This window comes from Streptomyces sp. NPDC051576, from assembly GCF_040681835.1.
Classification (GTDB): Bacteria; Actinomycetota; Actinomycetes; order Streptomycetales; family Streptomycetaceae; genus Streptomyces.
Genome location: NZ_JBFAZO010000003.1, coordinates 115,344 through 171,906 on the forward strand (window position 1 = coordinate 115,344; position 56,563 = coordinate 171,906).

51 protein-coding genes, 4 tRNA genes, 1 other RNA gene and 1 pseudogene (1 of these 57 running past the window's edge) are annotated in these 56,563 nt (G+C 70.2%); 36 read left to right on the forward strand and 21 right to left on the reverse strand.

Annotated features, from left to right (window positions below; genetic code table 11):
- From purF to AB0M63_RS10265, 4 genes are all read right to left on the reverse strand, one after another.
- A protein-coding gene (purF, locus tag AB0M63_RS10250) for an amidophosphoribosyltransferase (protein WP_355910780.1) crosses the window boundary here: on the reverse strand, positions 1-1,484 show its 5' portion. 43 nt of this gene lie to the left of the window's left edge; the window shows 1,484 of its 1,527 coding nt (coding positions 1-1,484); its start codon is at positions 1,482-1,484; the stop codon falls past the left edge of the window.
- 61 nt (positions 1,485-1,545) lie between these two features.
- Entirely contained in the window at positions 1,546-1,935 is a 390-nt protein-coding gene (locus AB0M63_RS10255) for an META domain-containing protein (protein ID WP_366019073.1), read from the reverse strand.
- A 45-nt stretch (positions 1,936-1,980) separates the two neighbouring features.
- A complete protein-coding gene (locus AB0M63_RS10260) occupies positions 1,981-2,778 on the reverse strand; it encodes a sterol carrier family protein (RefSeq protein WP_366019074.1) in 798 nt (265 codons plus the stop codon).
- Positions 2,779-2,811: 33 nt separating this feature from the next.
- Entirely contained in the window at positions 2,812-3,453 is a 642-nt protein-coding gene (locus AB0M63_RS10265) for a helix-turn-helix domain-containing protein (protein WP_366019075.1), read from the reverse strand.
- Positions 3,454-3,532: 79 nt separating this feature from the next.
- Between AB0M63_RS10265 and AB0M63_RS10270 the strand changes: the two genes are divergently transcribed.
- Complete coding sequence (locus tag AB0M63_RS10270) at positions 3,533-5,026, forward strand: MFS transporter (RefSeq protein ID WP_366019076.1); 1,494 nt, start codon at positions 3,533-3,535, stop codon at positions 5,024-5,026.
- An 85-nt stretch (positions 5,027-5,111) separates the two neighbouring features.
- Positions 5,112-6,266, forward strand: a complete 1,155-nt coding sequence (locus tag AB0M63_RS10275) for an NAD(P)/FAD-dependent oxidoreductase (protein WP_366019077.1) — start codon at positions 5,112-5,114, stop codon at positions 6,264-6,266.
- A 60-nt stretch (positions 6,267-6,326) separates the two neighbouring features.
- Here the strand turns inward: AB0M63_RS10275 and purL are convergent, their stop codons facing one another.
- The 3 genes from purL to purS are packed head-to-tail and all read right to left on the reverse strand — an operon-like array spanning position 6,327 to position 9,522.
- Positions 6,327-8,585 carry a phosphoribosylformylglycinamidine synthase subunit PurL gene (purL, locus tag AB0M63_RS10280; protein WP_366019078.1) on the reverse strand — a complete coding sequence of 753 codons (2,259 nt, stop codon included), beginning with the start codon at positions 8,583-8,585 and terminating at the stop codon, positions 6,327-6,329.
- Entirely contained in the window at positions 8,582-9,262 is a 681-nt protein-coding gene (gene purQ / locus AB0M63_RS10285; RefSeq protein ID WP_355910760.1) for a phosphoribosylformylglycinamidine synthase subunit PurQ, read from the reverse strand. The genes purL and purQ overlap by 4 nt, the downstream gene beginning before the upstream one ends.
- Entirely contained in the window at positions 9,259-9,522 is a 264-nt protein-coding gene (gene purS, locus AB0M63_RS10290; protein WP_015659417.1) for a phosphoribosylformylglycinamidine synthase subunit PurS, read from the reverse strand. The genes purQ and purS overlap by 4 nt, the downstream gene beginning before the upstream one ends.
- Before the next feature lie 382 nt (positions 9,523-9,904).
- Here purS and AB0M63_RS10295 point away from each other — a divergent pair, with 382 nt between their 5' ends.
- The 8 genes from AB0M63_RS10295 to AB0M63_RS10330 all read left to right on the forward strand — a co-directional run bounded on the left by AB0M63_RS10295 (position 9,905) and on the right by AB0M63_RS10330 (position 15,467).
- Positions 9,905-10,222, forward strand: coding sequence for an Lsr2 family protein (locus AB0M63_RS10295; protein WP_019073805.1), 318 nt, complete (start codon positions 9,905-9,907; stop codon positions 10,220-10,222).
- A gap of 359 nt (positions 10,223-10,581) precedes the next feature.
- Positions 10,582-10,653: transfer RNA gene (locus AB0M63_RS10300), tRNA-Gly, on the forward strand.
- 80 nt (positions 10,654-10,733) lie between these two features.
- Positions 10,734-10,809 (forward strand) — tRNA-Gly (locus AB0M63_RS10305).
- A 129-nt stretch (positions 10,810-10,938) separates the two neighbouring features.
- Positions 10,939-11,877, forward strand: a complete 939-nt coding sequence (locus AB0M63_RS10310) for an ABC transporter ATP-binding protein (RefSeq protein WP_366019079.1) — start codon at positions 10,939-10,941, stop codon at positions 11,875-11,877.
- Entirely contained in the window at positions 11,874-12,644 is a 771-nt protein-coding gene (locus tag AB0M63_RS10315) for an ABC transporter permease (protein ID WP_366019080.1), read from the forward strand. The genes AB0M63_RS10310 and AB0M63_RS10315 overlap by 4 nt, the downstream gene beginning before the upstream one ends.
- Positions 12,645-12,664: 20 nt before the next feature.
- Positions 12,665-14,074 carry a histidine kinase gene (locus AB0M63_RS10320; protein ID WP_366019081.1) on the forward strand — a complete coding sequence of 470 codons (1,410 nt, stop codon included), beginning with the start codon at positions 12,665-12,667 and terminating at the stop codon, positions 14,072-14,074.
- Positions 14,075-14,750: 676 nt separating this feature from the next.
- Entirely contained in the window at positions 14,751-15,368 is a 618-nt protein-coding gene (locus AB0M63_RS10325; RefSeq protein WP_355910748.1) for a response regulator transcription factor, read from the forward strand.
- 23 nt (positions 15,369-15,391) lie between these two features.
- Positions 15,392-15,467 (forward strand) — tRNA-Gly (locus tag AB0M63_RS10330).
- Between the two features lie 54 nt (positions 15,468-15,521).
- On the opposite strand, the gene AB0M63_RS10335 is transcribed toward AB0M63_RS10330, so the two are convergent.
- The 6 genes from AB0M63_RS10335 to ffs form a co-directional block, all read right to left on the reverse strand.
- The gene (locus AB0M63_RS10335; RefSeq protein ID WP_355910745.1) at positions 15,522-16,421 is read right to left on the reverse strand and encodes a phosphoribosylaminoimidazolesuccinocarboxamide synthase; all 900 of its coding nucleotides are present in this window, start codon (positions 16,419-16,421) and stop codon (positions 15,522-15,524) included.
- A 69-nt stretch (positions 16,422-16,490) separates the two neighbouring features.
- Positions 16,491-17,993, reverse strand: a complete 1,503-nt coding sequence (locus tag AB0M63_RS10340) for a N,N-dimethylformamidase beta subunit family domain-containing protein (RefSeq protein WP_366019082.1) — start codon at positions 17,991-17,993, stop codon at positions 16,491-16,493.
- 196 nt (positions 17,994-18,189) lie between these two features.
- The gene (locus AB0M63_RS10345; RefSeq protein WP_366019467.1) at positions 18,190-20,751 is read right to left on the reverse strand and encodes a hypothetical protein; all 2,562 of its coding nucleotides are present in this window, start codon (positions 20,749-20,751) and stop codon (positions 18,190-18,192) included.
- Between the two features lie 312 nt (positions 20,752-21,063).
- Positions 21,064-22,317: a phosphoribosylamine--glycine ligase gene (gene purD / locus AB0M63_RS10350; RefSeq protein WP_366019083.1), complete on the reverse strand. Its 1,254-nt coding sequence runs from the start codon at positions 22,315-22,317 to the stop codon at positions 21,064-21,066.
- 87 nt (positions 22,318-22,404) lie between these two features.
- A complete protein-coding gene (locus tag AB0M63_RS10355) occupies positions 22,405-24,660 on the reverse strand; it encodes a DNA polymerase III subunit gamma and tau (RefSeq protein WP_366019084.1) in 2,256 nt (751 codons plus the stop codon).
- A 72-nt stretch (positions 24,661-24,732) separates the two neighbouring features.
- Positions 24,733-24,831, reverse strand: an RNA gene (gene ffs / locus AB0M63_RS10360) — signal recognition particle sRNA small type.
- Positions 24,832-24,902: 71 nt separating this feature from the next.
- Here ffs and AB0M63_RS10365 point away from each other — a divergent pair.
- Positions 24,903-24,990, forward strand: a tRNA-Ser gene (locus tag AB0M63_RS10365).
- A gap of 79 nt (positions 24,991-25,069) precedes the next feature.
- On the opposite strand, the gene AB0M63_RS10370 is transcribed toward AB0M63_RS10365, so the two are convergent.
- On the reverse strand, positions 25,070-25,546 hold the full coding sequence (locus AB0M63_RS10370; RefSeq protein ID WP_366019085.1) for an arsenate reductase ArsC: 477 nt from the start codon (positions 25,544-25,546) through the stop codon (positions 25,070-25,072).
- A gap of 88 nt (positions 25,547-25,634) precedes the next feature.
- On the opposite strand from AB0M63_RS10370, the gene AB0M63_RS10375 reads away from it, so the two are divergent.
- The 3 genes and pseudogenes from AB0M63_RS10375 (at position 25,635) to AB0M63_RS10385 (ending at position 27,771) form a co-directional block, all read left to right on the forward strand.
- Entirely contained in the window at positions 25,635-25,943 is a 309-nt protein-coding gene (locus AB0M63_RS10375; protein ID WP_366019086.1) for a metalloregulator ArsR/SmtB family transcription factor, read from the forward strand.
- Positions 25,940-26,719, forward strand: coding sequence for an MIP/aquaporin family protein (locus tag AB0M63_RS10380; RefSeq protein ID WP_366019087.1), 780 nt, complete (start codon positions 25,940-25,942; stop codon positions 26,717-26,719). Before AB0M63_RS10375 ends, AB0M63_RS10380 begins: the two co-directional genes overlap by 4 nt.
- A pseudogene (locus AB0M63_RS10385) lies at positions 26,716-27,771 on the forward strand (ArsO family NAD(P)H-dependent flavin-containing monooxygenase). The gene AB0M63_RS10380 and the pseudogene AB0M63_RS10385 overlap by 4 nt, the downstream one beginning before the upstream one ends.
- A 16-nt stretch (positions 27,772-27,787) precedes the next feature.
- On the opposite strand, the gene AB0M63_RS10390 reads toward AB0M63_RS10385, so the two are convergent.
- Both AB0M63_RS10390 and AB0M63_RS10395 read right to left on the reverse strand, forming a co-directional pair.
- Complete coding sequence (locus AB0M63_RS10390) at positions 27,788-28,528, reverse strand: TIGR02391 family protein (protein WP_366019088.1); 741 nt, start codon at positions 28,526-28,528, stop codon at positions 27,788-27,790.
- A 53-nt stretch (positions 28,529-28,581) separates the two neighbouring features.
- Positions 28,582-28,959, reverse strand: coding sequence for a metalloregulator ArsR/SmtB family transcription factor (locus AB0M63_RS10395; protein WP_366019089.1), 378 nt, complete (start codon positions 28,957-28,959; stop codon positions 28,582-28,584).
- 155 nt (positions 28,960-29,114) lie between these two features.
- Here AB0M63_RS10395 and AB0M63_RS10400 point away from each other — a divergent pair, with 155 nt between their 5' ends.
- Genes AB0M63_RS10400 through AB0M63_RS10410 form a run of 3 tightly spaced genes read left to right on the forward strand, consistent with a single transcriptional unit; the run spans position 29,115 to position 32,233 of the window.
- Entirely contained in the window at positions 29,115-30,485 is a 1,371-nt protein-coding gene (locus tag AB0M63_RS10400) for an NAD(P)-binding domain-containing protein (RefSeq protein WP_366019468.1), read from the forward strand.
- 28 nt (positions 30,486-30,513) lie between these two features.
- On the forward strand, positions 30,514-30,978 hold the full coding sequence (locus AB0M63_RS10405; RefSeq protein WP_366019090.1) for an ArsI/CadI family heavy metal resistance metalloenzyme: 465 nt from the start codon (positions 30,514-30,516) through the stop codon (positions 30,976-30,978).
- Between the two features lie 7 nt (positions 30,979-30,985).
- Complete coding sequence (locus AB0M63_RS10410) at positions 30,986-32,233, forward strand: MFS transporter (protein WP_366019091.1); 1,248 nt, start codon at positions 30,986-30,988, stop codon at positions 32,231-32,233.
- 51 nt (positions 32,234-32,284) lie between these two features.
- Here the strand turns inward: AB0M63_RS10410 and AB0M63_RS10415 are convergent, their stop codons facing one another.
- From AB0M63_RS10415 to AB0M63_RS10425, 3 genes are all read right to left on the reverse strand, one after another.
- A complete protein-coding gene (locus tag AB0M63_RS10415; RefSeq protein ID WP_366019092.1) occupies positions 32,285-34,042 on the reverse strand; it encodes a tyrosine-type recombinase/integrase in 1,758 nt (585 codons plus the stop codon).
- A gap of 11 nt (positions 34,043-34,053) precedes the next feature.
- On the reverse strand, positions 34,054-34,353 hold the full coding sequence (locus tag AB0M63_RS10420; RefSeq protein ID WP_366019093.1) for a helix-turn-helix domain-containing protein: 300 nt from the start codon (positions 34,351-34,353) through the stop codon (positions 34,054-34,056).
- Between the two features lie 152 nt (positions 34,354-34,505).
- Complete coding sequence (locus tag AB0M63_RS10425) at positions 34,506-35,069, reverse strand: helix-turn-helix transcriptional regulator (RefSeq protein ID WP_366019094.1); 564 nt, start codon at positions 35,067-35,069, stop codon at positions 34,506-34,508.
- A gap of 308 nt (positions 35,070-35,377) precedes the next feature.
- Between AB0M63_RS10425 and AB0M63_RS10430 the strand changes: the two genes are divergently transcribed.
- The 5 genes from AB0M63_RS10430 (at position 35,378) to AB0M63_RS10450 (ending at position 41,283) form a co-directional block, all read left to right on the forward strand.
- Complete coding sequence (locus AB0M63_RS10430) at positions 35,378-36,883, forward strand: DnaB-like helicase N-terminal domain-containing protein (protein ID WP_366019469.1); 1,506 nt, start codon at positions 35,378-35,380, stop codon at positions 36,881-36,883.
- A gap of 372 nt (positions 36,884-37,255) precedes the next feature.
- Positions 37,256-38,194, forward strand: coding sequence for a DUF2637 domain-containing protein (locus AB0M63_RS10435; RefSeq protein WP_366019095.1), 939 nt, complete (start codon positions 37,256-37,258; stop codon positions 38,192-38,194).
- Positions 38,195-38,319: 125 nt separating this feature from the next.
- Complete coding sequence (locus tag AB0M63_RS10440; RefSeq protein ID WP_366019096.1) at positions 38,320-38,958, forward strand: MobC family plasmid mobilization relaxosome protein; 639 nt, start codon at positions 38,320-38,322, stop codon at positions 38,956-38,958.
- A gap of 1 nt (position 38,959) precedes the next feature.
- Entirely contained in the window at positions 38,960-40,678 is a 1,719-nt protein-coding gene (locus AB0M63_RS10445) for a relaxase/mobilization nuclease domain-containing protein (protein WP_366019097.1), read from the forward strand.
- 212 nt (positions 40,679-40,890) lie between these two features.
- Positions 40,891-41,283 carry a hypothetical protein gene (locus AB0M63_RS10450; protein ID WP_366019098.1) on the forward strand — a complete coding sequence of 131 codons (393 nt, stop codon included), beginning with the start codon at positions 40,891-40,893 and terminating at the stop codon, positions 41,281-41,283.
- Positions 41,284-41,353: 70 nt separating this feature from the next.
- Here AB0M63_RS10450 and AB0M63_RS10455 read toward each other — a convergent pair whose 3' ends face one another.
- Complete coding sequence (locus AB0M63_RS10455; protein WP_366019099.1) at positions 41,354-41,503, reverse strand: hypothetical protein; 150 nt, start codon at positions 41,501-41,503, stop codon at positions 41,354-41,356.
- 158 nt (positions 41,504-41,661) lie between these two features.
- Here AB0M63_RS10455 and AB0M63_RS10460 point away from each other — a divergent pair, with 158 nt between their 5' ends.
- The 4 genes from AB0M63_RS10460 (at position 41,662) to AB0M63_RS10475 (ending at position 46,378) form a co-directional block, all read left to right on the forward strand.
- The gene (locus tag AB0M63_RS10460; protein ID WP_366019100.1) at positions 41,662-42,288 is read left to right on the forward strand and encodes a TetR family transcriptional regulator; all 627 of its coding nucleotides are present in this window, start codon (positions 41,662-41,664) and stop codon (positions 42,286-42,288) included.
- Positions 42,289-42,658: 370 nt separating this feature from the next.
- Complete coding sequence (locus tag AB0M63_RS10465; protein WP_366019101.1) at positions 42,659-44,095, forward strand: carboxylesterase family protein; 1,437 nt, start codon at positions 42,659-42,661, stop codon at positions 44,093-44,095.
- Between the two features lie 103 nt (positions 44,096-44,198).
- The gene (locus AB0M63_RS10470; protein WP_366019470.1) at positions 44,199-45,179 is read left to right on the forward strand and encodes a zinc-binding dehydrogenase; all 981 of its coding nucleotides are present in this window, start codon (positions 44,199-44,201) and stop codon (positions 45,177-45,179) included.
- Between the two features lie 212 nt (positions 45,180-45,391).
- Entirely contained in the window at positions 45,392-46,378 is a 987-nt protein-coding gene (locus AB0M63_RS10475) for an aldo/keto reductase (RefSeq protein ID WP_366019102.1), read from the forward strand.
- Between the two features lie 76 nt (positions 46,379-46,454).
- Here the strand turns inward: AB0M63_RS10475 and AB0M63_RS10480 are convergent, their stop codons facing one another.
- On the reverse strand, positions 46,455-47,387 hold the full coding sequence (locus AB0M63_RS10480) for an AraC family transcriptional regulator (RefSeq protein ID WP_366019103.1): 933 nt from the start codon (positions 47,385-47,387) through the stop codon (positions 46,455-46,457).
- A 120-nt stretch (positions 47,388-47,507) separates the two neighbouring features.
- Between AB0M63_RS10480 and AB0M63_RS10485 the strand changes: the two genes are divergently transcribed.
- The 10 genes from AB0M63_RS10485 (at position 47,508) to AB0M63_RS10530 (ending at position 56,387) form a co-directional block, all read left to right on the forward strand.
- Positions 47,508-47,903 (forward strand): MmcQ/YjbR family DNA-binding protein, encoded by a 396-nt coding sequence (locus AB0M63_RS10485; protein ID WP_366019104.1) that lies wholly within the window; start codon positions 47,508-47,510, stop codon positions 47,901-47,903.
- The gene (locus tag AB0M63_RS10490) at positions 47,900-48,268 is read left to right on the forward strand and encodes an MmcQ/YjbR family DNA-binding protein (RefSeq protein ID WP_366019105.1); all 369 of its coding nucleotides are present in this window, start codon (positions 47,900-47,902) and stop codon (positions 48,266-48,268) included. Before AB0M63_RS10485 ends, AB0M63_RS10490 begins: the two co-directional genes overlap by 4 nt.
- A gap of 100 nt (positions 48,269-48,368) precedes the next feature.
- Positions 48,369-49,673: a replication-associated recombination protein A gene (locus tag AB0M63_RS10495; protein WP_366019106.1), complete on the forward strand. Its 1,305-nt coding sequence runs from the start codon at positions 48,369-48,371 to the stop codon at positions 49,671-49,673.
- A 473-nt stretch (positions 49,674-50,146) separates the two neighbouring features.
- Complete coding sequence (asnB, locus tag AB0M63_RS10500; protein WP_366019107.1) at positions 50,147-51,970, forward strand: asparagine synthase (glutamine-hydrolyzing); 1,824 nt, start codon at positions 50,147-50,149, stop codon at positions 51,968-51,970.
- A 69-nt stretch (positions 51,971-52,039) separates the two neighbouring features.
- Positions 52,040-53,260 (forward strand): acetyl-CoA C-acyltransferase, encoded by a 1,221-nt coding sequence (locus AB0M63_RS10505; protein WP_366019471.1) that lies wholly within the window; start codon positions 52,040-52,042, stop codon positions 53,258-53,260.
- A 501-nt stretch (positions 53,261-53,761) separates the two neighbouring features.
- Positions 53,762-53,992 carry a hypothetical protein gene (locus AB0M63_RS10510; protein ID WP_067022411.1) on the forward strand — a complete coding sequence of 77 codons (231 nt, stop codon included), beginning with the start codon at positions 53,762-53,764 and terminating at the stop codon, positions 53,990-53,992.
- A complete protein-coding gene (locus AB0M63_RS10515; protein WP_366019108.1) occupies positions 53,970-54,482 on the forward strand; it encodes a DUF6879 family protein in 513 nt (170 codons plus the stop codon). Before AB0M63_RS10510 ends, AB0M63_RS10515 begins: the two co-directional genes overlap by 23 nt.
- Before the next feature lie 34 nt (positions 54,483-54,516).
- Positions 54,517-55,362, forward strand: coding sequence for a helix-turn-helix transcriptional regulator (locus AB0M63_RS10520; protein ID WP_366019109.1), 846 nt, complete (start codon positions 54,517-54,519; stop codon positions 55,360-55,362).
- Between the two features lie 96 nt (positions 55,363-55,458).
- Positions 55,459-55,848, forward strand: coding sequence for a hypothetical protein (locus tag AB0M63_RS10525; protein WP_366019110.1), 390 nt, complete (start codon positions 55,459-55,461; stop codon positions 55,846-55,848).
- A complete protein-coding gene (locus AB0M63_RS10530; protein WP_366019111.1) occupies positions 55,845-56,387 on the forward strand; it encodes an NUDIX hydrolase in 543 nt (180 codons plus the stop codon). The genes AB0M63_RS10525 and AB0M63_RS10530 overlap by 4 nt, the downstream gene beginning before the upstream one ends.
- Positions 56,388-56,563 lie beyond the last annotated feature (176 nt).

The window sequence follows — 56,563 nt, forward strand, 5'->3', positions numbered from 1 at the left end:
CCGGCCGCCAGCTCGGTCTCCAGGAGCTGCTTGCCGAGCAGCTCGGGGTCCGGGAGGTCCATCGGGTACTCGCCGTCGAAGCAGGCGCGGCAGAGGTTCGGCTTGGCGATGGTGGTCGCCTCGATCATGCCGTCGATGGAGATGTACGACAGGGAGTCGGCGCCGAGCGAGGTGCCGATCTCGTCGATGGTCATGCCGTTGGCGATGAGTTCCGCGCGGGTGGCGAAGTCGATGCCGAAGAAGCAGGGCCACTTCACGGGCGGCGAGGAGATCCGGATGTGGACCTCGGCGGCGCCGGCCTCGCGGAGCATGCGCACCAGGGCGCGCTGGGTGTTGCCGCGCACGATCGAGTCGTCCACGACGACCAGGCGCTTGCCCTTGATGACTTCCTTCAGCGGGTTCAGCTTCAGGCGGATGCCGAGCTGCCGGATGGTCTGCGAGGGCTGGATGAACGTACGGCCGACGTAGGCGTTCTTCACCAGACCCGCACCGAACGGGATGCCCGAGGCCTCCGCGTAACCGATCGCGGCCGGGGTGCCGGACTCCGGAGTCGCTATGACCAGATCGGCCTCGACCGGAGCTTCCTTCGCGAGCTTGCGGCCCATCTCCACGCGGGAGAGGTACACGTTCCGGCCGGCGATGTCGGTGTCGGGGCGGGCGAGATAGACGTACTCGAAGACACAGCCCTTGGGCTTCGCTTCCGCGAACCGGGAGGTGCGCAGGCCGTTCTCGTCGATGGCGACGAACTCGCCCGGCTCGATCTCGCGGACGTAGGCGGCGCCGCAGATGTCGAGGGCGGCGGACTCGGAGGCGACGACCCAGCCGCGCTCCAGGCGGCCGAGGACCAGCGGGCGGATGCCCTGCGGGTCGCGGGCCGCGTAGAGGGTGTGCTCGTCCATGAAGACGAGCGAGAAGGCGCCCTTGACCTGCGGGAGGACCGCGTGGGCGGCTTCCTCGATGGTCAGCGGCTTGCCGTCGGTGTCGACCTGGGCCGCGAGGAGCGCGGTGAGCAGGTCGGTGTCGTTGGTGGCCGCGACGCGCGGGGTACGGCCTTCCTGCTTGGGCAGGTCGGCGACCATCTCCGCGAGCTGGGCGGTGTTGACCAGGTTGCCGTTGTGGCCGAGCGCGATGGAACCGTGCGCGGTGGCGCGAAACGTCGGCTGGGCGTTCTCCCACACGGAGGCGCCGGTGGTCGAGTAGCGGGCGTGACCGACCGCGATATGACCCTGGAGCGAACCGAGCGAGGTCTCGTCGAAGACCTGGGAGACCAGACCCATGTCCTTGAAGACAAGGATCTGCGAGCCGTTGCTGACCGCGATTCCCGCGGATTCCTGGCCTCGATGCTGGAGGGCGTAGAGCCCGAAGTAAGTGAGCTTGGCGACCTCTTCACCGGGAGCCCAGACCCCGAAGACGCCACACGCGTCCTGGGGACCCTTCTCGCCGGGGAGCAGATCATGACTGAGTCGACCGTCACCACGTGGCACGCCACCGAGTGTAGGCGAGATCGACCACTGGTCCGAATTCGGGTTACTCGCCGGTAGTGGATCACTTGTCGGCGACCGCGTGCACGATCGTGCCGTTTCCGCTGGTCAGGATGAGGGTGTCGTGATCGACTCGATAGCCGACCTGCCCGCCGAAGAGGGCGAGCAGGGAGCGTTCGGTGCCCATGAGTGAGGCGTCGCACATCATTCGGGTGGTGGACGGGCGGCCGAGCGTGATGTGTCCGGCGCGTACGGTCGCCGTCGCGCCCACGGCGTTGCAGCCGAGCCGGCCGCCGACCCTGCCGGTCTTCTGGTCGAAGGTGAGGTACGCCTGCTTGCCGGCGGACGGTGAGGTGACGGTCCACTTCGTGCCGAAAAGCGGGGTGGTGTCCGATCCGCCGCACGCGACGGCGAGGGGCAGCACGGTGAGGACCGCGAGGGTGAGTCGCTTCATGTCCATGGTGATGGGACGGGAGGGGCGGGAGCCCGGTTCCCCGACTCAGCTCATCAGCGGCAGCAGTCCGCCCAGATCCGCCCGTTCCCCGCTCGCGCTGACCTTCGCCTCTCCTACGGCGTCCTGCCACGACGTCCGTCCGGTCGCGAGCCGGAGCCAGGTCAGGGGGTCGGTCTCGACGACGTTCGGCGGGGTGCCGCGGGTGTGCCGGGGTCCCTCGACGCACTGCACGACGGCGTACGGCGGGATCCGCACCTCCGTCGAACCGCCGGGCGCCTTCACGGCCAGCGCGTCGGCCAGCAGCCGGGTGCAGGCGGCGAGGGCCTGGCGGTCGTAGGGGATGTCGAGGCCGGGGAGGGCGGCGTTCAGGTCGTCGGTGTGGACGACGAGTTCGACGGCACGGGTGACGAGGTAGTCGTCGAGGGGGAGGGCGCCGACGTTGGTGGCCAGCAGCCGGGTGCCGGGGTGGGTGTCGAGCTGCTCGGTGAGGTGCTGCTCGATGCCGGCGAGGTAGGTGTCGAGGTCGGGGTGCTCCTTGCCCAGTCGTCGGCTGAAGTCGTCGATGGCCGCGGAGTTGGCGCTCGTCGCGAACGGCCAGTCGAGCAGCACGGCGTCCTGCTTCGGCGGCTGCGGCAGGGCGAGGGCGCGCTCGATCGCCGTGAGCGCCATCCCGATGTGCGCGACCAGCTCCCGCACGGTCCACGCACCGAGCCGGGTCGGCAGTTCGAGCTGCTCGGGGGTGAGGGCCGCCACCGCCGTCCGTACGTTCCCGAACTGGGCGAGGACCGCGGTGCGGGTCCTGGCGGGGTCGTAGGTGCGGGGGCGCTTCTTGGCGGTGGGCATGGCGGCGAGCCTAGTGCGCGTCCCGGGTCGGTCTCACGGAGTTTTGCGCGCGTACTCCCCGAGCCCGTGTTCCACCAACGCGAAGGCGCGCGCGGCGCGTTCGGGGGCGTCGGCGACGATCGCGTCGACCGGATCGCCGGTGTCGATGCGGCGGTAGTGCTCCTCGATCAGGGCGTTGCGGGCGGCGCTGATCATGGCGGCTGCGACCGTGGCGAGCATGAGGTCGCCGGTCTCCTCGGCGAGGTGGGCGGCGAGGTCGCGGGTGCCCTTCTGAGCGGCCAGGAAGGCGCGGTCACGCAGGACCGGGGTGCCGAGGACGAGTTCGCGCAACTGGCGGACGAACACCTCGCCGGCGAGACCGACCGACGGGTCGCGGGCCTCGACCATCTGCAGGAACTGCCGGCGTACGGCGTCCACGGGCGACTCGCCGGGCTGCCGCTCGCGCACCGCGCGGGCCGCGTCGCCGAAGTGGTCCTCCATCGGCCGGAAGACCAGGTCCTCCTTGGTGCCGAAGTAGTTGAAGACGGTCATCTTGGAGACGTCGGACGCGTCGGCGATCTCCTGCACGGACACGTTGTCGAAGCCGTGCTCGATGAAGAGGGCGATCGCGGTCCGGACGATCCGCCGGGCCGTCTCCAGTTTCTTGCGCTCACGCAGTCCCATCACTTCGGTCACCGCTTTACTGTACCAAGGCGAAATTTAATCCCGGATGAAATATTGACTCGGTACACGAACGTCTTGCATGGTGGTCCCCATGACCGAGACCCAGCGAAAAATCGGCTTCGTCGTCTGCCTCGTGACGATCGTGCTGGCCCTGCTCGACCTGCAGATCGTGTCCGCCGCAACCGTCCCGATCGTCCGCGACCTCGACCCCGCCCACGGCATCGACAAGATCCCGTGGCTGGTCAGCGCGTACGCGCTCGCGTCGGCGGCGATGCTCCCGCTCTACGGCAAGCTGTGCGACGTACACGGCCCGAAGCGGGTCTTCACCGCGGCGATCGCCACGTTCCTGCTCGGCTCGGCGCTGTGCGGCGCCGCGCGGTCGATGGACCAGCTCATCGCGGCCCGGGCGCTCCAAGGGCTGGGCGGGGGCGGCCTGATGAGCATCACCATGGTGGTGATCGCCCACCTGAAGGGACCGGGCGAGAAGGACTCCGGCAGGGGCACGAACACCGGCGGGCTGATCGCGGGCGGTGCGATGGCGATCGGCCCGTGGATCGGCGGCCTGCTCGCGGACCACGCGAACTGGCGCTGGATCTTCTACGTCAACCTGCCCGTGGGAGTGGCGGTGTTGGCCTCGGCCGCCTTCGCCCTCAAGCTGCCCGAGCACCAAGTCCGGCGCCCGCTCGACTACTTGGGCGCGGGGTTTGCGGCGGCGTTCTCCAGCGCGCTGCTGCTGATGACGGACTGGGGCGGCAAGAAGTACGGATGGACATCGCCCGAGATCATGGGCCTGGCCCTCGCTACGGCGGTGACGCTGGCCCTCTTCCTGTGGCGCCAACTCCGCGCCCCCGACCCGGTGTTGCCGCTGTCCCTGTTCAGGGTGCGCGAACTGCGGCTGGGCTTCGCGGTGCAGGCGATTCTCGGGGGCGCGATGATGTGCGCGATCTACTACGTCCTGATCTATCTCCAGGTCGCACGCGGCATCGCCAGTTCGTCGGCGGGTCTGTTCCTGGTGCCGCTGGCGGTAGGACTGGGGGCGGCCGGTCTGCTCACCGGCCCACTGGGGGCCCGGGGTTGGTCGGCACGGACGTTCACCCTCAGCGGTACGGCGACGACGGCGCTCGCCTTCGCCCTGCTGGCCACGACGACCGGCCCGGACACGTCCCTCTGGCTGATCCGGGCGGAACTCCTGCTGGCGGGCCTGGGGTTCGGCCAGCTCGTCGGCCAACTGATCCTGCTGGTCCAGGACTCCGCGCCACGCCACCAGTTGGGAGTGGCCACGACATCGATCCGCTTCTTCCAGACCCTGGGCAACGCGCTGGGCACGGCGGTGTTCGGCACAGTGCTGGCCCGCTTCTACGCCGGGCACGGTCCCGGCGGCGACATCACGGCCCTGGCCCACCTGAGGGGTGCGGCCCACGCGGCCGGCGTCCAGGCGTTCGTGGAAGCGACGCGGGTGGTGTTCTGGGGCGGGGCCGGGCTGATGGCGGTGGCCGCGGTGCTGGCGTGGCGGCTGCCCCAGCCCCCCGAGCTGCCCCGGGAACCGTCCCGTCGGTCGTCTGTCGGAGCTGTCGGTACGGCGTAGGCGGGCTGTCGGTGCCGCGCTGAAACCTTGATGAAGAACGCGCCGGGCGCTCGTCCGGCAGCCCCACGACACACAAGGAGTCGTCATGACCACTCACGTCACGATCATCGGAGCCGGGCTCGGCGGACTGACGCTCGCCCGTGTCCTGCACGTCCACGGCATCACCGCCACGGTCTACGAGGCGGAGGCCTCACCGATGGCCCGAACACAGGGAGGGATGCTCGACATCCACGACTACAACGGTCAACTCGCCCTGGAAGAAGCCGACTTGATGGACGAGTTCCGCGGCATCATCCTGGAGGGCCGGCAGGCGACCCGCGTCCTCGACACGGACGGGACCGTCATGCTCGACCACCCCGACGACGGCACCGGTGGGCGCCCCGAGGTGCAGCGCGGCGAGTTGCGGCGGATCCTGCTCGACTCGCTCCCGGCCACCGCCGTGCGGTGGGGACACAAGGTCACCGGTGTCCGGAGTCTCGGTGCGGGCCGGCACGAGGTGACCTTCGCGGACGGCACCACCGTCGGCACGGACCTGCTCGTCGGTGCGGACGGCGCCTGGTCGCGGGTGCGGCCGCTGCTGTCCGACGCCGTTCCCGAGTATTTCGGCCGGTCGTTCGTCGAGACCTATCTGTTCGACGCCGAGACCCGGCACCCGGTCGCCGCGAAGACGGTCGGCGACGGGTCCCTGTTCGTGCTCGGTGAGAGCGGGAACGGGAAGTGGATCGGGGCCCACCGGGAGAGCGGCGAGACCCTGCACGCCTACGTCACACTGGCCAGGCCTCAGGAGTGGTTCGCCGACATCGACTTCACCGACTCCGCCGCGGCCATCGCGCGGATCGCCGCGGAGTTCGACGGCTGGGCCCCCGAGATCACCACCCTGATCACCGACAGCGACACCGCTCCGACCGTGCGCCCCCTCAACTCGCTGCCGATCGGGCACCGTTGGGACCGGACACCGGGAGCGACCCTGCTCGGCGACGCCGCCCATCTCTCGCCGCCGGACGGCGAGGGAGCCAACCTGGCCATGCAGGACGGCGCCGAACTCGGCAAGGCCATCGCCGCGCACCCCGACGACATCGAGCGGGCGCTCGCCGTGTACGAGGAGGAGCTGTTCCCCCGTAGCGCCGAAGCCGCGAAGGCGGCCGTGGCCACCAACGAGGCCATCGGCGGGGACCTGCTCAAGTTCTTCGCCCAAAAGGGGCAGGAAGACCAGGAAGGACAGGAAGAACAGTCCGCATGACAGGCGTTCGTGGAACGGTCATCGTGACCGTTCCACGAACGCTTGCGTGGCGCCGGCGTACTACGCCAGCAGCGCCTCGATCGTCCCCTCGTGCGCCTCGCGCAGCTCCTCCAGGGACAGCGCGAACTCGCCCTGGATATCGACCGATTGACCGTCGACGACACCGATACGCGTGACCGGCAGCCCCCGCGCCCCGCACATGTCGGTGAAGCGCAGCTCCTCCGAGCGAGGCACGGCCACGACCGCGCGGCCCGCCGACTCCGAGAAGAGGAAGGTGAACGCGTCGAGCCCGTCCGGTACGACGAGACGCGCGCCCTTCTCGCCCAACAGGGCCGATTCCACGACCGCTTGGACGAGACCGCCGTCGGACAGGTCGTGCGCGGAGTCGATCATGCCGTCGCGGGAGGCGGAGATCAGGATCTCGGCCAGCAGCCGCTCGCGCTCCAGGTCGACCTTCGGGGGCAGCCCGCCGAGGTGGTCGTGGACAACCTGCGACCAGGCCGAACCACCGAACTCCTCGCGGGTGTCACCGAGGAGGTAGAGGAGCTGGCCTTCCTCCTGGAACGCCACCGGCGTGCGGCGCGCGACATCGTCGATCACGCCCAACACCGCGACCACCGGGGTCGGGTGGATGGCCGCCTCGCCGGTCTGGTTGTAGAGGGAGACGTTGCCGCCCGTCACCGGGGTGCCCAACTGCTGGCAGGCGTCGGCCAGTCCACGGATCGCCTCCGCGAACTGCCACATCACCGCCGGGTCTTCGGGCGAACCGAAGTTCAGGCAGTCGGAGACGGCGAGGGGCTTCGCACCCGTCGTCGCCACGTTGCGGTAGGCCTCGGACAGGGCCAACTGGGCGCCCGCGTACGGGTCCAGCTTCGTGAACCGGCCGTTGCCGTCCGTCGCGATGGCGACCCCGAGCCCGGTCTTCTCGTCGATGCGGATCATGCCCGAGTCCTCGGGCTGCGCCAGCACCGTGTTGCCCTGCACGAAGTGGTCGTACTGGGACGTGATCCACTTCTTGGAGGCCTGGTTGGGAGAACCGACCAACTGGAGGACCTGCGCGCGGAGTTCGTCGCTGGTCGCCGGTCGCGGCAGCTCGTTCGCGTCGTCCGCCTGGAGCGCGTCCTGCCACTCCGGGCGGGCGTACGGGCGCTCGTAGACCGGACCGTCGTGCGCGACCGTACGCGGGTCGACGTCCACGATCTTGCCGCCGTGCCAGAAGATTTCGAGGCGGTCGCCGTCGGTCACCTCACCGATGACGGTGGCGATGACGTCCCACTTCTCGCAGATCTCCAGGAAGCGCTCGACCTTGGCCGGCTCCACGACCGCGCACATCCGCTCCTGCGACTCGCTCATGAGGATTTCCTCGGGCGAGAGCGTGGAGTCACGGAGAGGTACGTCGTCCAGCGTCACCGTCATGCCGCCGGAGCCGTTGGACGCCAACTCGCTGGTGGCGCAGGAGAGTCCGGCCGCACCGAGGTCCTGGATGCCGACGACCAGCTTCTCGGCGAAGGCCTCAAGCGTGCACTCGATCAGCAGCTTCTCCTGGAAGGGGTCACCCACCTGGACAGCCGGCCGCTTCGAAGGCTTCGCGTCGTCGAAGGTCTCGCTCGCCAGGATCGACGCGCCGCCGATGCCGTCGCCGCCCGTGCGGGCGCCGTAGAGGATGACCTTGTTGCCCGCGCCGGAGGCCTTCGCGAGGTGGATGTCCTCGTGCCGCATGACGCCGATGGCACCGGCGTTGACCAGCGGGTTGCCCTGGTAGCAGGCGTCGAAGACGACCTCGCCGCCGATGTTGGGCAGGCCCAGGCAGTTGCCGTAGCCGCCGATGCCCGCGACGACGCCCGGCAGGACGCGCTTGGTGTCGGGGTGGTCGGCCGCGCCGAAGCGCAGGGGGTCCACCACGGCTACCGGGCGGGCGCCCATCGCGATGATGTCGCGCACGATGCCGCCGACGCCCGTGGCCGCGCCCTGGTAGGGCTCCACGTACGACGGGTGGTTGTGCGACTCCACCTTGAAGGTGACCGCGTAGCCCTGGCCGACGTCGACGACACCCGCGTTCTCGCCGATGCCGACGAGCAGGGCGTCGGACTGGGGGGCCTTCTCGCCGAACTGGCGGAGGTGGACCTTGGAGGACTTGTACGAGCAGTGCTCGGACCACATGACGGAGTACATGGCGAGCTCGGCGCCGGTGGGCCGGCGGCCGAGGATCTCGACGACCCGCTCGTACTCGTCCTTCTTCAGGCCGAGTTCGGCCCAGGGCAGCTCGACGTCGGGGGTCTCGGTCGCGTGCTCGACCGTGTCCAGAGGCGTCCGGCTCATGCGTTGACCAGCTTCTTGAGGATCGAGGTGAAGAAGGGGAGGCCGTCGGTGCGGCCGGACCCGATGAGCGGCTCGACCGCGTGCTCCGGGTGCGGCATGAGGCCCACGACGTTCCCGGCGGCGTTCGTGATGCCGGCGATGTCGCGCAGCGAGCCGTTCGGGTTCAGGTCCAGGTAGCGGAAGACGACCCGGCCCTCCGCCTCCAGCTCGTCGAGCGTGTGCTCGTCGGCGACGTACCGGCCGTCCATGTTCTTCAGCGGGATGTGGATCTCCTGGCCTGCGGTGTAGTCACCGGTCCAGGAGGTGTCCGCGTTCTCCACCCGCAGTTTCTGGTCACGGCAGATGAAGTGCAGGTGGTTGTTGCCGAGCATCGCGCCGGGGAGGAGGTGCGCCTCGGTGAGGACCTGGAAGCCGTTGCAGATACCGAGGACGGGGAGTCCCGACTTCGCCTGCTCGATGACCGTCTCCATCACCGGCGAGAAACGGGAGATGGCGCCCGCGCGCAGATAGTCGCCGTAGGAAAAACCGCCCGGGAGGACGACCGCGTCGACCTGGTGGAGGTTCTTGTCCTTGTGCCAGAGGGCGACCGGTTCGGCGCCGGCGAGACGGATCGCGCGCTGGGTGTCGCGGTCGTCGAGGCTGCCGGGGAAAGTGACGACGCCAATACGAGCGGTCACTTGGCGGCCTCCGCCACTTCTTCGACCTTGACGGTGAAGTCCTCGATCACCGTGTTGGCGAGGAAGGATTCCGCGAGATCGTGGATGCGGGCGAGCGCGGCCTCGTCGACCGGGCCGTCAACTTCCAGTTCGAATCGCTTTCCCTGACGTACATCGGAGATGCCTTCGAAACCCAGGCGCGGCAGCGCACGCTGGACCGCCTGGCCCTGGGGGTCGAGGATCTCCGGCTTGAGCATGACGTCGACTACGACGCGTGCCACGGGCACTCCCGGTGGTGTGGTGCTGAGCTGGTTCCTGCGGGTCTTCGGCAGGTGGCTTCAGACTACCCGCACAAAATTTCTACGCGGGTAGAGTTGTAGGAATCTACGTGAGGACCATCACGATCCGGTGTCGGGCGGGGGCCTTCACGAAAAGTTCAGGGAAAGATCCCGGATCGATCCCGGTTCCCTATTGCGCCGAGACACGCGGGGAGATTTAGTCGGGCTTCACATTGCATTGCCGGGCACTGTACAAATGAATTGGCAATAGCCGATACTTTGCCCATTAACAGGCGGACAGTCGACATCTCCGCACCTCCGTGGCGTCTCTGTACGTCCCTGCGGATAGTGCGGTTTGAGGTGTCGCACGAAGGGACCGATATTCGTGGCGCAGAAGGTCGTGGTCACTCTCTTTGACGACATCGACGGCTCGGAAGCGGCGGAGACGATCGCCTTCGGACTCGACGGCAAGTCGTACGAGATCGACCTGAATCAAGCCAATGCCAAGAAACTGCGTAAGGCGCTCGCGCCGTACGTGGACGCAGGTCGCAAGCGGTCGAGGTCGGGCAAGGCCTACCGCCAGACCGAGGTGGCCCCCGACCCGGCGGCAGTCCGGGCCTGGGCCCAGGCGAACAAGATGGACGTGCCGGCGCGCGGACGCATCCCCAAGAAGGTCTACGAGGCGTTCGCCGCTGCGCAGTAGAAGCTCTGCGAGAGCTGGGCCTGTCCGGCGGATCAGGTCGCAGGGAAGCGACGGCGCCTGATCAGCGCCGGAGAGCGGGGCCTGGTGCGTGCGGCTGCAAGGCGGAGGAGGGCGTCAACGCGATGGGGGTCCCCCCGCGCGAGGTTGTTCGAGCGTGGGGGAGTTGGCAACCGACGACAACGCCGCAGATGGACGTGCCAGGCCCCGCGTCTGCGGCATGATCCGCCGGGCAGGCCCCCGGGCCTACGGCCGGTCACCGGGCCCTCGGGGCAACCGACTTGCGCTGCACCCCTCCTGGTCAGCTAGAGTTCGGAGCACGCCGAGGGGCGAGGCCGAAAGGCCCAGCTCACGGAGTACATGCGGGTGTAGTTCAGTAGCAGAACATCCCCCTTCCAGGGGGAAGGCGCAGTGTGCAATTCCTGTCACCCGCTCTGCATCGCCGTCCGGACCACTGCTGTGGATCGGGTAGGCTGGTGCTCGCGCCGATCAGTGAGAGCTGGTCGGAGGCAATGCGGACGTAGCTCAGTTGGTAGAGCGCAACCTTGCCAAGGTTGAGGTCGCCAGTTCGAACCTGGTCGTCCGCTCCAGTTTCAGTGAAAGCCCCGGTCCGGTGGACCGGGGCTTTCTCGTGTGTCCGGCACCCGTCTGACATTTGTCATGCCGAGCGATGACACCACGCACTGCCCCGCCGCCCCAGCCGCCGGGACGCTGAAGTCATGAACACCAACGAACACGAACACGTGATTGAGGTCACTGACCTACGCCGTGTGTACGGGGGCGGGTTCGAGGCGGTGCGGGGGGTCACCTTCTCCGTGCGGCGGGGGGAGGTCTTCGCGCTCCTGGGCACCAACGGCGCGGGCAAGACCTCCACGGTCGAACTTCTGGAGGGGCTCGCGCCAGCGTCCGGCGGCCGGGTGCGCGTCCTCGGCCACGATCCCCACACCGAGCGGGCCGCCGTACGGCCCCGGACCGGGGTGATGTTGCAGGAGGGCGGGTTTCCGTCCGAGCTGACCGTCGCCGAGACCACCCGGATGTGGGCCGGCTGCACGAGCGGGGCCCGGCCCGAGGCGGAGGCGCTCGAACTGGTCGGACTCGCGCGGCGGGCGGACGTACGGGTGAAGCAGTTGTCCGGGGGTGAACGGCGGCGGCTCGACCTGGCGCTCGCGCTGCTGGGTGAGCCCGAGGTGCTGTTCCTCGACGAGCCGACCACCGGGCTCGACGCCGAAGGGCGCCGGGACACCTGGGAGTTGGTGCGGGCGCTGCGGGACGGCGGCACGACCGTGCTGCTGACCACGCACTACCTGGAGGAGGCGGAAGGACTCGCCGACCGTCTCGCCATCCTGCGCGAGGGGCGGATCGCGGTCACCGGGACTCCGGCCGAGGTGACGGCGGGACAGCCGTCGCGGATCTCCTTCGAACTGCCCGCCGGGTACTTCGTGGGGGACCTGCCGCCGCTCGGTGAGCTGGGGGTCGTCGGACACGAGGTGGTCGGGAGAGTCGTACGACTGGAGACGCACGAGTTGCAGCGGGCGGCGACCGGGTTGCTGCTGTGGGCCGAGCGGGCGCGGATCGAGCTGCGGCGGCTGGAGGTGCGGTCGGCCTCGCTGGAGGAGGCGTTCCTGGGGATCGCGCGGGAGCGGGAGGTGGCGGTATGAGTACGACGACTCCGGTCGGGCGGTTGCGGGCGCTGGGGCGGGCCGAGTTGAGCCTGCTCGGGCGGAATCGGAGTGCGGTGGTCACGGCGCTGTTCGTGCCGTTGGCGCTGCCGTTCAGCGTGCGGCCCGCGGTCGACCAGATGGATCTGAGGGGCGAGGGACTGAGCGTCGGCTCGGTGATGCTCACGGCCGCGATCGGGTTCTCGTTGCTCTTCGCCGTGTACTCGTCCCTGGTCGGCGCGTTCGTCGCGCGCCGGGAGGAACTGGTTCTCAAGCGGCTGCGCACGGGGGAACTCGACGACTCCGAGATCCTCGCCGGCACGGCCCTGCCCTCCCTGTGCCTCGGGCTGGTCCAGTCGCTGCTGCTGGCGGTGGCCTGCACGCTGCTGCTGGACGCCGGGGCTCCCGCGATGCCCCAACTCGTCGTGCTGGGGCTGCTGTTCGGCCTCTTCCTGTGTGCCGCGCTGGCGGCCCTCACGGCGAGCGTGACCAGGACGGCGGAGAGCGCGCAGGTGACCGCGCTGCCGGTGCTGTTCGCTTCGATGCTGGGCTCCGGGATCATCATCCCGCTCCAGCTCCTGCCCGACCGGGTCGCCGACGTCTGCGCCTTCCTCCCCCTCTCCCCCGCGATCCGGCTGATCAGCGGCGGCTGGAACGGCGATCTGTCCGGCTACGACGCGCTCGGCGCCGTCCTGACCGCGCTGGCCTGGACCGTCCTCGCGGTGTTTGCTGTACGGCGGTGGTTCCGGTGGGAGCCGCGGCGCTGAGGTACGGGGAGCACGACGACATGCGGATACCTGGTAGCTCCGGCGGCTGGTGGGGGCGGAAGAGCACGCCCGGGAAGATCGAGACGTACACCCGGTGGTCCTTCCACCTCTTCGCCGTGATCGAGGTCGCGGTGGTCGGGCTGCCGGCCTTCGCCCAGGCCGGTTCCGGGCTCGCGGCCTGGCTGCCGGCGGTCGTGACCGTGCACGCCGTGCTCTGTTCCCGGACCGCCTCCCAGGCCCTCGACTGGACCCGGGGCAGACGTGAGCGGCCCGTACGGCTGTTGTGGACGTTCGGCGCGGTCACCGTGCTGATCGCCGTTGTCGCGATCGTCCTCACGGAGCACGGCCCCGGCGGCGAACACCTGGCAGCCGCCACGAACACGGTCTTCGTGGGGGTGCTGGGTTTCGGCGGCGGCACGCTCGCCCTCGGGGTCCGCGGGCGACGGCACGTCCTCGCGGTCGTGGCGGGATGCGTGGCCGGCGCGCTGCTCGTGCAGCTCCCGCTGGGCGTGGCCCTTCCGGCGGCGCTCGGCACCGCGTTCGCCGTACTCGTCAGCTGCGGCGGTCTGGCCTTCACCTCCGCCTTCTCCGTCTGGCTCCTCGACGCCGTCTACGAACTCGACGAGGCCCGCGAGACCCGCGCCCGCCTCGCCGTCGCCGAGGAACGGCTGCGCTTCGGCCGCGACCTCCACGACGTGATGGGCCGCAACCTGTCGGTCATCGCCCTCAAGAGCGAACTCGCCGTACAGCTCACGCGGCGGGGCCGGCCCGAGGCCGTGGAGCAGATGATCGAGGTACAGCGGATCGCCCGGGAGTCCCAGCGCGAGGTCCGCGATGTCGTACGCGGCTACCGCGAGGCCGACCTCCACCTCGAACTGGCCGGTGCGCAGGGTGTGTTGGCGGCGGCGGGCATCGAGTGCGAGATCACGGGCGAGGCGACCGGGTTGCCGGTCGAGGTGCAGTCGGCGCTGGGGTGGGTGGTGCGGGAGGCGACTACCAATGTGCTGCGGCATGGGGATGCGGGGCGGTGCATGGTCGGGGTGCGGGTGGGGGTGGGGTGTGTGGTGCTGACTGTGGAGAACGATGGGGTTAAGGGGGATGGGGGTGCGCCTGGGGGTGCTGGGAGTGGAGCCGGGCAGGTGGGGTGCGCTGGTGGCGCCGGTGGCGGTGACGTCGGGAGTGGCAGGGGTACTGGGAGTGGGGCCGGGCAGGTGGGGCGCGCTGGTGGCGGTGACGTCAGGGACGGCGAGGGTGCCGGTGGCGGGGCCGGGCTCGTGGGGAGTGTCGGGGGCGGGGCCGGGCTCGTGGGGCTTCGGGAGCGGTTGAGTGCGGTGGGTGGTGCGCTGGAGGCGGGGGCGGTGGAGGGGGACCGGTTCCGGGTGGTGGCTACGGTGCCGTTGCCTGCGGCGACGGGGGGCGTGGCGTCATGACCGCGCGGGCCGTGGTGATGGGGGGCGCCGCATGAGCGCGTCCGCGGCGGGCCGGCTGCCCGTCGTGAGCGAGGTCGCCGGATACCTGGTGCACGCTGGGACGGGGGTGCGGGATGACCGTGTTATTCGGCCGCCCGGTGTCCGCCGTGACGGGGGCCGCAGGGCTGACCGCGCCCGCCACACGACCGCTGCCCGCCACGAATCAAGTCGCCGCACACCTGCCGCTCACCGTGACGAGGGTTCGGCACGACTACGGTTTCCCGCCCGCCGAGTGTCCGCTGCGACCAGGTGCGCCGCGGGACCGCCAGCCGCCACGGACAGGAGCAGCTCGTGACCGCGCCCGCCTCACGACCGCTACCCGCCACGAACAAAGCCGCATCACACCCGCCCCACCGACGCAGCCGCTGCCTGCCACGAACCAGGTCGCCACATCTCTGCGGGCCGCTACGGGGGCGCCGCGTGAGCGTGTTCCTCAGCCGGCCGATGTCGGCTGGCACCAGGTGCGCCGCAGGACCGTCAGCCGCCACGGACAGGGGGAGTTCGTGACCGCGTCCGTCGTGCGACCACATCTCCGCCCGCCCGATGTCCGCCGTGTCCGGAGGTGCCGTGAGCCCGCCCTCCGTCAGGAACAGGCCCACCCCCAACCACTGCCCACCCCCATGACCGGAGTCACCCCATGACCACCCCCGTCGTACGCCTGTTGCTTGCCGATGATGAGCACCTCATTCGGGGGGCGCTCGCCGCGTTGCTCGGGCTTGAGGAGGATCTCGTGGTGGTGGCCGAGGCGGCGAGCGGGCCTGAGGCGTTGGCGATGGCTCGGGCTCATGTGCCGGATGTGGCGGTGCTGGATCTTCAGATGCCGGGGGCGGACGGTGTGAAGGTGGCCACATCCCTGCGGGAGGAGCTGCCCGGGTGCCGGGTGCTCATCGTGACCGGTCATGGGCGGCCGGGGCATCTGAAGCGGGCGCTTGCTGCGGGTGTGCGGGGGTTCGTTCCGAAGACCGTCAGCGCGCAGCGGCTCGCGGAGATCATTCGTACGGTGCATGCCGGAAATCGTTACGTCGACCCCGAGTTGGCGGCCGACGCCATCGCCGCGGGGGACTCGCCGTTGACCGCGCGGGAGGCCGAGGTGCTGGAACTCGCCGCCGACGGAGCGCCGGTCGCGGAGATCGCCGAGCGGGCCGCGCTGTCCCAGGGGACCGTGCGGAACTATCTGTCGTCCGCCGTCTCGAAACTCGGTGCCGAGAACCGGCATACGGCGGTGCGTCTCGCACGCGAGCGAGGTTGGGTATAGTTGCTCTCGCGCCACGGCGCAGCGCGGACGTAGCTCAGTTGGTAGAGCGCAACCTTGCCAAGGTTGAGGTCGCCAGTTCGAACCTGGTCGTCCGCTCCAGCAGAAGAAAGAACCCCGGTCCGGTGGACCGGGGTTCTTTCACGTGGCTGGTGGCTAGCTCCAGCTCAGGCCCGTCAGGCGTTCGTACGCCTCGATGTACTTCGCGCGCGTCGCGTCCACGACCCGCTGCGGCAGCGGCGGCGGAGGCTGCTCGCTCCTGCGGTCCCAGCCGGACTCGGCCGAGGTCAGCCAGTCGCGCACGAACTGCTTGTCGTACGACGGCTGCGCGCGGCCCGGCTCCCACTCCTCGGCCGGCCAGAACCGGGAGGAGTCCGGGGTGAGGACCTCGTCGGCGGCGATCAGCGTCTCGCCCTCGAAGCCGAACTCGAACTTGGTGTCCGCGAGGATGATGCCCCGGTCGCGGGCGATGTCCCGGGCGCGGCCGTAGACGGCGAGGGTCGCCTGGCGCAGCTGCGCGGCGGTGTCCGCGCCGACCTGGCGGGCGACCTCCTCGTACGACACGTTCTCGTCGTGCTCTCCTACGGCGGCCTTGGTGGCCGGGGTGAAGATCGGCGCGGGGAGCTCGCTGCCGTCGACCAGGCCCTCGGGGAGGGCGAGACCGCAGACCGTACGGGACGCGTTGTACTCCAGCAGGCCGGAGCCGGTGAGGTAGCCGCGGGCCACGCACTCCACCGGAACCATCCGGAGCGACTTGCAGATGAGGGTGCGGCCCGCCCACTCGGCGGGGGCGCCGGGCGGGAGGTCGGTGCCGAGGACGTGGTTGGGGATCAGGTCGGCGAGCTGGTCGAACCACCAGAGGGAGAGCTGGGTGAGGACGCGGCCCTTGTCGGGGATCTCGGTCGGCAGCACCCAGTCGTATGCGGACATGCGGTCGCTGGCGACCATCACGAGCTCGCCCGCCTCGTTCTGGTAGAGGTCGCGCACCTTGCCGGTGTGGAGGTGCGTCAGGCCCGGTACCTGGAGCGGCTCGGGCTTTTCTACGAATCCGGACACAGTTCCTCCAGTGGTTCTCTCCAACTGGCTCGATTGTCCCGTATGCACGGCCCGCCTCCGGTCACGGGGTCAGTCGTGCTTGCAGATGCGGTCCAGGAGGTTGGCCGTGGCGCGCTGGATACGGGCGTCCACATGGCCGGGGCGGTCCAGGGCCGGTGACCAGGCGAAGGTGCCGGAGGCGAAGACGAGGGAGCCGGACGGCGCCCGGTACAGGGAGGTCTCCTGGTGGCGGAGCGCGCCCTCGCTGTCCGCGTACGGGGAGTGGGCGAGCAGGATGCGCTCCTCGTGCTGGGGCAGCTGGGTGCGCGGGAAGTACCGGTCGGCCTCGCCCGCGACCAGGCCCTCGATCCCCTCGCCCTCACCGGCGCCGGTCGCCTCCCACAGCCAGTGGTCGGCGTTGCGGACGATCAGGGGGTGCGGCTCGGGCACCCGGCCCGCGTACTGGATACCGACCAACTGCTGCTCGGGGCGGTCGACTTCGCGCCACAGCACCGGGCGGCCCGGGCCCCGGCGCTTGCGGCAGGTGAGCAGGCGGTCGGGGACACCGGACGGGGAAGCCGCCAACTCCACTTGCCAGTACATGGTGTTGGCGGAGAGGAAGACGAGGGACGTGCCGTGCTCGCGGGCGCGTTCGACGGTACGGCGCATGGGGGTCGACCAGTACTCGTCGTGGCCCGGGAAGACCAGCCCCCGGTAACGGGTGGGGTCGACACGGCCCGCGTGCAGATCGCGGGCGTCGGCGTAGGCGAGGTCGTAGCCGTAGCGCTCGGCCCAGCGGATGAAGTCGTAGGCGTGGCCCACGTGCAGGGGCAGGCCCGCGCCCGCGTACGGGCGGTCGAAGGAGACCGTCGTCGCGGCCTCGGACTCGCCGAGCAGCCGGCCGTCCCCGTCCCAGGCGTGGTAGAGGCTCGCGCCGGTGTGGCCGTCCTCCGGGTAGAGGTTGTAGGCCTGCCAGGTGATATCGGGCAGGAGGAGGAGCAGGTCGGCGGGGTGGTTGTCGCGGACCGTGAAGGGGATGTGGGAGCGGTAGCCGTCGGCGGTGGTGAGGACGGCGACGTAGGCGCCGATGCTCCAGTAGCTCGGGACCTGCAGCCGCCAGGACAGCCACCAGTGGTGGCAGGAGATCGTGCGGTCGGCGGTGAGCGGCGGGGGCTGGACGATGCCGGAGAGGCGGGGGCTGGTGGTGATCTTCGCGGCGCCGTCACCGCCGTAGTGGCCGATGCGGTAGATGTCGACGGCGAACTCCTGGGGCGGGTCGACCGTGACATGGAAGTCGAGCGCCTCGCCGGGGGCGACCGCGCTCGCCGAGGTGAAACCCTTGATCTGCCGCCGCACGTCGTCGGCGGAACGGGGGCCGCCGCCCCCGGAGGCGCGCGGGGCGGGGAGCTTGGGGGTGTTCCTGCCGGAGGCGTGGACCGGGGCCGGGTCCACGTACCAGGGGACGACGTGGCCGGTGTCGTCGAAGTAGGTCTCGCTGCCCCGGAGCCAGGGGACGGGGCCCTGTCCGAAGGGGTCCGTGACGGCGTGCGCCAGCGCTCCCGACTCCCAGCGGCTGATCTGCTCCGACCCCATGGCCGCTCCCCTCCCTCGTGCCCCCGTGGTTGTCCTTCGTGCATCTCGTGCGTGTGTCGTATGCCGTACGCCTTTGCCATGGACGGCACGGCGTACGGGACCGGCCCCAGCACATCACATTAAGCACGCACTCTGTCACTGGTCGTTGCCAATTGACCGAAAGTGGAAGACGGGGTTCCGTGTCAGGGATCCGGGGTCAGACGAGCCGTACCGGCTTCTCCGGGCGTATGCCCAGGTCGATCAGCCACGCCCGCAGGGGTGCCGGGTCGCCGTCCTCGACGAGGCTGAGCACTCTCGGGGCGAGATCGGCCGCCCTTTCGCCGTTCACCAGCAGCGTCGGACCGTCGAGCCAGTCGAGCCCGGGGGTCGCGCCGGCCGTGTCCATCGCGGCGCAGCACACCATCGCCGTGACGTGATCGGCGAGCAACTCCCGCCCGGTGCGCGGCGGTTGAAGCGGGAAGAGGGGCAACGACCCGTCGTCCCACAGCGCGTTGTCGGGCCCCTGCCCGGCCGGAGCCGAACCCACCGGCGGGGCCGCCGCCTCCTCCCGCGCCAACTCCGCGGTCAGCCCAGCGGCAAGCGCGGCACTGTGCGGCGAGCCGCACTCGCCGAGGTCTTCGTCGTCGTCTGCGGCCATTGCCTTGTAGGGCTCGGGGTGGTGGGGGGTTGAGGCCTCGGCCTCACCGCTGCCGCTGCCGCTGCCGCTGCCGCTGCCGCTGCCGCTGCCGTCCAACTCGGTATCTCCGTCGGCGGTGTTCGCCTTCGCGGGCCGGTCGGTGCCGTCGGCTTCGGCGGGCTCGTCGAGGTCAACGGGCGCCGGGGATACGGCGGTTCCGCCGGCCCCGGCGCGATCGCCGCCTACGCCCTCATCAGACGCGTCCGTCTCCGCGTACCGACCGCCGTCACCATCCTCGGCGGCCCCGTCCGGACCAACAGGCCCCGGGGACACGGCCGTTCCACCGGATCGGGCACCCTCGCCCCCGACACCGTCGTCAGCCCCGCACCGACCGCCATCGCCACCCTCGGCAGACCCGTCCGGACCAACAAGTCCCGGGGATACGGCCGTTCCACCGGATCGGGCACCCTCGCCCCCGACACCGTCGTCAGCCCCGCACCGACCGCCATCGCCACCCTCGGCAGACCCGTCCGGGCCAACAAGCCCCGGGGATACGGTCATTCCGTCGAACCCGGCGCCCACGCCCTCGTCAGCCACATCCGCCTCCATATACCGGCCGCCGTCACCATCCTCGGCGGCCCCGTCCAGACCAACAGGCCCCGGGGATACGGAGGTTCCACCGGACCCGGTGCGATCACCCCTCACGCCCTCGTCAACCGCGTCCGTCTCCGCATACCGGCCGCCGTCACCATCCTCAGCGGACCCATCCAGACCAACAGGCCCCGGGGAAACAGCCGTTCCATCAAAAGCGGCACCATCGATCCCCACGCCCACTCGACCCGCGTAACCGCCGGAGGCGGAGGCCCCCGTCAAGTGGTCCACCACTCGGGCCAGGGTCGGGGCGTCGTGGTGGGCGGTGATCGGGTCGGGGGTGCGGCGGACGCCGAGGGTGTCCAGGACTCGGTGGAGGCGGGCCGCGTCGGTGCGCCATTTGCGGTCGACGACCTCCTCCGGGTACTCCTGCCAGTCCACCGGCGCCCAGTCGGGACCGGCCTCGGCGGGGCCGCCGTGGAAGAGGCGGGCGGCCAGGAGCGAGGTCGCCTCGTCGATCGTGCCGGGCTCTTCGAGCAGGTCGCAGGCGGGGCGCTCGCCGAGCCGGGAGGCGAAGCCCTCGGCCAGGCGGTCGCGGCGGGAGAGCTCCGTCAGGGCCGCTACGACGCCCGCGTCCAGGCGGGACGGCCAGCGGCCCATCCGCCACGCGGGCAGCGCGACCCGGGTGAGCAGCCGGTCCCAGCCCGCGTACGCCAGGCCCACCTGTTCCTGCGCGACGATCCGCAGGCCGTAGTCCACAGCCTGTGCGCGCTCGGCGGCAGCGGCGGCCACGCCCCGCTCCATCTCGGCCGCGTGCCCCCGGCAACTGCGCAGCAGCAGCCGGGCGACCCAGCCGACACCGGCGAGCGCCGAGCGGAACACGGCGCCCCGGGGTGCCGAGGTCACCGCCACCGCCGCGTCCAGGCCCCGTACGAAACGGCGGGCCGCGGCTATGTCCGGGTGCGCGGAGGGACCCGTGCCGGCGACCACCGGGGCGAGCACCGCGCGCAGCTCACCGACCCGCATCCACCACAGGAACGGGGAGCCGATGACGAGGACGGGCGAAGCCGCCGTACGACGCGAGCGCGCCGGGGTGAGGCCCCGTACACCCGTGATCTCGTCGCGGTTCTCCCGCGGGGGCGGTCCGTGGGCCGGGTGGGTGCGGTCCTCCAGCCAACTGTCGCAGTCCGGGGTGAGCGCTATCGCGGACGGCGCGGGGACGTCGAGGCGGTCGGCCAGGTCGCGCACCATGCGGTACAGGTCGGGGGCCGACTCCTCGGCGATCGCGACCGTAGGACTCACTGCCGGGCGGGACCGCGCGACGACCAGCGCGATCGCACCGGCCGCGAGCAGCACGACGACCGCGGCCACGCCCATGATCCAGCGGGAGAGGTCCCAGCCCCGGCCCACGAGATGGCCGGTGGAACCGCCCGCGAGCAGGATCACCGCGACGGCGGCGGGCAACAGGGCGACGGCCAGTGCCCTGCTGCGGATCCGCAGCACGGCCAAGGCCCGGGAACGCGCCGCCTGCGCGCCCGCCTCCACACCCATACCGGTCACGACCGGACCTCACCCCCTCCGTGCTTCCCCGCTCTGCTGGCGTTGCTCACTCCCCCACTGTGGCACCCACCACTGACATCGCAATGCCGGTGGGCCAAGTGCCGGAATGCTTGCGCCGCACCATAGTTGGGGCCCCGGTCCCCGTCAGCCGGATGGGGCATCGCTCACTCGATGGAATGGCTCAGGGGAAAGGTGGATGACAGAGAGCAAGGATCAGGCCCCGAATCATGAGACGGGTTCGGGGCCCATGGGGTTTATTACGGCCTGGAGATACAGGTGGCAGACGGGTCTGCACCGAGGCGGCTACTCGCCCGCGGCCGCCTTCGCCGCGATGTCCGTACGGTGCTGGGAGCCGTCGAGCCGGACCCGGCTCAGGGCTGCGTACGCGCGCTCGCGGGCCTGGGTGAGGTCCTCGCCGGTCGCCGTGACGGACAGCACCCGGCCGCCCGCGCTGACGACGACGTCGCCGTCGTACTTGGTACCCGCGTGCAGCACGTACGCGTGCGGGGCGTCCTGCGCGGCCACCTCGTCGAGGCCGGTGATCGGGTCGCCGGTGCGCGGGGTGTCGGGGTAGTTGTGCGAGGCGATGACGACGGTGACCGCGGCGTCCTCGCTCCAGCGCAGGGGGGCCAGGTCGTCGAGGGTGCCGTTCGCCGCGGCGAGCAGGACGCCGGCCAGCGGGGTCTTCAGCCGGGCCAGGACCACCTGGGTCTCGGGGTCGCCGAAGCGGGCGTTGAACTCGATGACCCGCACACCGCGCGAGGTGATCGCGAGACCGGCGTAGAGGAGACCGGAGAACGGCGTACCGCGCCGCCGCAGCTCGTCGACGGTCGGCTGGAGGACGGTCTGAAGGACCTCCTCCACCAGCTTCGGATCGGCCCACGGCAGCGGGGAGTACGCGCCCATGCCACCGGTGTTCGGGCCCTCGTCGCCGTCCAGCGCGCGCTTGAAGTCCTGCGCGGGCTGGAGCGGTACGACGGTCACGCCGTCGGTGATCGCGAACAGGGACACCTCGGGACCGTCGAGGAACTCCTCGATGACCACGCGCTCACAGGCGCCTGCGTGCGCCTTCGCCGCTTCGAGGTCGTCGGTGACGACGACACCCTTGCCGGCGGCCAGTCCGTCGTCCTTCACGACGTACGGCGCGCCAAAGGCGTCGAGCGCTTCCTCGACCTCTTCCGGCGTCGTGCAGACGTACGAGCGGGCGGTCGGGACTTCGGCCGCCGCCATCACTTCCTTGGCGAAGGCCTTGGAGCCCTCCAGCTGCGCGGCCTCCCCGGAGGGGCCGAAGACCGGGATGCCCGCCTCGCGCACGGCGTCGGCGACCCCCGCGACAAGGGGTGCCTCCGGACCGACCACGACCAGCTCGGCGCCCAGCTCCGTGGCCAGCGCGGCTACGGCGGCGCCGTCGAGGGCGTCGACCTGGTGCAGCTCGGCGACCTCGGCGATGCCGGCGTTGCCGGGAGCGCAGTGCAGCGCGGTGACGTCGGGGTCGAGGGACAGGGAACGGCACAGGGCGTGTTCGCGGGCGCCGGTACCGATGACGAGGACCTTCACGTGGGTCAGCCTAGGACACGGCAGGGGCGAGGGGTTGCGGCGGCCTGTCGCGAGGGAGCGGAGCGCGGCCCGTGGACAGGTAGGTCGCTACTCGTTGGTGAACTCCTCCATCACCGTCGCTCCCAGCTCGCGCACGATCAGTTCGTGCCCGGAGAGGGCCGACTCGTCGAGGTCGGGGTCGTCATCCTCGGGGGTGTCGTCCTCGGGGGCCGTGGTGCGGGGGGCGGGAGATGGGGTGGGGGCCGAGGCTGCAGGGCGCTGTGCCTGGGTGGGCGCCGGTGCCGAGTGTGTGGGGGCGGGTGGCGTGGTGGGGGCGGGTGTGGGCTGGGAGGACGCCGGGCGGGGAGCGGGCGTACCTGGGCCGGGGCCGCCGTAGCCACCGGACGCGCCACCGCCGCCGTAGCCACCGCCGCCCGGTTGCGGGGGCGGGGTGCCGCCGCCCGAGGGGTCGACGACCGCCTCGATCTTCCACTGGACGTTGAACTGCTCGGCCAGCGCCTGCTTCAGTACGTCCTCGCTGCCGCCGCTGTTGAAGGTGTCCCGCGCACCGGCGTTGACGAAGCCGATCTGGAGAGTCGTGCCGTCGAACCCGGTGACCTGCGCGTTCTGGCTGAGCAGGATCCAGGTGAAGCGGCGGCGGTTCTTCACCGCTTCCAGGATGTTCGGCCAGAGTGTGCGGGGGTCGGGGCCGCCGGTGGTCGGGGGTGGTCCGACGGGGGTGGGGGGCGGGCCCTGGGGTGCGGAGGCCTGCACGGGTGCGGGGGCTGACGCTGGTGCCGGCGCGGTCTGCGGGGACGGGGGCTGTCCGCCGCCGGCCGGGGTTGCCGTGGGCCAGCCACCGGGGCGGCGACCGCTGCCTGCGGCTGTCGCGGTGGGCCAGGCGCCGGGGGCGGCGGGTTGCGGCTGGGGCTGTTGGGGTTCCTGGGGCTGGGCGTGGGCGGCGGGTGCGGGCGCCTGCTCCGGCGGCGTGCTGGGGCCGGGGGCCGGGGGGGTGCCGGGTGCCCCTGGACCTCGTACGGCAGCGCGCGCGGCGGCGGCACCACCGCCCGGCGGAACGGGCGGACCGGCGGGGGCGCCTCCCTCATAGGCCTGGTGTTGGGGCTGGGGCGGAGGCTGAATGTGGGAGTGGGCGTCGGGTCCGGGGACGTATCCCATGGCGGGCGCCCCGCCTCCACCCGAGAAGTTGACGCCGCGCTCAAGTCGGTCGAGGCGGGCCATGACCGACTGCTCGTCGCCGTAGGCGGCGGGGAGCATCACTCGGGCACAGATGAGTTCGAGCTGGAGGCGGGGGGAGGTGGTGCCGCGCATCTCGGTCAGGCCGGTGTTGACGAGGTCGGCGGCGCGGCTGAGTTCGGCCGCGCCGAAGGTGCCGGCCTGCGCCTGCATCCGCTCCAGGACATCGGTGGGGGCGTCGATGAGGCCCTTTTCGAGGGCGTCGGGAACGGCGGCGAGGATCACCAGATCACGGAGGCGCTCCAGCAGGTCGGCGACGAAACGGCGCGGGTCGTTGCCACCCTCGATGATGCGGTCGACGACTTCGAAGGCGGCGGCGCCGTCACCGGTCGCGAAGGCCTCGACGACGGAGTCGAGGAGCGAACCGTCGGTGTAGCCGAGCAGCGAGGTGGCCATGGCGTAGGTCACACCGTCGGTGCTCGCGCCCGCGAGCAACTGGTCCATGACAGACATGGAGTCACGCACGGAACCGGCACCGGCGCGCACGACGAGCGGCAGCACACCCTCCTCGACGGGGATGTTCTCCTGCCCGCACACCTGGCCGAGATAGTCGCGCAGGGTGCTGGGCGGCACGAGCCGGAAGGGGTAGTGATGGGTCCGCGACCGGATCGTCCCGATGACCTTCTCGGGCTCGGTGGTGGCGAAGATGAACTTGAGGTGCTCCGGCGGCTCCTCGACGACCTTGAGCAGTGCGTTGAAGCCCGCCGACGTGACCATGTGGGCCTCGTCGATGATGTAGATCTTGTACCGGCTGCTCGCGGGCCCGAAGAACGCCTTCTCGCGCAGCTCACGGGCGTCGTCCACACCACCGTGCGACGCGGCGTCGATCTCGATGACGTCGATGGACCCCGGGCCGTTGCGCGCGAGGTCGCGGCAGGACAGGCACTCGCCGCAGGGCGTCGGCGTGGGCCCCTTCTCGCAGTTCAGACAGCGGGCCAGGATGCGCGCGCTCGTGGTCTTCCCGCAGCCTCGCGGCCCGCTGAACAGGTACGCGTGATTGACCCGGTTGTTCCGCAGCGCCTGCTGCAACGGGTCGGTTACATGCTCCTGCCCGATGACCTCGGCGAACGACTCCGGGCGATAACGGCGGTACAGCGCGAGAGACGACACGCGTACGAGGTTATAGGCGCCCACTGACAACGGGGGCCGGTGGCGGGACTGGCGGCACCGCGGACACCGGCAAACGCAAGCGCCCCCCACGCACCCGCCAGAGCCAACCTACCCTTGCTGCCTTCCGGCCCTGGGGGAGTTCAGTCAGATAGCGCCGCGTGAGGGGCTCCGCACAGGCTACAGGATCTGAGCGGGGGGAACGAGTTCGCGAGCACTCCTCAACGTCTTGTATTGTTTGCGGCGGAGGATTCGCCTAGTGGCCTAGGGCGCACGCTTGGAAAGCGTGTTGGGGGCAACCCCTCACGAGTTCGAATCTCGTATCCTCCGCCAGTGCCTCACCGGGCACGATGTCGAAGGGCCCCACTGTTCGCGGTGGGGCCCTTCGTCGTATGTGGTCTCAGTTTTGGTCTCAGTTGGCGCGATCGGACTTAATTGGACCTCGGCGAACAGTGATTTGGTTCACCGTCCGCGGCCAGTGCTGTGCCGGGACACCGAGTTCGCCGAGAAGGCCACGGACGCGCCGCTCGATCTCGTCACGGATGGGGCGGACGTCGTCGACGGTCCTGCCCGCGGGGTCGTCGAGGGTCCAGTCGAGGTAACGCTTGCCGGGGAAGACCGGGCAGGTGTCGCCGCAGCCCATGGTGATGCAGACGTCCGACTCCTTCACGGCGTCGACGGTGAGCATCTTCGGGACCTCGGCGGAGATGTCGATGCCGACCTCGGCCATGGCCTCGACGGCGGCCGCGTTGACGCTCGCGCCCGGGTTGGAGCCGGCGGAGCGGACCTCGACGCGATCCCCGGCCAGGTGGGTCAGCCACGCGGCGGCCATCTGGGAACGGCCGGCGTTGTGGACACAGACGAACAGCACGGAGGGCTTGTCGGACATCAGAGGTCTCTCTTGTCTCGCAACAGAACGGGCACGACACATCAGTACCCGGTGGTGTCAGTCACCGCTGATGTGACAGTATCAGCGCATGCTGACGTCAGTCGACACTGATCTGATCCGAGTTCTGGCCGACCCGCTCAGGCTCCAGATCGTGACCCTGCTCGCCCAAGAGACGCTGTGCACCACGCATCTCGTGGAGGAGACGGGCGCGAGACAGACCAACCTCTCCAACCACCTGAAGGTGCTGCGCGAGGCCGGGGTCGTGGAGACGGAGCCGTGCGGTCGGTTCACGTACTACAAGCTGCGTCCGGACGTCATCGCCTCACTCGCCGGTCAGTTCGCCGACCTGGCCGAGTCCGCCCGCGCCGCCGCAGAGAACAAGAGGGCCTGTCCATGACCACCGCCGAAGCCGCCCCGACCGCGGAGTCCGCGACAGCCGTTCCCCCACCCGGAACCGTCGGGCCCGCCCCGGGCGCCACCCCGCCGCGCACGCCGCTGGTGGCCCGGGCCGCTGCCGAACTCATAGGCACCGCGCTGCTGGTGGCGGTCGTGGTCGGCTCCGGCATCCAGGCCACCGAACTGACCAAGGACGTCGGCCTGCAACTGCTCGCCAACTCCACGGCCACCGTCTTCGGCCTCGGCATCCTCATCCTTCTGCTCGGCCCGGTCTCCGGCGCGCACTTCAACCCGGTCGTGACGCTAGCCGAGTGGTGGACCGCGCGGCGCGGCGGCGCCGGGGTCACCGCGCGCGAGGTGGCGGTGTACGTGCCCGCGCAGATCGTGGGGGCGATCGTGGGGGCGATCCTGGCGGACGCGATGTTCGGCGAGCCGCTGGTGAAATGGTCCACGCATGACCGGTCGGCGGGTCATCTGCTGCTGGGCGAAGTCGTCGCGACGGCCGGTCTGATCCTGCTGATCTTCGGTCTTGCCCGGGCGAACCAGCTGCGCTTCGCGTCCGTCGCGGTCGCCTCCTACATCGGCGCCGCCTACTGGTTCACCTCCTCCACCTCCTTCGCCAACCCCGCGGTGACCATCGGCCGTGCCTTCACCGACACCTTCGCGGGCATCGCACCGGGCTCGGTCCTGGGGTTCATCGGTATGCAACTCATCGGTGCCGTAATCGGGTTGGCCCTGGTGTCCCTCATCTTCATGCCCGGACAACCGGCCGAATGAGCCCCACACCACAGGTGGTGGTGATCGGCGGCGGCCAAGCAGGACTCGCCGCCGGCTACCACCTGCGCCGCCTGGGCCTCGACTTCGTCATCCTCGACGCCCAGACCACACCGGGCGGCGCCTGGCCGCACGCCTGGGACTCACTGCGCCTTTTCTCCCCGGCCAAGTACTCCTCGCTACCTGGCCGCCTCATGCCACCACAGCCCGGCCAGACCTATCCCGACGCACAGCACGTGGTGGACTACCTCGCCGACTACGAGAAGCGCTATGAACTTCCCGTCGAGCGGCCCGTGCGCGTCCTTGGCGTCCACAGCGACACCCAACTCCTGCGCGTGGAAACCGACTCCGGCACCTAGTACACCCGCACCATGATCAGCGCCACCGGCACCTGGTGGCGGCCCTTTCTCCCCGCTGTCCCTGGCCAAGCGACCTTCGGGGGTCGCCAGTTGCACACGGTGGAATACCGCAGCGCCGCCGATCTCGCAGGCCAGCACGTGATCGTGGTGGGCGGCGGCAACTCCGGCGCCCAGATCGCTGCCGACCTGGCGTACGGCACAGACCTGACCTGGGTGACCCAGCGCCCGCCCCGCTTTCTTGCCGATGACATCGACGGGCGCACCCTGTTCGATGCGGCCACCGCCCGCCGCCGGGCCCTGGACGAGGGACGCACGGACACCGGGGGTGTCGCGTCCCTCGGGGACATCGTTGCCGTACCGCCCGTCCGAACGGCGCGAGACCGCGGCCTCCTGGAGGCGAGCCCGATGTTCGCGCGTCTCGTCCCCGACGGCGTCGAGTGGGCCGATGGCACCCGCGCCAAGGCCGACACCATCATCTGGTGCACGGGCTTCCGCCCGGCCCTAGCCCACCTCGCGCCACTCCAACTACGCGGCCGACGCGGCCACATCGACACAGACGGCACCCAGGCTGTGCCCGAGCCGCGTCTGCACCTGCTCGGTTACGGCGACTGGACCGGACCGGCCTCCGCCACACTCATCGGAGTCGGACGGCCTGCCCGAGACGCGGCCCGGCAGATCGCTGAACTCCTGTCCTGAATGGCTGCGCCGACAATCACGTGGCGAAGGCGGCCGTGTCCACCCAGCGGGCCAGGACGCTGAACGCAGCCAGTTGTTCGAGCGCCTCGTGCTGGGGCAACTCCGGCAGGCCGTCCTCGTGACTGTTGGGATTCCGGATGCCGGCGTAGCAGCCCTCAGCGAAGGCAGCAGCGCCGCGCTGGACGCTTCGGAAGGTGTCGCTACCGTCGTCGGTCATCAACCGCAGACGCGGCTGCCCCGGCCTAGGCGCGTCTTTCGAGAAGACGCTCTGGAACAGGGCGGTTTCGGTTACGTCCCGCCGCCCGACCTTGTTCTGCGTTTCGCGGTTGACCTTCTTCGCGGCGGCTGTGACCGCCTCCCGGAAGTGCCCGTCACGCCACAGCGCCTGTGCCGCCGTCCAGACCCAAGGATGCAGGCTCGAAGCACTCAGCCGTGGCGCGGCATCGCCAAGGCGCTCACGGATCTCGGCGTCACGCTGCAGGGCAGCGTCTGCACGTTGGGCGGCCTCGCGGTGCTGATACCACCGGTTGATCCGCTGGTTGCCGTTGGAAGAGATCGCGGTGCGCCAGTCCGGCAGGACCCGGTCGAGGATCTGCTCCACCACGTACGCGCTGGCGACGATCTCGTCCGGCTGGCCGCGGTTGGTCTTCCTGGTGCTGAAGACGACCATGCCTGGCGGATCCGCCGGCCGGTACAGCTCGGTGAGCTCCAAGAAACGCGACAACTCACCCCGCGCCCACTCGACGTCGATGCTCATTGCCCCATCATCCACGGGGCCACTGACATCGGCCCTGGAATTACGAACCGCTGTCAGGAGACAGATGGTGCGATGGTCAGCAGCTTGCCCATCGCGGCCAGCACGGACGGCTCCACCCGGTAGTACACCCAGGTCCCGCGCCGCTCGGAGGTGAGCAGCCCGGCCTCCTTGAGCTTCTTCAGGTGGTGGGAGACGGTCGGCTGGGATACCCCGACGTCGGAGATGTCGCACACGCACGCCTCGCCGCCCTCATGCGAGGCCACCGCCGAGAACAGCCGTAGGCGTACCGGGTCGCCGAGCGCCTTGAACATCCGCGCGGCCGTCTCGGCCTCCTCGGCCGTGAAGGGGCGCTCGGTCAGCGGAGGACAGCACGGCGCCACGGCCTTGGACACCTCGGGCTCCAGCAGCGGCAGCACCTTCGTATTCGACATGCATCTATGTTGACACATGTCGAACCAGCCTGGCGAGAGCCCACCACCTGACCAATTCGATGCATGTCTATGTTGACGACTGTCTAATCAGGTGTCATCCTGACCGGGCAACAGGACATCGACAAACGTCGAAACAAAAGGGGAACCTCGTGGCTGTGCCCATCAACAGCGTGCCCACCACCGACCATCTGCCCGTTGTGGTCATCGGCGCCGGCCCGATCGGCCTGGCCGCCGCCGCCCATCTCGTCGAGCGCGGCATCGAACCCCTGGTCCTGGAGGCCGGCCCCGCCGCGGGCAGCGCCGTACACGACTGGTCCCACGTCCGGCTGTTCTCGCCCTGGGGCGAGGTCATCGACCCGGCCGCCGAGAAGCTCCTCGCCCCCACCGGCTGGGTCCGCCCCGACGCCTCCGCCTACCCGACCGGCGGCAACTGGGCCGAGCATTATCTCCAGCCCCTCGCCGATGTCCTCGGCAACAAGATCCGCTACGGCACGACGGTCACCGGTGTCGCCCGCGCCGGCCGCGACCGCATCGTCGACTCCGGCCGCGACGAGCAGCCCTTCACCGTGCACGTCCAGACCGCCGACGGCCATGAGGAGCGGATCACCGCCCGCGCCGTCATCGATGCTTCCGGCACCTGGTCCACTCCGAGCCCCGTCGGAGCGGACGGTCTGCCCGCGCTCGGCGAGAAGTCGGCCGCCAGCCGCATCTCCTACCGCGTCCCGGACCTCAAGAACCCGGCCGTACGCGCCCGTTACACGGGCAAGCGCACCGCCGTCGTCGGCTCCGGCGCCTCCGCCTTCACCGCCCTGGCCCTCCTCGCCGATCTGGCGAAGGAGGAGGACGGTACGCATGCGGTGTGGATCCTGCGGCGCGGCATCGGCGCGAACACCTACGGCGGCGGCGAGGCAGACCAGCTCCCCGCCCGAGGCGCCCTGGGCCTACGCGCCAAGGAAGCCGTCGAGGCCGGCCACGCGAGCACGGTCACGGGCTTCCGTACACAGGCTGTGGAACGCGACGGCGACCAGCTCGTCCTCATCGCAGAGGGCGGCCGTCGCCTCGACCCGGTCGACGAGGTCATCGTCCTGACCGGCTTCCGCCCCGACCTGTCCTTCCTCTCCGAACTTCGTCTCGGCCTCGACGAGCGCCTCCAGGCCCCGACCGCGCTCGCCCCGCTGATCGACCCGAACGTCCACTCCTGCGGCACCGTCTACCCGCACGGCGTGAACGAGCTGTCCCACCCGGAACAGGGCGTCTACCTGGTCGGCATGAAGTCCTACGGCCGCGCCCCGACCTTCCTCGCCATGACCGGCTACGAGCAGGTCCGCTCCATCACCGCCGCGATCGCGGGCGACCAGGAGGCCGCCGAGCGCGTCGAACTGACCCTCCCGGAGACGGGCGTGTGCGGCGGCGCGGGCCTGTTCGACGAGCCGGAGAACGCCGAGCAGTCCGGCGGCTGCTGCGCCGCACCCACCACCGTCCAGATCGGCATCGGCGCCCCAATCAGCACTTCCGGCGGCTGCTGAACTCACCACCTAACCAAGGAGGTTCACCATGTCTCGCGTACAACTCGCCCTCCGCGTACCGGATCTCGACGCGTCCATCGCCTTCTACAGCAAGCTTTTCGGCACCGAGCCCGCCAAACTCCGCGACGGCTACGCCAACTTCGCCATCGCCGAGCCCCCACTCAAGCTCGTCCTGATCGAAGGCACAGCGGGCGAGACGACGCGCATGGACCACCTCGGCGTCGAGGTCGACAGCACTGATGCGGTCCACGCCGCGACCGCCCGCCTGGGCGAGGCGGGCCTGGCCACCGACGTGGAGAACGACACCACCTGCTGCTACGCCCTCCAAGACAAGGTCTGGGTCCACGGCCCCGGCCAGGAACCCTGGGAGGTGTACGTCGTCAAGGCCGACGCCGACTCCCTGGCCAAGCAGCAGGGCAGCACCTGCTGCACCGGCCCGGCCGAATCCGACACCGGCTCGAAGGAACCGGTCGCTGCGGGCGGCTGTTGCTGACCGGCCGATGACCGACCTTCACACCAGCGAGGCCGTGACCGGCACGGGGGACCGGTCACGTCCTCGCGCCGCGCTGCCCGCCTGGTGCGCCACGCAGATCACCAGCTGGGGCATCGTCTACTACGCCTTCCCGGTCCTCAATCCGCAGATCACCTCCTCCACGGGCTGGCCGTCCACAGCCACCACCGCGGCCTTCTCGGGCGGACTCCTGGTCTCCGCCGCCACCGGCATCCCGGTCGGCCGGATCCTCGACCGGCGAGGACCTCGCGCCGTGATGACCACCGGCTCCGTCCTGGGCGTCGTAGCAGTGCTGGCCATCGCCTCCGCACCGAACCTGATCGCGTTCTCCGCCGCCTGGCTCCTGGCTGGTACGGCCATGGCCGCGACCTTCTACCAGCCCGCCTTCGCCGCTCTCACCCGCTGGTGGGGAAGCGACCGCATCCGCGCGCTCACCATCGTCACACTCGCCGGCGGCCTGGCATCCACCGCCTTCGCACCGCTGACCGCCGCGCTCGCCGAGCACCTGAGCTGGCGTACCACCTACGCCATCCTCGCGATGCTCCTGGCCCTCGTCACCATCCCCGCCCATGCCCTCGCGCTACGAGGACCTTGGCCACCCGCCCCAGCGCCACCGCCTCAACGGGCCACCGACACCGTCTCGGTGACCCGCAGCCGTCCGTTCCTGATGCTGGCCGCGGCGCTCACCCTGAACAGCTTCGCCATGTACGCCGTCGTCATCGCCTTGGTCCCCTTGCTGATCGCGCGCGGCGCCAGCCCCACGGCCGCCGCCTGGGCTCTCGGCCTGGGCGGCGCAGGCCAGACCCTCGGCCGCACCCTGTACGCGACCCTCGCCCGCCGCACCGGCGTCACCACCCGCACCGTCACCCTGATCATGCTCGGCGGGATCACCACGACCGCGTTCGCGACGGTCTCCGGCCCCTTCCCCCTGCTCGTGGGCATCGCGATCGTGGCCGGCATGGTGCGCGGCAACCTCACCCTGCTCCAAGCGACCGCAGTCACAGACCGCTGGGGAACGACCCACTACGGACGCCTGTCAGGCTTGTTGGCAGCCCCTGCCACCATCGCCTCTGCCCTGGCACCGTTCGCGGGCGCCGCGCTGGCCGGACCGCTCGGCGGCTACCCCGGCCTGTTCGCGGGGCTGGCGTCGGCCTCGGCCACGGCAGCCTTCTTCGCGATCGGAGGGACCCCGATCCGCCCACGGCACGACACCGACGGGACGTCAACGCCCCCGTAACGGCCAGTGGGCTGCACCGTTTCCGGTACAGCCCACCCAGCTCATCTCGGGCTACCGCTCATCGCTGTCGCCGTACTTGTCCGGATCCTTCGCGCGATCTGCGGCCTGTGCGCAAGCTGCCGCGAAGGCCGCCGTCACGGCTCCTTCGTCCGTGCCGCTCGCCCGGACGTCGATCTCTCCTCCGGGCCGGCGAAGGGTGCTCCAACGCACCACCTGGTCGGTGTACAGGAGCGTCTCGAACTCCCAGACGTCCACGGACCACGGATCCGGACGAACAGTCGGCTCCCGCTCGCCGCCGGGCAGGAAGGCGGCATGAGCATGGTGGACGACACGACGGTCGGGAAGGCGATCACGGACAGCGCTGAGGCCACCGGGCCCCTCCCGCTCCCACTTCCACCGGTCCCACTCCTCGACCTCGGCCATCTGCCCCGGGCGTTCGGAGCGCCAGCGTTCCACGAGGAAGTCGGCGTGCCCACGGTCGAGGAAGGGGATGAGGTACTCGCCGAGGCGAGCGACATGCACCATCACCCCGCCGGGCGCGTCGGCCTCGCCGCTGATCTCCTCCCCTCCACCGAGGGTCATAGGCCACAGCAGTCCGCCGACCTTCGCGGCCGTATCCCTCAGCACCCGACCGGTCAGGTGCTGGTAACGGCGCCGCATCCGGGCGGAGTTGCCAGGCTCCCAGCCCATGATCCGGTCCACCACTGCGTCGGGGACGCCGAGGATGAGGAGGACGGTCGCGGCTGTGTGGCGGGCGTCGTGAAGGCGGCCGTCGCGAACGCCGGCAGCCTTCAACAGATCCTTCCACCGGTGGTAGTCGGTGTTCGGGTTCAGTGGCTCGCCGGTCGGCGAGGTGAACACGTACCCCTTCTCCACCCACAGGTCACGGGCGAGGACCCGCTCGCGGGCCTGCTCCTCCTTGTGCAGCCGGAGCAGCTTCAGGAGTTCCTCGGGGACACCGATCGGGCGCTTGCCCGCCTTGGACTTCGTCCCCTTGGTCTCCTTGCGGGTGTTGGTCTTCTGCGGGCAGTAACCGGGCTTACGGCCGCACCGGTTACCGCAGCCGTGCTTGTAGCGTGGCCGCAAACGGCTCTGCCGTACACGGATCACACCGACATCGAAATGGACGTCCTCCCACTTGAGGCCGAGGACCTCGCCCTGGCGCAGGCCGAGCGCGATGGCGATGACCCACCGGGCGGTGTTGCGGTGCTTCTCGGCTTCCAGCAGGAGGCGCTGGACCTCCTCGACCGTGTACGGCTCGACCTCCTCTTCCTCCAGCTTCGGCGCCTTGGCGATCGAGACGGGGTTGAGGGTGATGTGCCGCCGCCGCACTGCCTCGTTGAGGGAGGTGTTTAGGGTGCGGTGGGCCTGGTGTGCGGTGCCGGCGGCGCTGCCGGCCTCCCGCATCTTCTTGTAGAGCCGCTCGATGTGCTCGGGTTCGAGCTTCTCCAGGCGATGGGCTCCCAGGCCGGGGATGAGGTGGCGGTACACGGCGACTCGGTAGCCGTCGATCGTGTACTCGCCGACGCTCGGCGCGGCGATGTTCTCCACCCAGTGCGTGAGCCAGATCTCCACCGTCCAGTGCTGTCCGGCCTTTCGGACGCTGCCGGCGTCGCGCTGGCGTTCCAGCTCGCGTACGACTTTGGTGACCTCGGCACGGGTCTTGCGACCGACGTGCCGTCGGTCCGGACTGCCGTCGTCCTTGACGCCGACGGTGACACGGCCGTGCCAACGGCCGTCCTTGCCGAGGTAGATGGTGGAGGCGCCGTTGGGCTGCCGGGACGTGCGGGGCTTCTTCGGCTGTGTCATGCGCGCCCCGCTCAGGCCGCGGTGCCGAAGTCCGTGGTCCGATAGCGGCGGGCTAGGAATTCTCCGACTGCCTCGGCGGGTATACGGCGCAGACTGCCGATCTTGACGGAGCGGATCTCGCCGGACGAGACGTACTCGTACATCTTCGTCCGGCCGATGCCGAGGCGGCGGGCGGCCTCCTCGACGGTGAGCCCGACGAGCGTGGGGTCACCGGATACGTCATCCCGCTGGGGCATCAGGGCGCGCAGGGCGCCCTCGGGAATGCCGAGCAGCTGGGCGATCTGGGTCACGGGCAGGGGGAACTCGGGCAAGAGGGCTCCTCACCCGGTCACGTACGGAGCGCCAACTCCGGTCGGACCGGTCGTGATGGTGTGGGTGGTGGTTGGGCGGTTGCGCAGGCGCGCGAAAGTGCCGCTGCGGTGGGCCCTGGGTGTTCCAGCACCGAGGGCCCGGCGGCAGTTGGTTACTCGTCGATGTCAGCGCCGGCGGCGGCCGACGGGTTGAAGGCGTCGCCGAGCCAGCGGATCAGCCGGGAGCGTGCTCCCTTGTGGCGGTGGAAGTCGCCGTTGGAAGCCGCGTCCAGTTCGTGGGCGAGCAGGTTGCGGACCATGGTGTCCTGGTCCGGGTTGGCCTTGGTGTACTCCCGGAGCTGATCCTGGATCGCGTCCATGGACTTGCCGAGGGAACGCCATTCCTTCCACAGCTCGACGTACTCGCCGACCAGCCGACGGATGATCGGGTTGGCCATCTGCCCCGGTGGGCTGGCCAGTTCGTCGAGGGTCATGTCGAAGACCTTGCAGAAGCCGAGCGCCTCATCGGTGTTGACCCGGCGGCGCGGCTTGCCGCTCTCGATGCGCCAGATCGCCGACTGGCCGACGGGGTGGCCGGCCTCGGCCATCTTCTCGGCCAGGGTGACCGAGCTCCAGCCGCGCGCCTCGCGCTCCAGCTTCACGCGCTCGGCGATGTTGTCCTCGACCGGGGGCCGCGAGCTCGCACCGACTGCGTCGTCTCCCTTGCCGGGGGCCATGTCCACCTCCTCTCCCCTCGTCGTACGGGCCTGGCCGGACGGCACTGGCCCAGGGTGAACTAGTTAACAGCATTTGGAAGCCGAATGCAACTAGATGTTTCCCGAATGCCTGGGGTAGACTTATGGCGTCCGGCGGTGAACGCGGCTGGACAAGCAGAAACCCCCGGTGCTGGAACACCGGGGGCGAAGCGGAAACCCTCACAACCGCCCAACCACGAACGATCTGGACCGGTGGCCGGAGTTGGCGCTCCATGTGGCCTGCCGGGAGAGGAGTCCTATTGACCCAGAGTACGGGTCACATGCAGGAGATGCCATCGCACTTCGGATACGGCCCCGCCCCGTCTCCGGAGGAGTCCGCGCAGGCTCCTTACAACCTGGACGCCGAGTGCGCGGTGCTCGGCGCCTGCATGCACGACAGCAGCGTCATCGACACGGTCCGGCCGATCCTGGGCGAGGACGCGTTCTACCGGCCGGCGCACGAGACCATCTGGCACGCGCTGCTCACCCAGCACCGCGAGGACAAGCCGACCGACCCCATCGTCCTCACCGAGCTGCTCCAGCAGCAAGGGGACCTACAGCGTGTCGGTGACCGTGCCTACTTGCACCAGCTCGCCGACGTGCACTACGGCACCGGAGGCGCGGAGCACCACGCGGAGATCGTCCGTGAGAAGGCCAACCTCCGCCGCCTGCTCGCCTCCGCGATACGAACCGTCCAGCGCGCGCAGGAGCCGGGTGCCGACCCCGAGGCGATCCGCAGCGAGGTCGAAGCGGAGATGCGGGCCGAGCGCGAGCGGGCACTCGCCTCCGGTCAGGGCCGTCTGAACCGCTTCGCCACCGACGGGTGGACCTTCGTCACGGAGACCGGCGCCGACACCGAGCCCCTGTGGGGTACGCGTGAAAAGACCGTCTGGGCCTCTGGCGAGAGCCTGATGATCGTCGGTGCTCCCGGGGTCGGCAAGACCACTCTGGCCCATCAGGTGGTCTTCGCCCGCCTCGGTCTGTCGGAGACGGTCCTGGAGATGCCGGTCGCCCCCAGCAGGCGGGTGCTCTACCTGGCCATGGACCGCCCCACGCAGATCGCCAAGGCCATGCGCCGCCGGGTCTTCGGCACCGACGAGAAGATCCTGCGCGACCGGCTCGTCGTCTGGCAGGGCCCACTGCCCGCCAGCCTGGACAAGGAGCCCGACCTCCTCACCGATCTCGCCGCCGCCCACCGGGCTGACACCATCGTGATCGACAGCCTCAAGGACGCCGTCAGCACGATGGTCGACGACAGCCTCGCGGTCGCCTTCCACAACGCCCGCAACCGCGCCCTGCGAGGCGGCGTGGAGATCCTGGAACTGCACCACCAGCGCAAGGCCACCGCCGACGCCCCGCGCGGCCAACGCCCCAGCCTGGACCAGGTCTACGGCTCCACCTGGTACGTCTCCGGCGCAGGCAGCGTCCTGTTCGTCACCGGCAAGGCCGGCGACCCCGCCGTCACCCTGCACCACCTCAAGACCCCCACCGGGGAGATCGGCCCGCTGGACGTCACTCACGACCACGTGCGCGGCACCACCACGGTCGACCCCACCAAGGACCCCGCCATTCTGCTCCGCAACGCTCCAGGCGGGCTGACCGCCCGAGAGCTGGCAGCCGTCCTGGTCGGCGGAGGCGACCCCGACCGCGCCGACGTGGAGAAGGCACGCCGCCACCTGGCCCGCCTCGTCGACAGTGGCCTGGCCACCAAGGCGGACGGCGTCGCCGGAGGAGCCGGAGGCGGGCAACAGACCCGCTACTACGCCTCCTCGCGCCATCTCACCGCCGTCGGCTGAACCCCCTCTCGGCCCACGCGAAGCGATCACGCGACCGTACACGCGGCACCTGCGCACAAACGCCGCCGTGAACCGCTCACAGCGCACACGCTCGCCGTAAAACCGCAGGTCAAGCGATCACGCGAGCGTCCACGCCGTACACGCGCCCAGGCGATCACGCGCGGGGCCCCCTTTAGAAGGGGGCCCCGCGTGTACGCCCTCGCCGTGAACGCGGCTCACCCCCACCCCCACACTCGTCAATTCCCCACCAGGAGCCGCCCCTTGCACTCCCCTGCCCCGCGCGCCCCGGCAGCCATACGCGGCATTCGCCGGCATCGCCCTGCTCCCGCTCGCCCCAGCCACCGAGCACTCGCACCCGCTGGGCGTCGTCACGTGAGCCGCGCGGGACGCATCATCCTGGTCATCGGCCTGATGGCCGTCGTACTGATGGCCTTCCGGGTCTCATGGAACGCGCTGTCCGACGTGGCCCGCACCATCGGCGCCGACTCCACCGCCGCCCTGCTCTACCCGATCGTTGTCGACGGGCTGATGGCCCTCGCGCTGGTCGCCACGCTCGCGCTGACCGGTCCCGACCGAAGGTTCGCACTGCGCGTCCTGGCGACCTACACGATCGCCAGCCTCGTGCTGAACTACGTGCACGGCCTTCTCCCGGCTCTGCACACCGCGCCGGTCCATCGGGGCCGACTGACCGCCTGGGGGCCGACGAACTGGGCCCTTGTGCTGCTGGCGACCTCTCTCCCGGTCGGGTCGATCTACTTCGGGTCGGACCTCGTGGCGAAGGTGCTGCATCACAACCCAGAGTCGGCTGACTCTGCCGAAGCGGCCTCTACTGAGTCGGTGAGTCAGCGGGCCGACGAGCGGGCCACACGGTCGGGGTCTGACCAGTCCGAACCAGCCAACCAGCAGCCGACCGAGCCGACCCCCGTGAAGGTCGCCGAAGGGCCTACGCCGAGTTCGACCAAGGCCGACGAGTCGACCCCCGCTCGCCGATCGCCTCGGTCGGCCACCGCGGTTGAGTCGACCGGAGCCGTCCCACGTCGGGCGACTGGTCGGGTCCCCGCGAACGCGAGGTCGACCGGCGACCGCAACCACAACCGCACCGACGCCGAAGTCCTCGACAAGGCCCGACTCCTAACCGCCGACTGGAGCGACGACCGGCTTACAGCCACGCGTCTGCGCGGCGAACTGCGGATCGGCCAGACCCGCGCCCGCACCCTGCGCGACCAGTTGCAGGCCGAGCGCACCGCGCACGACGGCACCGAGGTCGAGCCTCCCGACGGAATCGACACAGCCCCCGCCGGCACCACCTGACGCCTGATCCCCGCGAACGCGCCGATCGCCCCGCCCTTCCGGCTCCCCCCGCTCCGACCAGCGCAGGGGTACGGGGGCCGCGCACCGCGAAGCCCCGACACCAACACCCCACGGAGAACCACCCCATGCACGACCCGCACCGCGAACTCCCCACCCCTCAGAAGGAGATGGTCACCGGCCTGAACTGCGCAGCAAGCAATGGCGATGGACCGTCCATAGGCCGGTCCATCGCGAACTCCTCCGCCCCGGGGGTGGCGGAGGAGCAGCTCCGGCACGAGGGCGTGCCGGAGCAGGAGCGGGTGGGGGCTGGCGACCAGTCGACCGCTCTCGTCGCGGGGGCCACGCAGCGTGCGCCGTACCGCCGCGCGAACCTCGACGCCCAGCGTTCCGAGCACGTCACCGCCCGCTTCGCCCCGCACGAGAAGCACGACATCCAGTCGGCGGCGAAAGCCGAGCACGTGACCATGGCCCGCTACATCGCCGACGCCACCATGGCCCGCGTCCGCGGTGAGATCACCGTCGCCGCGCCTCGCACGATCTACGACGATGCGGTCGACGAGCTCGCCGCCCAGCGGGCGCAGATCGCCCGGATCGGCAACAACGTCAACCAGATCGCCCGCCGCCTCAACACGGGTGGCGATCCACACCCTGTGGACGCCGCGATCCTTCTGCGGGCGGAGCGCCTGCTCGCCACCGCCCACGACACGGTCCGGGCGATCGACGACGCCGCCTTCCGGGCAGCCGGGCAGAAGTGGGCGGCCTGAGGTGATCGCGAACATCGTCAAGCCGGGCAGCCACACCCGCGGCGTGCTGGTGTACCTCTTCGATAGGGGCAACGCCAACGAACACACCGACCAGCACATCGTCGCCTCCTGGGACGACTTCATTCCTGACCCCGGACCGTGGGACAGCCCCGGGCACAAGCAGCGGCTCGCCCAGCTCACCAAGGCGCTAGATCTGCGGGTCAGGCAGGCCGGCGACAAGGCACCCGAGGGGCACGTGTGGCACTGCTCGGTGCGCGCCGCACCCGAAGACCGCATCCTGACCGACGCCGAGTGGACGACGATCGCCAGACGCATGGTGCACGCGACCGGCATCGCGCCCGAGGGCGACCCGGACGGCTGCCGATGGGTGGCCGTGCGCCACGCGGACGACCACATCCACATCGTCGCCACCAAAGTCCGCGGCGACCTGCGCCCGCCAAGGAACTGGAACGACTACCGCCGCGCCATGACCGAACTCGCGGCGATCGAGAAGGACTTCGGCCTCACCCGGGTTGCGCGCGGCCCCGAAGCCGCCGCTGGCACTGCGGCGGCGAAGCGCCCCACCCGCGCCGAGCAGGAGAAGGCCACACGCACCGGCCGCACCAAGACGGTGCGCGAGGAACTGCGCCACACCGTCCGCACGGCGCTCGCCCACGCCGAAGACCTGGAGGAGTTCTTCAACCTGCTCGCCGACGCCGGCCTCCAGGTGGAAACCAGGACCCTGCCCTCCGGCGACCTGCAGGGCTACAAAGTCGCCCTGCCCGGCGACACCAACGACGACGGCGAGCCCGTCTTCTACTCCGGCTCCAGCCTCGCCACCGACCTCTCCCTCCCGCAGATCCAGCAGCGCCTCGCCGCCGCAGAAGTCCCCGCCGTCAAAACCCCGCCGGCCGGGCGCCGCCCCAACCCATGGCACCAGGCAGCCATGGCCACCGAGCGCATCCGCCACCACATCGGCCACAGCTCGGCCGATGTCGCTCAGGCCCACCTGGTCGCCTTCGGCGAGGTCCTCTACGCCCTGCCCCTCCACGTCCCCGCCCACCTGAAGGCCGAACTCCACCGGGCCGCCGTCGCCTTCGAGCACGCCGCCCACACCCGTGCCCGCGTCGACCACCAGCACGCCCGCGCCCTGCGCGGCGCGATCAACGCGATGCGCCACCACCCCGCCGACGGCACCGGCCTGGCGATGCTCCTGGACGCCGCCATCCTCGTCGTCACCGCCGTACACCGCCGCAATGCACTACACCACCATGACCGGCAGGTCGCCGCCGCCCGCCAGGCCCTGGTCCACCTCCGGACCGCCTACGACCAGACAGCCCCCGAGGCTCTGGCCACTGTGGCCGCCCGCACGCCTCCGGCCAGCACCGTCCGCCGGTACGCGCAGCACGTACGCGACGCGGTTCCCGCCTACGCCGAGCAGATTCTCGCCGAATCCGGCTGGGAGTCCCTGGCCGCCACCCTCGCCGCCGCCGAGGCAGCCGGGCACGACCCGGCCGAACTCCTCCACCACACAGCAGGGCAACGCGCGTTGGACGACGCCGTCTCACCGGCCAGAACCCTCACCTGGCGCATCCAACGCCTAGGCAACCGGCACGCACCCAGCCCCCAGACACGAGCCGCACAAGCCCGCAGCCCCCACGTCCCGTCCACAGGGCGGACCACCGCCACGACACCCACCGCATCCGCGCCGCCGCCACCCCGCACTCACCGGCCGCGGTGAGCACGCACCCCCACCAAGCAGCGGCCGAACGCGTCTCGCACCCACCGCCGGCCCCCGACCAACGGCCCCGCACGAAGAGAGTCCGCCCTTCTGACCCACGCCGCCTCGCCGAAGGCACATGCACGCCATGCCCCGAGCACCACCTGCCGCCCCCGCCCCCGAACCACTCACCAGCACACGACGAACTCACGAAGCCGCACAAGGAACCGCCCATGCCCTCCTCCACCGTCCGCCCCGAAGTCGTCCTCCTCCTCACCGACTTGGACTTCGACCGCCACGACGACCCGTCGCGCTGCTACCACCGCGACGGACGTCCGTTCACCGCCACCGAGCACGAGCTGCTCTCCACCATGACTCCGGCAGAAATAGCCGCCGCGAAGGCGCAGATACGGCTTGAGGACGAATGGGAGCGTGAACTCGACGCGCTGAAGGACGCCTTCGTCGAGCTGCTCATGAAGTACTTCGCCCAGCTTCCCAAGGGCTCCATGGTCAGCGACGCCGTCGCCATCATGACCGCCGAGGACCACGCGGAGTACGAACGCGTGGTCAAGATCGTCACCGCGCAGGACACACTGGAGTACCTCGCCGAGCACGACGAGAACTGACCGACCACACGCCGCTGGCGGCCCACCCCGTGGGCCGCCAGCGGCGTGTACAAGAAGCGCGGATAGCAACTCAGCGCCCGGCACGGGCTCTGTCGAGTGCCTTCTCCACAAGCGCATCGACCAGCGCGGACGAGCCGGAGAGCACCACGACCACCGTCCCGGGGCGGACAGCCGTCTGCTTGACCACGCTGCTACGTCCGCTGACGGTGAAGGTGAGCAACTGGCTCCACCGCTCCTCGCCCAGCTTCGGGGCGGGCAGCTTCCGCGTCGTGACCCCGGTCCGGGCAGGACCGTCTGCAGCGGGTTCGCTCCCCAGCCCCGACTGATCCTGAACGAACGCCCACCAAACCGAACAGTTCGGCCGCGTATGGTGTTCCTATGCCTCGTTCCACCGCCTCCAGTAAGACCCCGGACGCCACTGCCGCCGGCGCACCCGCCGACACCCGGCAGCGGATCATCACCGCGGCCAAGGAGGAGTTCGCCCGGTACGGGATCGCCGGCGCCCGCGTGGATCGCCTCGCCAAGCAGGCCCGCACCAGCAAGGAACGGGTCTATGCCTACTTCAGCAGCAAAGAGGCCCTCTACCAGCACGTCGCTGAGCAGGAACTGACCGCGCTCGTCGAGGCCACCCAACTCGACACCGCCGACCTGCCCGGTTACGCCGGCATCCTCTTCGACCATTTCACGGCCCACCCGGAGCACTACCGCCTGATCACCTGGGGCCGCCTGGAGCTGCCCGACTCCGGTCCCGATGCCGCCCGCCCCCTGCAGACCACCATCGCCCGCAAGATCGACCAGCTCCGCGACGCACAGCGCACCGGGCTGCTCGATCCGGGCTGGGATCCGGTCGACGTCCTCGCGCTGATCAATCAGATCGCCACCACCTGGGCGGGCCAGCCGGAGATCGCCGCCGCCGCGGCCGAGTACGCCACGAACACCTCCGCCGACGCACGCCGCGCAGCCCTGGTGACCGCCGTCGAGCGCCTGTTCCCCCGTACGAGCTGAACCCGTCAGGCAGCGGGAACCGGACCGGTCGCTTCTTTTCTTTCGGGGCATCTCGCCGCCATACGGATCGCGGCCACGCGTCTGGTGTGGCTGTCGGAGATGACCGGACGTACTCCGCCCAGGCCGCGGGCCCAGGCTGATCCGGAGAGGCAAGCGCCCAGCCGGGATCCGGCTGCGCATCCGGGGCGGGAGAGCCGCAGGAGCCGCGGATGGCGAAGTGGAGGAGCGGCGAAGTGTCACCTGGTGACCATCGGGTGGCCGCTGTCCACCGGGCGATGTGTCGGATGCCGGGGAACGATGGGAGCGCGTCACCGCAGCAATCAGCTGCGATATACCGCGCGAACACCCGGACCGCGCCGGAAGGACCGTTATGACCGCCACCGCTCCCAAGGCCCCGACCGCACCAGGGGTGCGGTCCTGGTGGGGAATCCCGTACGCGACTGCCGAGCGATACCGCCGCCCCGTACTGGCGGACTTCGATCCGGACCGCGCCTACGACCGTAAGGGCGTCGTCGCTGTCCAGCCCGACAGCGGCGACTGGCTCGAAGCCGACAGCGGGATGGGTGAGGACTGCCTGAACCTGAACGTGTGGGCTACTGAGCAGCCGGCCGGGGAGGCGCTTCCGGTAGCCGTGTACATCCACGGCGGCGGATTCGAGTTCGGCGCGAACACGCAGATCACCTCGAACGCCGCCGGTCTCGCCGCGTCGGGGCGGGTGGTGGGCGTATCGGTCAACTACCGGCTCGGCGCACTGGGCGCGGTCTCGCTCTCGCAGTACGGCGGACGGCTCGCCGAGGCCAGCAACCTCTGCCTGCAGGACGTCATCGCCGCGCTCACCTGGATCAAGGCGAACATCGCCCACTTCGGCGGCGACCCGGACAATGTCACCGTCTACGGCCACAGCGGCGGCGCCTATTCCACCTTCGGGCTGCTCGGCGCCTCCTCCGCCGACGGCCTCTACCGGCGCCTGGCCGGATTCTCCGCCGGGCCCTCGCGTCTCCAGCCGGCCTGGTGGGCCGAGGAGCTCGCGCACCGGTTCGTCACCGAACTCGGCATCGCGGACAACCCTGAGAAGCTGATCGACCTCGACACATCCGCCCTGGTGGCCGCCCTGCACAAGGTCACCCCGACGGACCTCGGGGTCCGCGGCGGGATGGACAGCAAGAGTCTCGGCGTGGTTCTGGACATCGGGCAGCCGGGCGCGGTGCTGCACGCCCATCCCATGGATGTCCTCGCCTCGGGCGCGCAGCGCGATGTCGATGTCCTGCTGAGCATGGCCAGCGACGACATGGGCTGGTGGGTGGCGAACGACCTCGACCGGTTCGACCCGCACACCGTCGACCGCATCGTCGACGAGGTCGCGGGATGGCGGATTCCCCGCTCCCGCGCCGAGAAGGTCGTCGATGGTTACGACCAGGGCGGCCGCAGCCCGGCCGAGGTGCGCGCCGCGCTCCTGACGGACTACATCTTCGGGCTCCCCGCAGTCCGCGGTGCTCTGGCCCACGCCGCCGCGGGCGGCAACGCCCATCTCCTTCTGGTCGGGCCCGCCGAGGGCGCGCCCGCCGTGCACGGCAGCGAGATGTACGCCCTGGTCGGCCAGGAGAAGCCGGGCCGCAGCGCCGAACAGGCAGAGCGTGACACGCGTATCCGCGACATCGTGCTCGACTTCGTCACCGGCGAGCAGTCCCGTCTGTGGCCCGCCGTCACGGACCGGCCCACCGCGGAGAGCGTCGGCAACCCTCCCTTCGAGGCCGGCGCCCACTACCGGCAGGCACTCGACCTGTGGGAGGGCATCGACCGCCCCTGACGGCCGTCGGGCGATGCGGAACTGCGCGCCCAGAGGGGCGGAACAGCGTGAGGAATTCGATATGAGCCAACCGAGAACAGCCGACGGCGCCGCACCGGCGACCATGCGGGCCGTCGTCGTCACCCGGCCCGGCGGCCTCGACTCGCTGGAGATCAAGGATGTGCCGGTGCCCGTACGCAAGCCCGGCTGGGTGCGGATCAGGGTGAAGGCGTTCGGCGTCAACGAGTCCGAAGTCAGCACCCGCAAGGGCGAGTCGGATGCGGAGGTCACCTACCCGCGTATCCCCGGTATCGAGGGCGTCGGCGTGGTCGATGAGGCCGACGAGGACAGCGGGCTGCGGCCGGGGCAGCAGGCGGCGACCATGATGGGCGGGATGGGCCGCACCTTCGACGGAGCGTACGCCGAATACGTCACCGTCCCGGCCGGCCAGGTGATCCCTTTCACCTCCGACCTGCCCTGGGGTGTTGTCGGCGGCCTGCCGGAGATGTTCCAGACCGCGTACGGCTCCCTCGCCACCGGCCTCGGTCTGCAGGCGGGGCAGACGCTGCTGATCCGCGGCGGCACCTCAACAGTCGGGCTGAGCGCGGCCACGCTCGCGAAGGATCTTGGGGCCACTGTGCTGTCCACGACCCGCAGCCCGGAGCGGGCCGGGGAACTGCGGGCCGCGGGCGTCGACCATCCCCTCGTCGACGACGGCACCCTCGCCGACCAGGTGCGCGCGCTGCTGCCGGACGGCGTCGACGCCGCACTGGAACTGGTGGGCTGCTCGGTCCTCGCCGACACCCTCCGCACCGTCCGCCGCCACGGCACCGTCTGCTTCACCGGAGCCCTGGCAGGCCAGTGGACGATCCCCGACTTCACCCCGTTCATGATCCCCAGCGGGGTGCGGCTGACCAGCTACACGGGCGAGGCCGCCGACCTCCCGGCAGAGGTCTTCGCCCACCAGCTCCAGGCCATCGCCGAAGGGCGACTGAAAGTCCCGGTCGCGAAGGTCTACCACGGCCTGGAACAGGTCCGTGACGCCCAGGCCGACGTCGAGTCCGGCACCACGCCGGGCAAGCATGTCGTCGTCCTCGCCGACTGACCGTCTCCAGGGGCAGCTCGGCGCGCCGTCTGAAACGTGCTGCGGCCCTCGCGGTCCCGGCAGCAGGGCAGGCCGTGCGACCCAGGCCGGGTCTGCGCGGGTTGCGGGGCTCAAGCACCCACACCACCCGACCAAACCGTTTGGTTTGCCGCCGGACGGTGATCGGCGTAGGCTCGGAACCGAACTGTTTGGTTTGATAAGAGGAGATCCACATGCACCAAAGGACACTGGGCACCCAGGGCCTGACCGTCTCGGCGATCGGCTACGGCGCGATGGGCCTGACCATGGCCTACGGCCCCGGTGACGAGGAGGCCGGCATCGCCGCCGTCCGCCGCGCCCACGACCTGGGCGTCACCTTCTTCGACACCGCCGAGCTCTACGGCTGGGGCACGGGCAACAACGAAGTTCTGCTCGGCAAGGCGGTGAAGGACTTCCGCGACGAGGTGGTCCTGGCCACCAAGTTCGGCTTTGCGCAGACCGGGGGCTCTGGCTTTGACTTTGGCCTCAACAGCCGCCCGGACAACATCCGCACGGTCACCGACAACAGCCTGCGCTACCTGGGCGTCGACCAGATCGACGTCCTCTACCAGCACCGCGTCGACCCGCACGTACCGATCGAGGACGTCGCGGGCACCGTCAAGGAGCTCATCGACGCGGGCAAGGTGAAGTACTTCGGCCTCAGCGAGGCCGGCCCGCAGACCATCCGCAAGGCGCACGCCGTCCAGCCGGTCTCGGTCCTGCAGACCGAGTACTCGCTCTTCGAGCGCGACGTCGAGCAGCTCTTCCCGGTCCTGAAGGAGCTCGGCATCGGCTTCGTCCCCTACTCGCCCCTGGGCCGCGGCTTCATCACCGGTACCGCGAAGCCCGCGGGACAGTACGACGCCACCGACATGCGCAACTTCGACCCGCGCTGGCAGCCCGGCAACTTCGAGAAGAACGTCGAAGCCGTGGACCGACTCGGCCGGCTGGCCACCGCCAGGGGCATCACCGTCTCCCAGCTCGCGCTGGCCTGGCTGCTCGCCCAGGGCGAGCACATCGTCCCGATCCCGGGCACCCGCAGCGCCGCCCGCATGGAAGAGAACGCCCTCGCCGCCGACGTCGCCCTCACCGAGGCCGACCTCGCCGCGATCCGCGAGATCCTCCCGGCCGGCGGATTCGGCGCCCGCTACGCCGAAGAGCATGCCCCCAACTGGGTCTGACCCCGCGAGGGACCCGCGAGGGACCCGCGAATCGACCACCGGTCCCGCCGCACGAACATCCGGCGCCCGGCCGCCGTCACGGGTGGGTCGTGTCGCGGGCCGCGTAGGCGGCCGGGGTGAGACCGGTGCGGTCGCGGAAGAAGCGGCCGAAGTTCGCGGGGTCAGTGAAGCCGAGGTGGACGGCCACCGCCCGGGCATCCCACCGGGCACCTCCCAGCAGGCGCCGGGCTTCGAGGAGGCGCCGCTCGTCGATGAGTTCACGCACCCCTTTGCCGGTGGCGTCCCGGGCGGCGCGGCTGAGGGTACGGACCGAGCAGCCGAGCAACTCGGCGTAGTCCGCGGCCTGGTGCAGCTCACGGAAATGCAGCTCCAAGACGTCCAGGAAGCGCCCGTACCTGTCGGCACGGCCCGTGCCGGCCGTAGCCGTGCCGACGGGGAGGATGCCCGGGGAATTGGCCAGGCGCAGCAGCAGCGATTCGAGCAGGCTGCGCCGCAGGGCGTGGTGGACGTCGAGGGGTCGGCGCCCGAGTGCGCGGTGTTCGTCCAGGAGCTGGAGTGCCGTCTGCCGGAGCCAGGCGGCGTCGTCGGGGTGCGGGCTCAGTACGGCAGGGGCCCCGTGCGCGGTGATCGGAGCCAGCAGGCGGGCGAGGTCGGGCCGCAGCACATTCGGTTCGAACAGGATGAATTGGCCGCGGGCCGCGTCGGGCGGATGCCAGCACTGCGCGTGCCCGGGACGCACCCATAGCCACTGGCCGGGGGCGACGGTGTGCGTGACATGGTCGACGTCATGCCGCAGTTCACCCTCGGTGACCGCGATGAGGTAGTGGAAGGTGGCACGGCCCGGACGGGGCGGGTTCCACGGCCAGTCGTCGTGCTGGGCGAAGAAATCCTCGACCGTACTCACCTCAAGGCCGTACGGAGTGCCGACCGGGGGCTGAAAACCGTACAGCGGGACCGCGGCCGGCCCGGCCTGTCCGCTCGGGCTGGGGTGTCGCTTGCCGACCATCACGTGTCCGCAGCCTACCGCCCTCCTTGTCGGCTTCGACGGAAGGATGGGACGTGCCGCCGCGACCGCGCGGCGTGCCCTTCGCCACCGCGCTCCGGCACCCCACGAGGAGGCCCACCGCCCATGAATGGAACGGACCTGCACACGACCGCCGCCGACTGCGCGGAGGAACTCCCCGGAACGGCGCTGGAGCATCCCTTCGGCCCCGACTGGGAGGTATTCAAGGTGCGAGGCAAGGTGTTCATGCTGATGACCGAGGTCCCCGGGCGTCCCGTCGTGATCCTCAAGGCGGACCCCGGCGAAGCCCAGGCCCTGCGGGAGCAGTACAGCCACATCACTCCCGGCTACCACATGAACAAGAAGCACTGGATCACGGTGGAGAGCGGGGACGGCGTCGACAGGGAACTCGTCAGGGAGCTCGTCACCGACTCCTACCTGCTCGTCGTCGCCCACCTGCCCAGGGCCGAGCGACCCGTCGACCCGCGCATTTACGGCACCGGAACGCGGGCGTCCCGGTGAGCGCGGCCGGTGACCGGCTCCAGGACACCGCCCGCCAGGCGGCGCTCGCGCTGCCCGGGACGGGCCACGGTTACCCGTTCACCGAGCACCTGGACGTGTACAAGGTCGCGGGCAAGGTGTTCCTGATCGTCACCGACGACCCGGACGAACAGATCATCACGGTCAAGTGCGAACCCGAACACGCCCACGCGCACGTGCACGGCCACGCCTCGATCACACCGGGCCGCTACATCGACAAACGGCACTGGATCTCCCTGGGGCCGGGACTCGGCATCACCGAGCGGCTGGTCACCGAAGCGGTCGAGGATTCCTACGACCTGGCCGTCGAGCGGCTGCCGCAACGCGACCGCCCCCGTACTCGATGAGCACCCCAAGCACGCCCACGAGCCGCTGATCCCACGCCTGTCAGTGCCCCGTGCAAGGCTCGCCACGTCCGCACACCCCCGCCTGAGATCCGAGAGACCGATGGAACCGACCCTGCCGCTCTTCGACGAGGAGCCCGGCCGGCCACTCGCCGACCGCCTGCGTCCCACCCGGCTGGACGACGTCGTCGGGCAGGACCACCTTCTTGCCCCGGACGCCCCGCTGGGCCGCATGGTCGCCCAGCAGCGCCTCGGCTCCGCCATCCTGTGGGGCCCGCCCGGCGTCGGGAAAACGACCATCGCCCGGCTCCTCGCGGACGGCGGCAACCTCGCCTTCGAACCGGTGTCGGCCACTTTCTCCGGCGTGGCCGATCTGCGCAAGGTCTTCGCCGCCGCACGAAGCCGCCGCGGCATCGGCCAGGGCACCCTGCTGTTCGTCGACGAGATCCACCGCTTCAACCGTGCCCAGCAGGACAGCTTCCTCCCCTACGTCGAGGACGGCACGGTCACGCTGATCGGCGCCACCACGGAGAACCCGAGCTTCGAACTCAACGGCGCTCTGCTCTCCCGCACGCAGGTCCTCGTCCTCAAACGCCTCGACGAAGCCGCCCTGTCCACACTCCTGGACCGCGCCGAACACCTCACCGGCCACCGGCTGCCCCTGGACGACGACGCCCGCAGCGCCCTGATCGCCATGGCCGACGGCGACGGCCGCTACCTCCTCAACATCGCCGAACAGCTCCAGACCCTCCCGGACCCCGGCACCCCCCTGGACACCGCCGCGCTCGCCCACCACATCCAGCAGCGCGCCCCGCTGTACGACAAGGCGCAGGAAGGCCACTACAACCTGATCTCCGCGCTCCACAAGTCGATGCGCGGCTCCGACCCGGACGCGGCCCTGTACTGGCTCGCCCGCATGCTCGACGGCGGCGAGGACCCCCTGTTCATCGCCCGCCGCCTGGTCCGCTTCGCCAACGAGGACATCGGCATCGCCGACCCGCACGCCGTCCAGCAGACGCTCGCCGCCTGGGACGTGTACGAGCGACTCGGCTCCCCCGAGGGCGAGCTGGCGATCGCCCAGGCCGTCGTCTACCTCGCCACCGCCCCCAAGTCCATCAGCGTCTACCGCGGCTTCGACGCCGCACACCGCGCCGCCCGCCGCACCGGCTCACTCATGCCACCCGCCCACATCCTCAACGCCCCGACCCGGCTGATGAAAGACATCGGCTACGGCAAGGACTACCAGTACGACCCCGACACCGCCGAAGGCTTCTCCGGCGCCGACTACTTCCCCGACGGCGTGGACCGCGAGACGTACTACCAGCCCACCCGCAACGGCTACGAATCCCAGGTCAGCGAACGGCTACGCCACTGGGCCGCCCTGCGTGCCCGCCGACCCAACGGCTGACGTCGACACGTGGGCAGCACACAGAGCCAGCACACGGCAAATGTCGTGCACCATCCGCATCCAACATCCCGTCCAACACGATGATCCACGCTACCGACCGCAATGTTGACACCCAATCCAGTCGACGCAGGTCAGCGCGCTGCACACGACCAACTTCGCTGTCGAAGGACACGAACTAATGATTCGCCCAACAATCCGCACTGTCCCGTCTCGCTCGACCTCGGTCCGATCTCGGATGATCTGGCCCGATCCGTTGGGGAAAGCCAGATCGAGCGAGATGGGCATTCGTCCGGGCAGTTCGCTGTGTGAGGGGGTGACCCGGACGCGGCTTGATCGTTTCTGTAGTGGTGGCCGGCGTGCCGTGTCCGGCACCGGGTCTTCACCTTTCGCGTGCGGTGGCCGCGGTGTGGGAGGAGGTCCTGGATCCGGATCGTGCGACACGCCCCCGCGCTGGGGCCGGGGGAGCTTCGACGATGTGTGGGCTGGTCGGCTATGCCGGTTTCGCGGGGCATGTGCCCGACGGCACCGAAGACACCTCGCTCAAGGAGATGACCGAGACCCTGGCGTGCCGGGGGCCGGACGCCTCTGGCGTATGGGCTGAGGGGGCGGCAGGTGTGGGGCACACCCGGCTGGCCGTCGTGGACCTGGTCGGCGGTCGGCAGCCCCTGGTCCTGGCTCGGGGCGGGCGCACGGTACTGGCGGTGGCTTTCACCGGCGAGGTCTACAACCACGCCCAGCTGCGGTCGGAACTGACCGCGGCCGGGCACCGGTTCACCACCCGCAGCGACAGCGAGGTCGTCCTGCACGCCATCGATGCCTGGGGCGAGGGAGCCCCGGCCCGTCTGGAGGGCATGTTCGCCTACGCCGCGTGGGAGCCGGGCCCCAGGCGGCTGACGCTGGTGCGGGACCGGTTCGGGATCAAACCCCTGTGTTACGCGCGCATCGGCGACGCCGTGGTGTTCGGCTCCGAGCCCAAGGCGGTGTTGGCACACCCGGCGATGACCGCACGCCTGGACCTGGACGGGCTGCGGGAACTGCTGCTGTCCGCCCACCCAATGATCAAAACACCCGGGCACAGCGCCTTCGCGGGACTGAACGAGGTCGCGCCGGGCACGGTGGTCACCGTAACCCCCAAGAGTGTGCGCACCTGCCGCTACTGGTCACTGTCCCCGGTCGAGCACCGCGATGACCTGCCCGCCACGGTGGCGCGAGTGCGGGAGTTGCTTCAGGAGGCTGTCGCTGGGCAGTTGTCGGCCGACGTGCCGGTAAGCGTCTTGTTGTCCGGTGGTCTGGACTCCAGCGCGATCGCCGCACTGGCCCGCCCCGCGGCCGGGACACTGCACACCCTGTCGGTGGACCTCGGCAGTCAGGCATCCGACCGGGACACCATGGGGCGCGACCCGGACGGCCCCTACGCCGAGTTGATGGTGCGCCATCTGGGTAGCTCACACCGCCGGGTCCAACTGGACGCGGATCTGCTTGCCGATCCGGACCGGCGCGCCCAGGTCGGCTGGCTGCGCGATGGGCTGACGCTCGGGGACTTCGACACCTCGCTGCTCCAGCTGTACCGCGCGGTGCGCGAGGACTTCCCGGTCACCCTGGCCGGGGACGGGGCGGATGAACTCTTCGGCGGATACCGCTGGTTCACCCCTCAGGCCGCGGCGGCAGAGTCCTTTCCCTGGGAGGGCGTGCTGGACCGCGCGGATCTGACCCGGCTGCTGGAGCCGGCGCTGGCTGCCGCTCTGGACCTGCCCGCATACCGCGCCGAACTCCACCACGCTGCGTGCGCCGAGATCAAGCACCTGCCCGGAACCGCGCCCGCGGAAGCCGCGCTGCGCCGCGACAGCTACCTCAACCTGACCCGGTTCCTGCCCTGCCTGCTGGACCGTGCGGACCGCCTCAGTATGGGCGTGGGCCTGGAGGTGCGGGTGCCGTTCCTGGACCACCGCCTCGTCGAGTACGTCTTCAACACCCCCTGGGACATGAAGACCTTTGACGGCCGCGAGAAGAGCCTGCTGCGTGCCGCCGTTACCGACCTGCTGCCCGAACCGGTCCTGACCCGCAGCAAGAGCCCGTACCCCATGGTCCGCGACCCCGCCTACCGCGCGGCCCTGACCGCACAAGTCGACCGCCTCCTGGCCGAGTCCGGTCCTGCCACCGACCTGCTGGACGTTGCTGCCGTACACAGCCTGCTGCTGGATGCCACCGGCGCGGACCGCTTCCCCCGCGAGGGACTGGAACTCGTCCTGGACCTGGACCACTGGCTGCGCACCCACCGCCCCGCCCTCCACCTCTGACCGCCTCCGCCGCCAAACCGCCCACCCTCCCCGGCCCCGTCGCCGAGACCACAGGACACCGCCATGCCCTTGCAGCACGCCGTGATCACCTCAGCCGTCCGTACCCCCATCGGACGCGCCCACAAGGGCGTTCTGGCCACCGTCCGCCCCGACGACCTGCTCGCCCGCACCGTCGCCGAAGCCCTGGCCCGCACCCCCGGCCTGCAACCGGGCCACGTTCAGGACCTGGTCGTGGGCTGCGCCCTGCCCGGCGGTGAACAAGGCTTCAACATCGCCCGGATCGCCGCTGTCCTGCTCGGCTGGGACCACGTGCCCGGGCTGACCGTCAACCGGTTCTGCACCTCCTCGCTGCAGGCGATCCGCATCGCCGCACAGACGGTGCGCTGCGGCGACGCCGACGTCGTCATCGCCGCCGGAGTCGAGTCACAGTCCCGTCTCACCCACGGCAGTTCCGACACCTGGCCCGGCACCGAGAACCCAGCCTTCCGCACCGCCGGGCAACGCACGATCCGGCGCTCACAAGCCGACGCGGGCCCTTGGAACGACCCGCGCGAACAGGGCGGGCACCCCGACCCCTACATCCCGGTGGGGCTGGCCGCCGAGAACACCGCCGACCTGTACGGCATCACCCGCACCGACATGGACGCCTACGCCGCCCGCTCCCACCACCTCACCCAGCAAGCCCTCGACCAGGGCTTCCACTTCGGCGACATCGTCCCGATCAAGACCCCGGACGGAACTACCGCCACCGCCGACGACTGCCCGCGCACCGGGGTCACCCAACAGAGCCTCGCAGCCCTGCCGCCACGGTTCCGTCCCGACGGCCGCGTCACCGCAGGTAACAGTGCCCCGCTCTCCGACGGAGCCGCAGCCGTCGTCGTCATGTCCGAGACCTACGCCCGTGCCCACGGCCACACCCCGCTCGCCCGCATCCTGGCCACCGCCGTCAGCGCCGGCACCCCCGAGACGGAGGGCCCGGTCCCCGTCGCCGCCACCCGCACCGTCCTGAACAGGGCCGGTCTGACGCTGGCGGACGTCGACACCTTCGCCAGCAACGAACCCTTCGCCGCTCAGATCCTGGCCTACTGCACCGAACTCGGTCTTGATCCCGAGCGCATGAACCCGCACGGTGGCTCGATCGCCCTGGGCGAGCCCTACGGCGCGGCCGGAGCCAGGCTGACCACCACCGCCCTTGCCACCCTGCGCCACGACGACCTCAGCACCGCTCTGATCAGCGTCGTCGCAGCAGGCGGCCAAGGCATGGCACTCCTCCTGGAACGCACCTCGTAGGCCCACGACCTCACAACAGCGACACCGCATCCGTAATCCGTACCACCCAACGAGAATCACCGGCACCGGACCACACGGGTTGAGACAGCGAACAGCATCCGCACTGACGGGGCCAGATCACCTGAGATCTCCGGCAACCGGACGTCTCAGGTGAACTGGTCGCCGCTGGTCAACGCCGCATACGCGGACCAGATCATTTGCGACGGGACACGCACCCATGCGTCCGAGTGCATCGACCAGAGAGTGTCAACTCGATGGGCGCCTTCAGACGTTTCCCGGCCTGGGTTGGTTACTCCTCTCCCGGGCTCAAGAAAAGGCGTACAGCGATCGAATCCGGCCGTCTCTAGGCGCTGCGGCCGGTCCGCTCTTCGCCGCGTCGACTCCGGCGACATAAGGTCAACTTCCGTACGCCTGGCAAGTTTCGGCAAGTTCGTAGCTCCAGGGCGCAGTCGCGGGCAAGCTCTGGCACAGAGATCGTTACCGGCATCCGAGGAGGACATCATGGCCCTGCGCAAGCTCGGTAAGGACCCGGAGAGTCCCAGTGGCGGCTCCCCCACGATCTACCTCGACGAGGAGAAGGACAGCTACCTCGTGCAGGGGCTGAAGGTGGAGGACATCGAGCGCCTCGGGCAGATGGACATCCCCGGCCACGAGTCGGTGGTGGAGATCCCCCGGCGCATGGTGCAGTTCTTCCTGGAGGTGAAGAAGGTTGACGAGGACCCCGACGTTTGAGGAACTGTTCCGCGACTGCCAGAGGACGGCCGTCCATCTGGAGATGCGCGACGCCTACATGAAGTCGGACCCGGCTTTCGTCGACTGGAAGGCCGGCGAGACACTTGATCCCGCCGAGCGTTGGGCCGACTGGCTCACCCTCGTCACGGCCGCGACCTCCCGAGGCGTCGAAGTGCGCCGGGCCCGGATCGTTTCGACGTCTGTCAGCGAGTACATCCGCTTCGAGTACGACGTGACGGACGGACTGAACATCGCCGCCGGCGAAGACGTCCGCTGGCTCTCCCGGCGAAACGCGACGGACCTCGCCCTGCCGGGCAACGACTTCTGGCTCTTCGACTCCAGCCTCGTCCTCGTCAACCACTTCGACGGCGAGGGCGAAAACATGGAAGTGGAGCTCACGGACGACCCGGCGGTCGCGAAGCTCTGCGAGTCGGCCTTCGAGGCCGTGTGGGCGCGGGCGACACCGCACGCAGAGTTCCAGCCGGCCTGACAGCCGACAACCCGAACGGCACCATCGCAGCGACATGACATCGCCATCTTCGAGCGTTCAGGAAGCCCGCCGGGCCCTTGGCAAACGCCTGAGTGAAATCCGGCTCGAAGCCGGGCTCACCAAGCGGGCGTTGGCCGGCAGTCTCGGCTGGCACGAGTCGAAGTGCTCGCGCTTCGAGAGCGGCACGCGTCCGCCCTCGGAGCGCGACCTGCGTGCGTGGGCTGCCGCTTGCGGTGCGGAGAGCGCGGCCGAGGATCTCGTCTCAACGGCCCGCGGCATCGAGGGCATGTACGTCGAGTGGCGCCGCATGGAACGCACCGGCCTGAAGCAGGCCCAGGAGTCCGTCCTCCCTCTGTGGGAACGCACCCAGCGCTTCCGGATCTATTCGCCGTGGCTCATTCCAGGCCCGGTGCAGACAGCGTCGTACATCACCGCGCTGCTCACCTCAATTCGCAACCGTCGCGGGCTCATTGACGACGTGCCGGCGGCCGTCAAGGTGCGCGTGGAGAAGCAGCAGATCGTATACGGCAACCACACGTTCGCGATCCTCCTGGAAGAGGGAGCGCTCCGAAAGCGCATAGGCGGAACGGACGTGATGGCCGGCCAACTCGGCTATCTGCTCAGCGTTATGGCACTTCCCTCGGTGAGCATCGGCATCATCCCCGAGGACGCCGACCGCTCAAGCCTCTGGCCCGTCGAAGGATTCTTCCTGTACGACGACCACACGGTCCACGTCGAACTCGTCTCGGCCCACCTCGCCGTCACGCAGAAGCACGAACTTGCCATGTATGCCCAGACGTTCACGGATCTCGCCGAACTCGCGGTCTACGGCTCGGCGGCGCGCGAAATCATCACGGCAGCCATCGAATCCCTGGGGTGAATGCCGGGCAAGTTCCGGCACACTCGTAGAGCCCCTCCCGCCGCCCTTCCTAGCGTTACTGGCACGGCCGGAAACGCGCACTGAAGGGGCGAGACGGTGATCACTGTGGCAAGTAGCGGCAAGGCATCGAGAGCAACCGGCAGCGCGGGCACGGAAGTTCTCCCCGTCGACGTCGAGACGATTTCGGAAAGCACCGAGGCGGCCCTCTCCATGCAATTGGCCACCTCCACCCGCAAGGACATGGACGCCTCCCTGCCGGAGATCGTCGGACACCTCAACCTTCTGCTCGGTGAGGATCTGGGGGCCGACGAGGACGAGGACGTACGGGAACTGTTCCGCAGGGGATACCGGCTCCTCGACCTGCAGAACCGACCGACCGCAGAGACACCGTCGTTCGGCGCCTTCATCTACCTCCGGGATGCCGCCGACATCACGCGACGGCTCCTGTGGATCTACGCCCAGCGCCACGGGCTCGGTGCCCCGTGAGCGTCAGGGAGGACCAGATCGTCCGGGAGCTGTCCCACTACATCTACGAGCACCCCGACGAGCAAATGGCGCTGATGCCGGTCTACGACGCCGCCCGCGACCACGCACAGCGCGGGACCTGCACCCACAGCCGGCGCTGCCCCCTCGTGACGACGGGCGCGGTCGTCGTCGACGAACGCAACCGGGTCCTGGCCCTGCGGCACGAAGGGACCTTCGCCCTGGCCGAAGCCGAGCCGGAGGAAGAGGACGGTTCGCTCAGCCAGGCCGCCCTGCGTCTGCTGGCCGAGGCCGTCGGCATCCACGAGGTATGGACGGAACCCGACAGCGAGGGCCCCTTCCTGATCGACGTGACCCGAGCGGGACGACACAGGTACGGCCCTCGCCTCCGAATCGGCTTCCGCTACCTCTTCCGGGCCCACTCCGGCGCCGTCGCGCCCAGGGTGATCGAAGCAGGAGCTGCGGCCTGGATCCCCTTCAGGGAGATCCGCATCCCGTCGGTCCGCAACCGCCTTCACAGCCACCTGGTCGGCGTCGCGTGAGCCCACGCAACCAACAACTCGCCTACGTGGCGAGCCTCTTAGCCCTCGGCGGTTCGATCCTCCTAGCCATCTGGAGAGGCTGAATGTACGAGCGCCGCACCACCGGCCCAACTCCTCCGCCCCCCCTGCTCCCCTCGGCACCATCGCCGGTCAGAGGCACCCAAGCGAAGTCCGTA

What these genes read in the sequence shown, in the direction of transcription:
- AB0M63_RS10340 (WP_366019082.1), bottom strand. Translation starts at nt 17,993, where the DNA reads ATGGGGTCGGAGCAGATCAGCCGCTGGGAGTCGGGAGCGCTGGCGCAC.
- AB0M63_RS10315 (WP_366019080.1), top strand. Translation starts at nt 11,874, where the DNA reads ATGAGTACGACGACTCCGGTCGGGCGGTTGCGGGCGCTGGGGCGGGCC.
- AB0M63_RS10460 (WP_366019100.1), top strand. Translation starts at nt 41,662, where the DNA reads ATGCCTCGTTCCACCGCCTCCAGTAAGACCCCGGACGCCACTGCCGCC.
- AB0M63_RS10325 (WP_355910748.1), top strand. Translation starts at nt 14,751, where the DNA reads ATGACCACCCCCGTCGTACGCCTGTTGCTTGCCGATGATGAGCACCTC.
- AB0M63_RS10375 (WP_366019086.1), top strand. Translation starts at nt 25,635, where the DNA reads ATGCTGACGTCAGTCGACACTGATCTGATCCGAGTTCTGGCCGACCCG.
- AB0M63_RS10495 (WP_366019106.1), top strand. Translation starts at nt 48,369, where the DNA reads ATGGAACCGACCCTGCCGCTCTTCGACGAGGAGCCCGGCCGGCCACTC.
- AB0M63_RS10485 (WP_366019104.1), top strand. Translation starts at nt 47,508, where the DNA reads ATGAATGGAACGGACCTGCACACGACCGCCGCCGACTGCGCGGAGGAA.
- AB0M63_RS10430 (WP_366019469.1), top strand. Translation starts at nt 35,378, where the DNA reads ATGCCATCGCACTTCGGATACGGCCCCGCCCCGTCTCCGGAGGAGTCC.
- AB0M63_RS10395 (WP_366019089.1), bottom strand. Translation starts at nt 28,959, where the DNA reads ATGTCGAATACGAAGGTGCTGCCGCTGCTGGAGCCCGAGGTGTCCAAG.
- AB0M63_RS10440 (WP_366019096.1), top strand. Translation starts at nt 38,320, where the DNA reads ATGCACGACCCGCACCGCGAACTCCCCACCCCTCAGAAGGAGATGGTC.
- AB0M63_RS10255 (WP_366019073.1), bottom strand. Translation starts at nt 1,935, where the DNA reads ATGAAGCGACTCACCCTCGCGGTCCTCACCGTGCTGCCCCTCGCCGTC.
- AB0M63_RS10320 (WP_366019081.1), top strand. Translation starts at nt 12,665, where the DNA reads ATGCGGATACCTGGTAGCTCCGGCGGCTGGTGGGGGCGGAAGAGCACG.
- AB0M63_RS10380 (WP_366019087.1), top strand. Translation starts at nt 25,940, where the DNA reads ATGACCACCGCCGAAGCCGCCCCGACCGCGGAGTCCGCGACAGCCGTT.
- AB0M63_RS10275 (WP_366019077.1), top strand. Translation starts at nt 5,112, where the DNA reads ATGACCACTCACGTCACGATCATCGGAGCCGGGCTCGGCGGACTGACG.
- AB0M63_RS10415 (WP_366019092.1), bottom strand. Translation starts at nt 34,042, where the DNA reads ATGACACAGCCGAAGAAGCCCCGCACGTCCCGGCAGCCCAACGGCGCC.
- AB0M63_RS10470 (WP_366019470.1), top strand. Translation starts at nt 44,199, where the DNA reads ATGCGGGCCGTCGTCGTCACCCGGCCCGGCGGCCTCGACTCGCTGGAG.
- AB0M63_RS10475 (WP_366019102.1), top strand. Translation starts at nt 45,392, where the DNA reads ATGCACCAAAGGACACTGGGCACCCAGGGCCTGACCGTCTCGGCGATC.
- asnB (WP_366019107.1), top strand. Translation starts at nt 50,147, where the DNA reads ATGTGTGGGCTGGTCGGCTATGCCGGTTTCGCGGGGCATGTGCCCGAC.
- AB0M63_RS10425 (WP_366019094.1), bottom strand. Translation starts at nt 35,069, where the DNA reads ATGGCCCCCGGCAAGGGAGACGACGCAGTCGGTGCGAGCTCGCGGCCC.
- AB0M63_RS10410 (WP_366019091.1), top strand. Translation starts at nt 30,986, where the DNA reads ATGACCGACCTTCACACCAGCGAGGCCGTGACCGGCACGGGGGACCGG.
- AB0M63_RS10465 (WP_366019101.1), top strand. Translation starts at nt 42,659, where the DNA reads ATGACCGCCACCGCTCCCAAGGCCCCGACCGCACCAGGGGTGCGGTCC.
- AB0M63_RS10370 (WP_366019085.1), bottom strand. Translation starts at nt 25,546, where the DNA reads ATGTCCGACAAGCCCTCCGTGCTGTTCGTCTGTGTCCACAACGCCGGC.
- AB0M63_RS10345 (WP_366019467.1), bottom strand. Translation starts at nt 20,751, where the DNA reads ATGGGTGTGGAGGCGGGCGCGCAGGCGGCGCGTTCCCGGGCCTTGGCC.
- AB0M63_RS10510 (WP_067022411.1), top strand. Translation starts at nt 53,762, where the DNA reads ATGGCCCTGCGCAAGCTCGGTAAGGACCCGGAGAGTCCCAGTGGCGGC.
- AB0M63_RS10270 (WP_366019076.1), top strand. Translation starts at nt 3,533, where the DNA reads ATGACCGAGACCCAGCGAAAAATCGGCTTCGTCGTCTGCCTCGTGACG.
- AB0M63_RS10520 (WP_366019109.1), top strand. Translation starts at nt 54,517, where the DNA reads ATGACATCGCCATCTTCGAGCGTTCAGGAAGCCCGCCGGGCCCTTGGC.
- AB0M63_RS10450 (WP_366019098.1), top strand. Translation starts at nt 40,891, where the DNA reads ATGCCCTCCTCCACCGTCCGCCCCGAAGTCGTCCTCCTCCTCACCGAC.
- AB0M63_RS10390 (WP_366019088.1), bottom strand. Translation starts at nt 28,528, where the DNA reads ATGAGCATCGACGTCGAGTGGGCGCGGGGTGAGTTGTCGCGTTTCTTG.
- AB0M63_RS10405 (WP_366019090.1), top strand. Translation starts at nt 30,514, where the DNA reads ATGTCTCGCGTACAACTCGCCCTCCGCGTACCGGATCTCGACGCGTCC.
- AB0M63_RS10260 (WP_366019074.1), bottom strand. Translation starts at nt 2,778, where the DNA reads ATGCCCACCGCCAAGAAGCGCCCCCGCACCTACGACCCCGCCAGGACC.
- purL (WP_366019078.1), bottom strand. Translation starts at nt 8,585, where the DNA reads ATGAGCCGGACGCCTCTGGACACGGTCGAGCACGCGACCGAGACCCCC.
- AB0M63_RS10310 (WP_366019079.1), top strand. Translation starts at nt 10,939, where the DNA reads ATGAACACCAACGAACACGAACACGTGATTGAGGTCACTGACCTACGC.